The organism is Rahnella victoriana (genome assembly GCF_021276285.1).
GTDB lineage: Bacteria > Pseudomonadota > Gammaproteobacteria > Enterobacterales > Enterobacteriaceae > Rahnella > Rahnella victoriana.
The window spans coordinates 1325021-1382691 of sequence record NZ_CP089919.1; the positions used below are offsets into that span (position 1 = coordinate 1325021).

General features: G+C 52.5%; 44 protein-coding genes, 5 tRNA genes and 3 rRNA genes (1 of these 52 cut by a window edge). 11 read left to right on the forward strand and 41 right to left on the reverse strand.

Going from position 1 to position 57671, the window contains the following annotated elements:
• From rpoC to J9880_RS06205, 13 genes are all read right to left on the reverse strand, one after another.
• Window positions 1-3311: the 5' portion of a DNA-directed RNA polymerase subunit beta' gene (gene rpoC, locus J9880_RS06145; protein ID WP_095924286.1), read on the reverse strand. Its footprint begins 910 nt before the window's first position; only the first 3311 of its 4221 coding nucleotides appear in the window; the start codon lies at window positions 3309-3311; the stop codon falls past the left edge of the window.
• Window positions 3312-3402: 91 nt separating this feature from the next.
• Window positions 3403-7431 carry a DNA-directed RNA polymerase subunit beta gene (rpoB, locus tag J9880_RS06150; protein ID WP_095924285.1) on the reverse strand — a complete coding sequence of 1343 codons (4029 nt, stop codon included), beginning with the start codon at window positions 7429-7431 and terminating at the stop codon, window positions 3403-3405.
• A 332-nt stretch (window positions 7432-7763) separates the two neighbouring features.
• Window positions 7764-8129 carry a 50S ribosomal protein L7/L12 gene (gene rplL, locus J9880_RS06155; protein ID WP_013577410.1) on the reverse strand — a complete coding sequence of 122 codons (366 nt, stop codon included), beginning with the start codon at window positions 8127-8129 and terminating at the stop codon, window positions 7764-7766.
• Between the two features lie 66 nt (window positions 8130-8195).
• Complete coding sequence (gene rplJ, locus J9880_RS06160) at window positions 8196-8693, reverse strand: 50S ribosomal protein L10 (RefSeq protein ID WP_013577411.1); 498 nt, start codon at window positions 8691-8693, stop codon at window positions 8196-8198.
• A gap of 337 nt (window positions 8694-9030) precedes the next feature.
• Entirely contained in the window at window positions 9031-9735 is a 705-nt protein-coding gene (gene rplA, locus J9880_RS06165; protein ID WP_095924284.1) for a 50S ribosomal protein L1, read from the reverse strand.
• A 3-nt stretch (window positions 9736-9738) separates the two neighbouring features.
• Window positions 9739-10167: a 50S ribosomal protein L11 gene (gene rplK / locus J9880_RS06170; RefSeq protein ID WP_013577413.1), complete on the reverse strand. Its 429-nt coding sequence runs from the start codon at window positions 10165-10167 to the stop codon at window positions 9739-9741.
• A 179-nt stretch (window positions 10168-10346) separates the two neighbouring features.
• Window positions 10347-10892, reverse strand: a complete 546-nt coding sequence (gene nusG, locus J9880_RS06175) for a transcription termination/antitermination protein NusG (protein WP_009639145.1) — start codon at window positions 10890-10892, stop codon at window positions 10347-10349.
• Window positions 10893-11276 (reverse strand): preprotein translocase subunit SecE, encoded by a 384-nt coding sequence (gene secE, locus J9880_RS06180; protein ID WP_034794996.1) that lies wholly within the window; start codon window positions 11274-11276, stop codon window positions 10893-10895.
• Window positions 11277-11529: 253 nt separating this feature from the next.
• On the reverse strand, window positions 11530-12714 hold the full coding sequence (gene tuf / locus J9880_RS06185) for an elongation factor Tu (RefSeq protein WP_095924283.1): 1185 nt from the start codon (window positions 12712-12714) through the stop codon (window positions 11530-11532).
• A gap of 108 nt (window positions 12715-12822) precedes the next feature.
• Window positions 12823-12898 (reverse strand) — tRNA-Thr (locus J9880_RS06190).
• A 7-nt stretch (window positions 12899-12905) separates the two neighbouring features.
• Window positions 12906-12980: transfer RNA gene (locus J9880_RS06195), tRNA-Gly, on the reverse strand.
• Window positions 12981-13110: 130 nt separating this feature from the next.
• A tRNA-Tyr gene (locus J9880_RS06200) sits at window positions 13111-13195 on the reverse strand.
• Between the two features lie 19 nt (window positions 13196-13214).
• Window positions 13215-13290: transfer RNA gene (locus J9880_RS06205), tRNA-Thr, on the reverse strand.
• 385 nt (window positions 13291-13675) lie between these two features.
• Here J9880_RS06205 and J9880_RS06210 point away from each other — a divergent pair.
• Window positions 13676-14212 carry a GNAT family N-acetyltransferase gene (locus tag J9880_RS06210; RefSeq protein ID WP_119825256.1) on the forward strand — a complete coding sequence of 179 codons (537 nt, stop codon included), beginning with the start codon at window positions 13676-13678 and terminating at the stop codon, window positions 14210-14212.
• 217 nt (window positions 14213-14429) lie between these two features.
• Complete coding sequence (coaA, locus tag J9880_RS06215; protein ID WP_095924281.1) at window positions 14430-15380, forward strand: type I pantothenate kinase; 951 nt, start codon at window positions 14430-14432, stop codon at window positions 15378-15380.
• A 51-nt stretch (window positions 15381-15431) separates the two neighbouring features.
• Here coaA and birA read toward each other — a convergent pair whose 3' ends face one another.
• The 10 genes from birA to pepQ all read right to left on the reverse strand — a co-directional run bounded on the left by birA (window position 15432) and on the right by pepQ (window position 27187).
• Window positions 15432-16391, reverse strand: coding sequence for a bifunctional biotin--[acetyl-CoA-carboxylase] ligase/biotin operon repressor BirA (gene birA / locus J9880_RS06220; RefSeq protein WP_232770221.1), 960 nt, complete (start codon window positions 16389-16391; stop codon window positions 15432-15434).
• The gene (murB, locus tag J9880_RS06225; protein WP_095925256.1) at window positions 16388-17425 is read right to left on the reverse strand and encodes a UDP-N-acetylmuramate dehydrogenase; all 1038 of its coding nucleotides are present in this window, start codon (window positions 17423-17425) and stop codon (window positions 16388-16390) included. The genes birA and murB overlap by 4 nt, the downstream gene beginning before the upstream one ends.
• Before the next feature lie 186 nt (window positions 17426-17611).
• Window positions 17612-17727, reverse strand: a 5S ribosomal RNA gene (gene rrf, locus J9880_RS06230).
• Window positions 17728-17854: 127 nt separating this feature from the next.
• A 23S ribosomal RNA gene (locus tag J9880_RS06235) occupies window positions 17855-20759 on the reverse strand.
• A 241-nt stretch (window positions 20760-21000) separates the two neighbouring features.
• A tRNA-Glu gene (locus tag J9880_RS06240) sits at window positions 21001-21076 on the reverse strand.
• 143 nt (window positions 21077-21219) lie between these two features.
• Window positions 21220-22762: ribosomal RNA gene (locus tag J9880_RS06245) — 16S ribosomal RNA — on the reverse strand.
• Together the 16S, 23S and 5S rRNA genes with 1 tRNA gene alongside form the textbook arrangement of a ribosomal RNA operon.
• Window positions 22763-23194: 432 nt before the next feature.
• Window positions 23195-23734 carry a menaquinone-dependent protoporphyrinogen IX dehydrogenase gene (gene hemG, locus J9880_RS06250; RefSeq protein ID WP_119825654.1) on the reverse strand — a complete coding sequence of 180 codons (540 nt, stop codon included), beginning with the start codon at window positions 23732-23734 and terminating at the stop codon, window positions 23195-23197.
• Between the two features lie 21 nt (window positions 23735-23755).
• Window positions 23756-25207, reverse strand: a complete 1452-nt coding sequence (gene trkH, locus J9880_RS06255) for a Trk system potassium transporter TrkH (RefSeq protein ID WP_095924278.1) — start codon at window positions 25205-25207, stop codon at window positions 23756-23758.
• A 37-nt stretch (window positions 25208-25244) separates the two neighbouring features.
• The gene (locus J9880_RS06260; protein WP_232770222.1) at window positions 25245-25856 is read right to left on the reverse strand and encodes an IMPACT family protein; all 612 of its coding nucleotides are present in this window, start codon (window positions 25854-25856) and stop codon (window positions 25245-25247) included.
• Window positions 25856-27187, reverse strand: coding sequence for a Xaa-Pro dipeptidase (gene pepQ / locus J9880_RS06265; protein ID WP_095924276.1), 1332 nt, complete (start codon window positions 27185-27187; stop codon window positions 25856-25858). Before pepQ ends, J9880_RS06260 begins: the two co-directional genes overlap by 1 nt.
• Before the next feature lie 189 nt (window positions 27188-27376).
• Here pepQ and fadB point away from each other — a divergent pair, with 189 nt between their 5' ends.
• The gene (gene fadB, locus J9880_RS06270; protein WP_095924275.1) at window positions 27377-29569 is read left to right on the forward strand and encodes a fatty acid oxidation complex subunit alpha FadB; all 2193 of its coding nucleotides are present in this window, start codon (window positions 27377-27379) and stop codon (window positions 29567-29569) included.
• An 11-nt stretch (window positions 29570-29580) separates the two neighbouring features.
• Complete coding sequence (fadA, locus tag J9880_RS06275; RefSeq protein ID WP_232770223.1) at window positions 29581-30744, forward strand: acetyl-CoA C-acyltransferase FadA; 1164 nt, start codon at window positions 29581-29583, stop codon at window positions 30742-30744.
• Between the two features lie 116 nt (window positions 30745-30860).
• On the opposite strand, the gene fre is transcribed toward fadA, so the two are convergent.
• The 3 genes from fre to pepE all read right to left on the reverse strand — a co-directional run bounded on the left by fre (window position 30861) and on the right by pepE (window position 34006).
• Window positions 30861-31562: an NAD(P)H-flavin reductase gene (gene fre, locus J9880_RS06280; RefSeq protein WP_095924273.1), complete on the reverse strand. Its 702-nt coding sequence runs from the start codon at window positions 31560-31562 to the stop codon at window positions 30861-30863.
• Window positions 31563-31610: 48 nt separating this feature from the next.
• A complete protein-coding gene (ubiD, locus tag J9880_RS06285; RefSeq protein ID WP_095924272.1) occupies window positions 31611-33101 on the reverse strand; it encodes a 4-hydroxy-3-polyprenylbenzoate decarboxylase in 1491 nt (496 codons plus the stop codon).
• A 179-nt stretch (window positions 33102-33280) separates the two neighbouring features.
• On the reverse strand, window positions 33281-34006 hold the full coding sequence (gene pepE / locus J9880_RS06290; RefSeq protein ID WP_095924271.1) for a dipeptidase PepE: 726 nt from the start codon (window positions 34004-34006) through the stop codon (window positions 33281-33283).
• A 162-nt stretch (window positions 34007-34168) separates the two neighbouring features.
• On the opposite strand from pepE, the gene rfaH reads away from it, so the two are divergent.
• Window positions 34169-34657 (forward strand): transcription/translation regulatory transformer protein RfaH, encoded by a 489-nt coding sequence (gene rfaH, locus J9880_RS06295; protein WP_195818158.1) that lies wholly within the window; start codon window positions 34169-34171, stop codon window positions 34655-34657.
• A 61-nt stretch (window positions 34658-34718) separates the two neighbouring features.
• Here the strand turns inward: rfaH and tatD are convergent, their stop codons facing one another.
• The 11 genes from tatD to katE form a co-directional block, all read right to left on the reverse strand.
• A complete protein-coding gene (gene tatD / locus J9880_RS06300) occupies window positions 34719-35510 on the reverse strand; it encodes a 3'-5' ssDNA/RNA exonuclease TatD (RefSeq protein ID WP_232770224.1) in 792 nt (263 codons plus the stop codon).
• Window positions 35511-35569: 59 nt separating this feature from the next.
• Window positions 35570-36337: a Sec-independent protein translocase subunit TatC gene (tatC, locus tag J9880_RS06305; protein WP_013577431.1), complete on the reverse strand. Its 768-nt coding sequence runs from the start codon at window positions 36335-36337 to the stop codon at window positions 35570-35572.
• Between the two features lie 2 nt (window positions 36338-36339).
• On the reverse strand, window positions 36340-36999 hold the full coding sequence (gene tatB, locus J9880_RS06310) for a Sec-independent protein translocase protein TatB (protein WP_131694084.1): 660 nt from the start codon (window positions 36997-36999) through the stop codon (window positions 36340-36342).
• A 3-nt stretch (window positions 37000-37002) separates the two neighbouring features.
• On the reverse strand, window positions 37003-37269 hold the full coding sequence (gene tatA / locus J9880_RS06315) for a Sec-independent protein translocase subunit TatA (RefSeq protein WP_095925255.1): 267 nt from the start codon (window positions 37267-37269) through the stop codon (window positions 37003-37005).
• A gap of 71 nt (window positions 37270-37340) precedes the next feature.
• Window positions 37341-38972, reverse strand: a complete 1632-nt coding sequence (ubiB, locus tag J9880_RS06320; protein WP_095924267.1) for a ubiquinone biosynthesis regulatory protein kinase UbiB — start codon at window positions 38970-38972, stop codon at window positions 37341-37343.
• Window positions 38969-39577: a ubiquinone biosynthesis protein UbiJ gene (gene ubiJ, locus J9880_RS06325; RefSeq protein ID WP_131694093.1), complete on the reverse strand. Its 609-nt coding sequence runs from the start codon at window positions 39575-39577 to the stop codon at window positions 38969-38971. Before ubiJ ends, ubiB begins: the two co-directional genes overlap by 4 nt.
• Window positions 39578-39590: 13 nt before the next feature.
• Complete coding sequence (ubiE, locus tag J9880_RS06330) at window positions 39591-40346, reverse strand: bifunctional demethylmenaquinone methyltransferase/2-methoxy-6-polyprenyl-1,4-benzoquinol methylase UbiE (RefSeq protein WP_095924266.1); 756 nt, start codon at window positions 40344-40346, stop codon at window positions 39591-39593.
• A 143-nt stretch (window positions 40347-40489) separates the two neighbouring features.
• Window positions 40490-42031 carry a DNA recombination protein RmuC gene (rmuC, locus tag J9880_RS06335; RefSeq protein ID WP_095924265.1) on the reverse strand — a complete coding sequence of 514 codons (1542 nt, stop codon included), beginning with the start codon at window positions 42029-42031 and terminating at the stop codon, window positions 40490-40492.
• Between the two features lie 157 nt (window positions 42032-42188).
• Window positions 42189-42716: a DedA family protein gene (locus tag J9880_RS06340; protein ID WP_095925253.1), complete on the reverse strand. Its 528-nt coding sequence runs from the start codon at window positions 42714-42716 to the stop codon at window positions 42189-42191.
• A gap of 282 nt (window positions 42717-42998) precedes the next feature.
• A complete protein-coding gene (gene udp, locus J9880_RS06345) occupies window positions 42999-43760 on the reverse strand; it encodes a uridine phosphorylase (RefSeq protein WP_095924264.1) in 762 nt (253 codons plus the stop codon).
• 229 nt (window positions 43761-43989) lie between these two features.
• Window positions 43990-46272 carry a catalase HPII gene (gene katE / locus J9880_RS06350; RefSeq protein ID WP_408637220.1) on the reverse strand — a complete coding sequence of 761 codons (2283 nt, stop codon included), beginning with the start codon at window positions 46270-46272 and terminating at the stop codon, window positions 43990-43992.
• A gap of 173 nt (window positions 46273-46445) precedes the next feature.
• On the opposite strand from katE, the gene J9880_RS06355 reads away from it, so the two are divergent.
• Window positions 46446-47273, forward strand: a complete 828-nt coding sequence (locus J9880_RS06355) for a dienelactone hydrolase family protein (RefSeq protein WP_119825642.1) — start codon at window positions 46446-46448, stop codon at window positions 47271-47273.
• An 87-nt stretch (window positions 47274-47360) separates the two neighbouring features.
• Here J9880_RS06355 and fsa read toward each other — a convergent pair whose 3' ends face one another.
• Together fsa and ptsP are read right to left on the reverse strand one after the other, a co-directional pair.
• Window positions 47361-48023, reverse strand: coding sequence for a fructose-6-phosphate aldolase (gene fsa / locus J9880_RS06360; protein WP_095924262.1), 663 nt, complete (start codon window positions 48021-48023; stop codon window positions 47361-47363).
• Window positions 48024-48034: 11 nt separating this feature from the next.
• On the reverse strand, window positions 48035-50539 hold the full coding sequence (gene ptsP, locus J9880_RS06365; RefSeq protein ID WP_232770225.1) for a phosphoenolpyruvate--protein phosphotransferase: 2505 nt from the start codon (window positions 50537-50539) through the stop codon (window positions 48035-48037).
• A 350-nt stretch (window positions 50540-50889) separates the two neighbouring features.
• Between ptsP and J9880_RS06370 the strand changes: the two genes are divergently transcribed.
• From J9880_RS06370 to J9880_RS06390, 5 genes are read left to right on the forward strand one after another with little or no spacing between them, the layout of a single operon-like run.
• Entirely contained in the window at window positions 50890-51969 is a 1080-nt protein-coding gene (locus tag J9880_RS06370; RefSeq protein WP_095924260.1) for a PTS fructose transporter subunit EIIC, read from the forward strand.
• 30 nt (window positions 51970-51999) lie between these two features.
• Window positions 52000-52329: a PTS fructose-like transporter subunit IIB gene (locus J9880_RS06375; RefSeq protein ID WP_095924259.1), complete on the forward strand. Its 330-nt coding sequence runs from the start codon at window positions 52000-52002 to the stop codon at window positions 52327-52329.
• A 16-nt stretch (window positions 52330-52345) separates the two neighbouring features.
• Window positions 52346-54643: a formate C-acetyltransferase gene (locus tag J9880_RS06380; protein WP_195818162.1), complete on the forward strand. Its 2298-nt coding sequence runs from the start codon at window positions 52346-52348 to the stop codon at window positions 54641-54643.
• On the forward strand, window positions 54609-55496 hold the full coding sequence (locus J9880_RS06385; RefSeq protein ID WP_195818163.1) for a [formate-C-acetyltransferase]-activating enzyme: 888 nt from the start codon (window positions 54609-54611) through the stop codon (window positions 55494-55496). Before J9880_RS06380 ends, J9880_RS06385 begins: the two co-directional genes overlap by 35 nt.
• A gap of 23 nt (window positions 55497-55519) precedes the next feature.
• On the forward strand, window positions 55520-55864 hold the full coding sequence (locus J9880_RS06390; RefSeq protein WP_095924256.1) for a PTS fructose-like transporter subunit IIB: 345 nt from the start codon (window positions 55520-55522) through the stop codon (window positions 55862-55864).
• A gap of 3 nt (window positions 55865-55867) precedes the next feature.
• Here the strand turns inward: J9880_RS06390 and J9880_RS06395 are convergent, their stop codons facing one another.
• Complete coding sequence (locus J9880_RS06395; protein ID WP_131694079.1) at window positions 55868-56731, reverse strand: helix-turn-helix domain-containing protein; 864 nt, start codon at window positions 56729-56731, stop codon at window positions 55868-55870.
• A gap of 144 nt (window positions 56732-56875) precedes the next feature.
• Complete coding sequence (locus tag J9880_RS06400; protein ID WP_095924254.1) at window positions 56876-57640, reverse strand: SDR family NAD(P)-dependent oxidoreductase; 765 nt, start codon at window positions 57638-57640, stop codon at window positions 56876-56878.
• Between the last annotated feature and the right edge of the window lie 31 nt (window positions 57641-57671).

The following is a 57671-nucleotide window of genomic DNA, read 5'->3' on the forward strand; positions in this document are numbered from 1 at the left end:
TTACCTGGCAGGAAGTATTGAGCAGGCATATCAGTACCTGGGATCAATACGTCGTCGCCTTTAGCGTCAACGATTTTCAGTGCCGGACGCAGATCTTTACCGCTACCGGTACGCTCTGCAGAGTCCAGAACAACCAGAGAAGACAAACCGGTCAGGTCGTCGGTCTGGCGTGTGATGGTCTGAGTATCCACCATATCGGCAAAGCGAATGAAACCACTCACTTCACTGATAACTGGCATGGTGTGCGGATCCCAGTTAGCAACGGTTTCGCCGCCGTTAACAGATGCGCCATCACCTTTGCCCATCACGGAACCGTAAGGCACTTTATAGCTTTCTTTGGTACGACCGAATTCGTCGATCAATTTCAGCTCAGTGTTACGGGAAGTGATCACCAGTTTGCCGTTAGAGTTGCTAACGTGCTTGTGGTTGCTCAGTTTAATGGTACCAGTGTTCTTAACCTGGATGCTGGATTCCGCTGCCGCACGAGATGCCGCACCACCGATGTGGAACGTACGCATCGTCAGCTGGGTACCCGGCTCACCGATGGACTGTGCTGCAATAACACCGATCGCTTCACCTTTGTTGATGATGTGACCACGTGCCAGGTCGCGACCGTAGCAGTTTGCACACACACCAAAGTCGGTTTCGCAACTTACGACTGAACGTACTTTCACGCTGTCGACTGAGTTCTCTTCTAACAGATCACACGTCTTCTCGTGAAGCAGGGTGTTACGTGGAACCAGGATATCCGCCGTACCCGGCTTGAGGATATCTTCTGCAGTCACACGACCCAGTACACGCTCACGCAGTGGTTCTTTAACGTCGCCACCTTCGATGACCGGAGTCATCATGATGCCTTCGTGAGTCCCACAGTCGTCTTCGGTCACAACCAGATCCTGCGCGACGTCAACCAGACGACGGGTCAGATAACCGGAGTTAGCCGTTTTAAGTGCGGTATCCGCCAAACCTTTACGAGCACCGTGAGTAGAGATGAAGTACTGGAGTACGTTCAGACCTTCACGGAAGTTCGCGGTGATTGGCGTTTCAATGATGGAACCATCTGGTTTCGCCATCAGGCCACGCATACCGGCCAGCTGACGAATCTGTGCAGCAGAACCACGCGCACCGGAGTCGGCCATCATAAAGATACTGTTGAATGAAACCTGCTGTTCAACAACACCGTCACGGTTGACGACGTCTTCAACAGACAAGTTTTCCATCATTGCCTTAGCAACACGTTCGTTGGCCGCAGCCCAGATGTCGATCACTTTGTTATAGCGTTCGCCAGCAGTGACCAGACCAGACTGGAACTGTTCCTGGATTTCAGCAACTTCGGTTTCTGCTTCTTCGATGATCTCTGCTTTCTTCGCAGGGATTACCATGTCATCGATACCTACTGACGCGCCTGAACGGGCTGCGTAAGCAAAACCGGTGTACATGATCTGGTCAGCAAAAATAACGGTCGGCTTCAGGCCCAAAATGCGGTAACAGGTGTTCAGCATTTTGGAGATAGCTTTTTTGCCCAGAGGCTGGTTGACGATAGAGAACGGCAGACCTTTAGGTACGATCATCCAAAGGATGGCGCGACCAACAGTCGTGTCGATAATCGACGTCTTGTGCGTAACTTCGCCTTCGGTATTTTTGATCTCTTCTGTAATACGCACTTTGACACGCGCATGCAGAGAGGCCAAACCGGCGCGGTAAATACGCTCAGCTTCTTTAGGACCGGTCAGAACCATGCCTTCGCCTTTGGCGTTAACACAGTCACGGGTCATGTAGTACAGACCCAATACAACGTCCTGAGAAGGAACGATGATTGGCTCGCCGTTCGCAGGTGACAGGATGTTGTTGGTAGACATCATCAACGCACGCGCTTCCAGCTGGGCTTCCAGCGTCAACGGTACGTGAACAGCCATCTGGTCACCATCGAAGTCGGCGTTATATGCCGCACAAACCAGCGGGTGCAGCTGGATTGCTTTACCTTCGATCAGAACCGGTTCAAACGCCTGGATACCCAAACGGTGCAGGGTTGGTGCACGGTTCAGCAATACCGGGTGTTCGCGGATAACTTCGTCCAGGATGTCCCAAACGACAGCTTCTTCGCGCTCAACCATTTTCTTCGCGGCTTTGATGGTGGTGGCCAGGCCACGCAGTTCCAGCTTGCCGTAGATGAACGGTTTGAACAGTTCCAGTGCCATTTTCTTCGGCAGACCACACTGGTGCAGACGCAGGTATGGACCTACGGTGATAACGGAACGACCAGAGTAGTCGACACGTTTACCCAGCAAGTTCTGACGGAAACGACCCTGTTTACCTTTAATCATGTCTGCCAGAGATTTCAGCGGACGCTTGTTAGAGCCGGTGATAGCACGACCGCGACGGCCGTTATCCAGCAAAGCATCTACCGCTTCTTGCAGCATACGTTTTTCGTTACGTACGATGATGTCTGGCGCAGCCAGATCCAGCAGGCGTTTCAGACGGTTGTTACGGTTGATCACGCGACGATACAGATCGTTCAGATCCGACGTTGCGAAACGGCCGCCGTCCAACGGAACCAATGGACGCAAGTCTGGTGGCAGTACCGGCAGCACAGTCAGGATCATCCACTCTGGTTTGTTACCAGACTGAACGAACGCTTCCAGCAGCTTGATACGCTTGGTCAGCTTCTTACGTTTGGTTTCGGAGTTGGTTTCGTTCAACTCTTCACGCAGTTGCTCGCACTCTGCTTCCAGATCCATGTTTTTCAACAGGGCCTGAATAGCTTCCGCACCCATCTTCGCGTCGAACTCATCACCAAACTCTTCCAACGCATCCAGATACTGCTCTTCAGTCAGGATCTGGCGTTTTTCGAGGTTAGTCATGCCGCCTTCGATAACCACATAGGATTCGAAGTACAGAACACGTTCGATGTCACGCAGTGGCATATCCAGCAGCAAACCGATGCGCGATGGCAGCGATTTCAGGAACCAGATGTGTGCAGTCGGGGAAGCCAGTTCGATGTGGCCCATACGCTCACGGCGTACTTTAGTCTGGGTCACTTCAACGCCGCACTTCTCGCAGATCACGCCGCGATGTTTTAAACGCTTGTACTTACCGCACAGGCATTCGTAGTCTTTTACTGGTCCGAAAATACGGGCACAGAAAAGGCCGTCACGTTCTGGTTTGAACGTACGGTAGTTAATGGTTTCTGGCTTCTTAACTTCACCAAAAGACCAAGAACGGATCATGTCTGGCGATGCCAGAGCAATTTTGATCGCATCAAACTCTTCGGTCTTAGTTTGCGCTTTCAGAAACTTTAGTAAGTCTTTCACGGATTGGCTCCCGTCGGGTTAGACCTGTTAGGCACCTGGTCTGTATTGATTAACAGGCAGGTGCCCCTGTGATCAGTGCGAATTCGAGTACTTACTCGTCTTCCAGCTCGATGTTGATACCCAGAGAACGGATTTCTTTCAACAGTACGTTGAAGGACTCCGGCATGCCTGGTTCCATACGATGATCGCCATCTACGATGTTTTTATACATCTTAGTACGGCCGTTCACGTCATCGGACTTAACAGTCAGCATTTCCTGCAGGGTATACGCGGCACCGTATGCTTCCAGTGCCCACACTTCCATCTCACCGAAGCGCTGACCACCGAACTGAGCTTTACCACCCAGCGGCTGCTGAGTAACAAGGCTGTAAGAACCGGTAGAACGCGCGTGCATCTTATCGTCAACAAGGTGGTTCAGTTTCAGCATGTACATGTAGCCGACGGTAACCTGACGCTCGAATTGCTCGCCGGTACGGCCGTCAAACAGTGTGATCTGACCAGAGGTAGGGATTCCACCCATTTCAAGCAGTTGCTTGATCTCTGACTCTTTCGCACCGTCGAAGACTGGTGTTGCGATTGGCATACCTTTTTTCAGGTTCTCAGCCAGACGCAATACTTCGTCATCGGTGAAGGTGGTCAGATCAACTTTCTGACAAACGTCGTCGCCCAGATCATAGGCACGCTGGATGAACTCACGCAGCTTAGAAACTTCTTCCTGTTTCTTCAGCATGGCATTGATTTTTTCACCAATACCTTTCGCGGCCATACCCAGGTGGGTTTCCAAAATCTGACCAATGTTCATACGTGATGGAACGCCCAGCGGGTTCAGTACGATATCAACAGGTGTTCCGTTTTCATCGTAAGGCATATCTTCGATCGGGTTGATCTTGGAGATAACACCTTTGTTACCGTGGCGGCCTGCCATCTTGTCACCAGGCTGGATTTGACGTTTAACGGCCAAATACACTTTAACGATTTTCAGCACGCCTGGTGCCAGATCATCGCCCTGAGTGATTTTACGACGCTTAGCTTCGAGTTTTTTCTCAAACTCGGATTTCAGTTCGTCGTACTGTTCAGCAAGCTGTTCCAACTGATTCTGTTTGTCTTCGTCAGTCAGTGACAGTTCTAACCAACGATCGCGAGGCAATTTGCCCAGCTTGTCAGCTTCAACACCGCCAGCAACCAGCGCAGACTGGATACGTGCAAACAGACCGGCTTCCAGGATCTGCAGCTCTTCAGTCAGGTCTTTCTTAGCCTGCTTCAGCTGCATTTCTTCGATTTCCAACGCACGCTTGTCTTTTTCCACGCCATCGCGGGTGAAGACTTGCACGTCGATAACCGTACCGGAAACGCCGTTTGGTACACGCAGAGAAGAGTCTTTAACATCAGACGCTTTCTCACCGAAGATCGCACGCAGCAGTTTCTCTTCTGGCGTCAGCTGGGTTTCACCTTTAGGCGTTACCTTACCAACCAGAATGTCACCACCGGTCACTTCAGCACCGATATAAACGATACCGGATTCATCCAGTTTGGAGAGCGCAGCTTCACCCACGTTAGGGATGTCAGCGGTGATCTCTTCAGGCCCTAACTTGGTGTCACGGGACACACATGCCAGTTCCTGGATATGGATGGTGGTGAAGCGGTCTTCCTGCACAACACGTTCGGAGACCAAGATGGAGTCTTCGAAGTTGTAACCGTTCCAAGGCATGAACGCGACACGCATGTTCTGACCCAGAGCCAGTTCGCCCAGATCTGTTGACGGACCATCTGCCAGCACGTCGCCGCGCTCGATAGGTTCGCCCAGATTCACACACGGCATCTGGTTGATGCAGGTGTTCTGGTTAGAACGGGTGTATTTGGTCAGGTTATAAATGTCGATACCTGCTTCGCCCGGGTACATCTCTTCTTCGTTAACACGAATAACGATACGGGATGCATCCACGTACTGAACAATACCGCCACGTTTGGCTACGGCAGTAACACCGGAGTCAACCGCTACAGCACGTTCCATACCAGTACCAACCAGCGGCTTATCAGCGCGCAGAGTCGGAACTGCCTGACGTTGCATGTTCGCACCCATCAATGCACGGTTGGCGTCATCGTGTTCCAGGAATGGAATCAGTGAAGCACCAACGGATACAACTTGCTGGGTGGAAACGTCCATGTAGTCAACCTGATCGCGGCTAAACAGGCTTGATTCGCCTTTGCTACGACAAGTGACCAGGTCTTCAATGAAGCGCCCTTCTTCGTCCAGGTTGGAGTTCGCCTGAGCGATAACGAAGTTGCCTTCTTCAATGGCAGACAGATAGTTGATTTCATCAGTCACCAGACCATCACGTACGCGACGGTATGGGGTTTCCAGGAAACCGTACTCATTGGTCTGTGCATAGACAGACAAGGAGTTGATCAGACCGATGTTTGGACCTTCTGGCGTTTCGATTGGACATACGCGACCGTAGTGAGTCGGGTGTACGTCTCGAACTTCAAAGCCAGCACGTTCACGGGTCAAACCGCCCGGGCCCAATGCAGAGATACGACGTTTGTGCGTAATCTCAGACAACGGGTTGTTCTGGTCCATAAATTGTGACAGCTGGCTTGAACCGAAGAATTCTTTCACCGCAGCCGAAATCGGCTTAGCGTTGATCATATCCTGAGGCATCAATGTGTCGAGGTCGCCCAGAGAGAGACGCTCTTTAACCGCACGCTCAACACGAACCAGACCAACACGGAATTGGTTTTCAGCCATTTCGCCAACGGAACGAATACGACGGTTGCCCAAGTGGTCGATATCATCCACTTCGCCCTGGCCGTTACGAATGCCGATCAGCTTTTTCATCACCTGAATGATGTCGTCTTTGCTCAGGATACCTGAACCTTCGATTTCATCACGCAGCAGAGAACGGTTGAACTTCATACGACCTACAGCAGAGAGGTCGTAACGATCTTCAGAGAAGAACAGGTTCTCGAACAGGCTTTCAGCCGCTTCACGCGTTGGTGGCTCACCAGGACGCATCATTCGGTAGATCTCAACCAGTGCGCTCAGGCGATCGCTGGTTGGGTCGACGCGAATGGTCTCGGACATGTACGCGCCATGATCGAGGTCGTTGGTGAACAGCGTTTCAATGGTTTTGTGACCGGACTGGCTCAGTTTCGCCAGCAGATCCAGAGACAATTCCATGTTAGCCGGGACGATCAGCTCACCGGTATTGGTGTCGATGTAGTCTTTAGAGACCACTTTCCCTGCGATGTACTCAACAGGAACTTCGATGCGCTGAATCTCGTCTTTTTCAAGCTGACGAATATGACGGGCAGTGATGCGGCGGCCTTTTTCTACATAGACTTTGCCGTCAGCTTCAATATCAAAGGAAGCTGTTTCACCGCGCAGGCGCTCAGGTACCAGTTCCATCTGCAACTTGTTGTCGCGGATCTGGTAAGTCACCTTGTCAAAGAACAGGTCAAGGATCTGTTCAGTCGTGTAATTTAATGCACGCAGAATGATGGTCGCAGGCAATTTACGGCGACGGTCAATACGTACAAACAGGTTGTCTTTCGGGTCAAACTCGAAATCCAACCATGAACCGCGGTAAGGGATGATACGTGCGTTATAAAGCACTTTACCCGAGGAGTGGGTTTTACCCTTATCGCTGTCGAAGAATACGCCCGGACTACGGTGCAGCTGAGATACGATAACCCTCTCAGTACCGTTAATCACAAAGGTACCATTTTCGGTCATGAGCGGAATTTCGCCCATATAGACTTCTTGTTCCTTGATGTCTTTGACCGTACCTTCTGGTGCTTCGCGCTCGTAGATTACCAGACGCAGTTTCACGCGCAGTGGCGCGGAGAACGTCACACCACGGATCTGGCATTCTTTAACGTCGAATACAGGCTCACCAAGACGGTAGCTAACGTATTGCAGCTCAGAGTTACCGCTGTAGCTCTTGATAGGGAATACAGAACGGAATGCAGCTTCCAGACCGTACTGGCCTTCCGGATCTTGCTCGATAAACTTCTGGAACGAGTCAAGCTGGATAGAAAGGAGATATGGAATGTCCAGAACTTGTGGACGTTTACCAAAATCCTTACGAATGCGTTTTTTCTCGGTATAGGAGTAAACCATAGGGTTCCTCAGCTCGCTGATCAGTGACCCAATCTTGTCTGCCCTGAGAAGGACAGTTCATGCAACACCGTTTATGTCGACCGGAAAGCAGGAACGCTTTCCGCAATATCTGTTTTCTACCACTCTTAAATCATTTCGTTGTGCGTTATCTGTAGATGAGCTACAGCAAGGGGCAGCAATATATTAAGGCGTCTATAGAAAGAGATATTAGAGTAGTTCAGTGCTCAAACAGTGTGAAACACCACTGACACTCTATAGCGCAAAAAGGCTGGTGACTAAAAAGTCACCAGCCATCAGTCTGTTAGGACAGACTGCACTCCGGGAAGTTAAACTTACTTAACTTCAACAGAAGCACCAGCTTCTTCCAGAGATTTTTTCAGAGCTTCAGCGTCGTCTTTGCTGATGCCTTCTTTCAGAGCTGCTGGAGCAGACTCAACCAGGTCTTTAGCTTCTTTCAGACCCAGGCCAGTCGCGGTGCGAACAGCTTTGATAACTGCAACTTTGTTCGCGCCTACAGCGGCCAGAACAACGTCGAACTCAGTTTTTTCTTCAACAGCTTCAGCAGCAGCAGCAGGACCTGCAACAGCAGCAGCAGCAGAAACGCCGAATTTCTCTTCCATAGCGGAGATCAGTTCAACGATTTCCATTACAGACAGAGCTGCAACGCCTTCAATGATTTGTTCTTTAGTGATTGACATTTCAAGTGTTCCTAGAATTCAGAAATAGTGTATACGTAAGCAAATGAACGAGATAAAAAAGGCTGATTAAGCAGCTTCTTTCTGATCGCGTACAGCAGCCAGAGTGCGAACCAATTTGCCTGCAGAGGCTTCTTTCATGGTTGCCATCAGGCGTGCGATTGCTTCTTCGTAAGTAGGCAGAGTTGCCAAGCGGTCGATTTGAGCCGCAGAGATAAACTCACCTTCAAAGGCCGCAGCTTTAACCTCAAATTTTGCATTCGCTTTAGCGAAATCTTTGAACAGACGGGCAGCAGCGCCTGGGTGTTCAGTAGAGAATGCAATCAAGGTTGGACCGACAAACGTGTCTTTCAGGCACTCAAACTGAGTACCTTCTACGACGCGACGCATCAAGGTGTTACGAACAACACGCATGTAAACGCCAGCTTCACGACCTGCTTTACGCAGTTCAGTCATTTTATCTACAGTTACGCCACGGGAATCCGCAACAACCGCAGACAGCGCGCCTTTGGCTACTTCGATGACTTCAGCAACAATCGCTTGTTTGTCTTGAAGATTTAATGCCATTAGCTTTTTGCTCCTGGATTTAGCCGGGGAAAATCCCCGGAACTCACATCACTTGTTATCGAGTATCGATATCAAGCGTTCAAACACGGTGAGCAGAGAATCCAGCAAAGACAAATCTTAATTCTTTATAAAAAAGACAAAGAAATATTTTCTTCAGGCTCTGTCACCGTCTACGCAGGAAGGATTAAGTCCCTTTCAGGACACCTGCGGTCTTGGACGGAGGTCTGGATAGGCCAGACTCCAACCGAAAATTCTTGGTTTCGCATTAACGAAACAACGGGCCATAGATTCTAGACAAATCTATCGCCCGCGTAAAGCGATAAACGTCAGCAGTTAATTAGTTAACTGTTGCGCTCAGGCCGCTTTGATCAACAGAAAGACCTGCGCCCATGGTAGTGGACAGGCTTACTTTCTTGATGAAAACGCCTTTAGCCTGAGAAGGCTTCGCTTTTTTCAGAGCGACCAACAGAGCTTCCAGGTTTTCTTTCAGCTTGTCGGATTCGAAATCAACCTTACCGATAGTGGTATGGATGATGCCGTTTTTGTCGTTACGGTAACGAACCTGACCCGCTTTAGCGTTCTTAACTGCTTCAGCAACGTTAGGAGTTACAGTACCCACTTTCGGGTTAGGCATCAGACCACGTGGGCCCAGTACCTGACCTAATTGGCCAACAACGCGCATTGCATCAGGAGATGCAATAACAACGTCGAAGTTCATTTCGCCTTTCTTGATCATGTCAGCCAGATCTTCCATACCTACCAGCTCAGCGCCTGCAGCTTTAGCAGCTTCAGCGTTTGCACCTTGGGTGAAGACGGCAACGCGAACAGAACGACCGGTGCCGTGTGGCAGTACGGTTGCGCCGCGAACGTTTTGATCAGATTTACGAGCGTCGATGCCGAGGTTAACAGCAACGTCAACGCTTTCTACGAATTTAGCAGTGGCCAGCTCTTTGAGCAGAGCAACGGCTTCGGTGATGTCATACTGTTTAGTAGCATCAACTTTGTCACGGATCACGCGCATGCGCTTGGTCAGCTTAGCCATTTATTAATCCTCCACTACCAGGCCCATGGAACGAGCAGTACCTTCGATGGAGCGAGTCATCGCTTCAACGTCAGAACCAGTCATGTCCGCAGCTTTGGTTTCTGCGATTTCACGAACCTGAGCACTCGTTACTTTACCCACTTTGTCTTTGTTCGGCTTGCCGGAACCAGACTTGATACCAGCCGCTTTCTTCAGCAGTACTGCTGCAGGAGGGGTTTTGGTAACAAAGGTGAAAGAACGGTCAGAGTAAACAGTAATAACAACAGGAATCGGTAAGCCTTTTTCCATGCTATCAGTTTTAGCATTGAACGCTTTACAGAATTCCATGATGTTCACGCCTTGCTGACCCAGAGCTGGACCAACTGGCGGACTTGGGTTTGCCATACCAGCTGCAACTTGCAGCTTAACGTAGGCTTGTACTTTCTTGGCCATGGTAAATATCCTCGTTTGGGTAATATCGCCTGTTTGAAGAGGCTCCCCGTTATTTACAGAACTTTGTTCTTTATCTTTTTATGTGCAGAGACCACACATAAAAACAAAAGGCGCGAAATTATAGTTCAATTTCGCGCCCTGTACAACATCTGTTCTAATGAATATTGAGAACGCTGTTGTTAGCCTTTTTCTACCTGACCGAAGTCCAGTTCAACCGGTGTTGCACGGCCAAAGATGGATACAGACACTTTCAGGCGGCTTTTTTCGTAATCAACTTCTTCGACCACACCATTGAAGTCCGCAAACGGACCGTCGTTAACACGCACCAGTTCGCCTGGTTCAAACAGTGTTTTAGGACGTGGCTTATCACCCACTTGTTGCAGGCGATTCATGATCGCATCAACTTCTTTATCGCTGATTGGTGCAGGACGATCTGACGTTCCGCCAATGAAGCCCATGACACGAGGAACGCTGCGAACTAAGTGCCAGCTGGCGTCATTCATCACCATTTGTACCAGCACATAACCCGGGAAGAATTTACGTTCACTTTTACGGCGTTGGCCACCACGGATCTCAACCACTTCTTCGGTTGGAACCATGACTTCACCAAACAGTTCTTCCATGTCATGTAATTTGATGTGCTCACGCAGCGATTGCGCTACGCGGCCTTCAAAGCCGGAAAACGCCTGAACGACGTACCAACGTTTTTTAGGTGCTTCAGACATTTAGAACCTCAAGCCAGTAATGAAAGATACCAGGCGGACTAAAATACCATCCAGCCCCCACAGAATCAGAGACATAACGGCAGTCACCGCAGCAACGATCAGTGTGGTATGCAATGTTTCCTGGCGCGTTGGCCAAATGACTTTACGTACTTCAGTACGCGCTTCGCGAGCAAACGCGACTGTCGCTTTGCCTTTAGTGGTCAATAATGCCACCGCACCTGCAATTGCGATAATAACTACTACGGCTAACGCGCGTAACGGCAGGCTGTATGCACGGTAATAGTAGTTACCGACAATAGCTACAACCAACAAAACGGCAACAACCAGCCACTTTACCGCTTCCAGGCCGCGCCCGCTCCCTTGAGCCTCGGTATTCGCACTCATAAACCAACCCGTCACAATGATTCAGAACAAACAACTTTGCCTCGCATTGCGAGGCAAACCAAACCGATCGATGCTCTACTAGAGCGCAATTCGGTGTTTTACGCTATATCTCAGAGCCTATCTCACCAGTGATTATGACGTAAAAATCGCTGATGAGATAGGTTCTCGCGCCACAGCGTAGAAAAAAGGGCATCGAATGATGCCCTTTTAGGGTGTATTGCGTCAACGAATAGTGACAAAAAATTATCAGCGATTAAGCGATAACTTTAGCAACAACACCAGCACCTACAGTACGGCCGCCTTCACGGATTGCGAAACGCAGACCGTCATCCATCGCGATTGGGTGGATCAAGGTAACAACCATTTTGATGTTGTCACCTGGCATTACCATTTCAACGCCTTCTGGCAGTTCGATGGTACCGGTCACGTCAGTTGTACGGAAGTAGAACTGTGGACGGTAGCCTTTGAAGAATGGAGTATGACGACCACCTTCATCTTTGCTCAGAATGTACACTTCAGATTCGAACTGGGTGTGTGGTTTGATTGAGCCTGGTTTAGCCAGAACCTGACCACGTTCAATATCTTCACGTTTGATACCACGCAGCAGAACACCAACGTTCTCACCAGCACGGCCTTCGTCCAGCAATTTGCGGAACATTTCAACGCCAGTACAAGTTGATTTAGCAGTATCTTTGATACCAACGATTTCAACTTCTTCGCCAACTTTAACGATACCGCGCTCTACACGACCGGTAACAACTGTACCACGGCCGGAGATGGAGAATACGTCTTCGATTGGCAGCAGGAATGGCTTGTCAATTGCGCGCTCTGGTTCTGGGATGTAGCTGTCCAGGAAACCGGCCAGTTCGATGATTTTTGCTTCGTACTCTGCGTCGCCTTCCAGTGCTTTCAGCGCTGAACCACGAACAACTGGAGTGTCATCGCCTGGGAAGTCATAAGTAGACAGAAGTTCACGAACTTCCATTTCTACCAGTTCCAGCAGCTCTTCGTCATCAACCATGTCACATTTGTTCAGGAACACGATGATGTAAGGAACGCCAACCTGGCGACCCAGCAGGATGTGCTCACGAGTCTGTGGCATAGGGCCATCAGTTGCAGCAACAACCAGGATAGCGCCGTCCATCTGAGCAGCACCGGTGATCATGTTTTTCACGTAGTCGGCGTGCCCTGGGCAGTCAACGTGCGCGTAGTGACGGCTTGGGGTGTCATATTCAACGTGAGAAGTGTTGATGGTGATACCACGAGCTTTTTCTTCTGGTGCGTTATCGATCTGGTCGAATGCGCGTGCAGAACCGCCGTAGGTTTTAGCCAGAACGGTAGTGATTGCTGCAGTCAGGGTAGTTTTACCGTGGTCAACGTGGCCGATAGTACCAACGTTAACGTGCGGTTTTGTACGTTCAAACTTTTCTTTAGACATCGATTGTCCCTCTAAGACACGGTTAAATCGGTGGTATCACCACATCAACCAAGCATTTGCTTGACGAATTAGTTTACAGAAAGAAAATCAGGAGGGAGAATTTGGAAGTGGTGCTGATAGGCAGATTCGAACTGCCGACCTCACCCTTACCAAGGGTGCGCTCTACCAACTGAGCTATATCAGCACATACTTGGAGCGGGCAGTGGGAATCGAACCCACATCATCAGCTTGGAAGGCTGAGGTAATAGCCATTATACGATGCCCGCATCCTGGAACTCGGCTACCTGATTTTTCTGAAGAACTCGAAGACGGGGAAAAGGACGTGAGACGCTTAATTCCTCACCTTCACTTGAAGCGACTCTTTCACTTCAAGCTGCCTCATTGCTAAGGCTTGTATGGTGGTGGGGGAAGGATTCGAACCTTCGAAGTCGATGACGGCAGATTTACAGTCTGCTCCCTTTGGCCGCTCGGGAACCCCACCTAATTGTTAAGTACTTGAATGGTGCCGGCACCAAGAGTCGAACTCGGGACCTACTGATTACAAGTCAGTTGCTCTACCAACTGAGCTATGCCGGCATCAAGTGCTGCGCATTCTATGGAGAGTTTACGGCCTATGCAACAAAAAAATTGCATGTTTTGCGCTATCGCTCATGTTTTATTCAAAAAGTAAGCATTTTCCCTTTCTTTGGGGTTTAAAGGCTCAAATTCTATTCAAAATCCCTGTGTCTTCGTGCCTGGCAATGGGCAGGGTGCTCTCTTTCCTTTCTGCCATTCATTGAAACACATCATTCGCAGAGCGCAATCCTGAGATTTATGCACCGCAAATGGGCTCTTGCTTCATTAATGAACATCAAAAGACATTTCTTTCCAGGTTGCGCCTGATTTTCCGACCAAAAATTCTGGCGCAGATATTGCAACCCCTCTGGCGAACACCCTGGTTTATCAAATGAAGGAGTGCGCAATGAAAATTGTCATGCTCAATGCTGCAACGTTACCTGTCTACAGAGATGAACTGGCGCAGTTGCTGGTAGATGCCAACAGTCAAGGTGCCTGCGTTGGCTTTCCACATATCACCGGGCATAAAGAGGCCGAAGACGCTTTTCATGACCTGCGCCCTGCACTATCTCAAAATGAGCGATTACTGTGGATTGCCAGAGATGAGCAGGGTGTTATCGGCACAGTCCAGCTTGACTTAGCCCATTCGTCAGATCAGTCCCATCAGGCGGAGGTCGTCACTCTGCTGGTCAGTTCCCGCGCCAAGCGACGTGGTGTAGGCCGTTTGTTGATGCGTGAGCTGGAAAATACCGCCCAAGAGTTGCGTTGCTCTGTATTGTCCTCAGATATGCAGTCCGGCTCAGAGGCAGAAGCCTTCTACCGCGCTCAGGGATACCGATGCGCTGAGCTCAGGCAGGACGCTGTCCGCTACAGCAGAAAAAATGATGTGGTCTATTACAAACAACTTTCGCCTTTCCCACACGCATCCCTACCCCTCTTTTAGTCCTTAAACAGTGTGGTGAGCGTTCACCGCACTGTTACAGGCACCCTGCGTTTACATCATTTTCTTAAAAAATTTTTAACTCAATCAAAGAAATCGATAAGTTATAAGAAAAAGATCTCCCCCAAAAATTAAGGTGTCTATAATATGCTGCTGGTTTACTGTCTGGAGTTGGCGTGATCGCCTTTCCTGACCTGCGCTAACAGGCAGACTTTAACTTATGAAAAAAAGAGACCCATCTTTGGCAACTCCTTATCTGCAATTCGATCGTGCGCAGTGGGCAGCCTTACGTGATTCAGTACCGCTCACGCTCAAAGAAGCGGAAGTGGTGAACCTGAAAGGCATAAACGAGGATTTATCCCTCGAGGAAGTTGCGCAAATCTATCTGCCGCTTTCGCGCCTTCTCAATTTTTACATCAGTTCTAACTTGCGCCGACAAGCCGTGCTGGAACAGTTCCTCGGTACAGATGGACAAAAAATCCCTTACGTCATTGGAATTGCGGGAAGTGTGGCGGTGGGTAAAAGTACCACTGCCCGTGTCCTTCAGGCATTGTTAAGCCGTTGGCCAGAGCATCGTTCCGTAGAACTGATTACCACTGATGGTTTCCTTTATCCCAACAAGACGCTCCAGGAGCGCGGGATAATGAAGAAAAAAGGATTCCCGCAGTCTTACGATATGCATCAACTGGTGAATTTCGTATCAGAAGTTAAGTCCGGGGCGAAACATGTGACAGCCCCTGTCTACTCACATCTGATCTACGATGTGATCCCTGATGGCAATAAAGTCATTGAGCAACCCGATATTCTGATCCTGGAAGGGTTGAATGTCTTACAAAGTGGTATGGATTATCCCCATGACCCGCACCATGTATTTGTTTCTGACTTTGTCGATTTCTCTATATACGTTGATGCGCCCGAAGACTTGTTACAAGGCTGGTATATTAATCGGTTCCTTAAATTCAGACAGGGTGCATTTTCAGATCCGGATTCTTATTTCCACCATTATGCAAAATTGCCTGAAGAAGAAGCAGTGAACATTGCAACGCAATTGTGGAATGAGATTAATGGATTGAATTTGAAAGAAAATATATTGCCAACGCGTGAACGAGCCAGCTTAATTCTAACCAAAAGTGCTAACCATGCAGTTGAAAGCGTTCGGTTAAGAAAATAAATAACTCACCTTAATTGAATAAAGGAGAGCAAACGCTCTCCTTTATTTTAATCAGACGCCGCGCAGTGAAATCTCACCACCAATATAAGGTTTTTGCACGCCATCCTGTTCAAGCAGCAGTGCTCCCTGAGCATCAATACCTCGCTCGATACCATGAATTTCCTGATCACCGATGAGTAATTTAACCGGGCGGTCGAGGAAGTTATCTAATCCCCGCCAGCGGGTAATAAATGGCGCCAATCCTTCCTGCTCGAAATGTAATAATGCTGACCGTAGTTCTTTCAGTAAGGTTGCGGTGAGTTCATTACGATCAATATTAACCCCCGCCTCCTGCAGATTTATCCATCCCTGATTGATCGTGTCTGTCGCGGGTTCTCGCATCTTAAGGTTGATTCCCGCACCAATAACCAGCTGTGCCGCATCTCCGGTTTTGCCGGTTAATTCAACCAGTATCCCCGCCAGCTTGCGGTCATTAAGATAAAGATCATTAGGCCATTTTACGCGTACATCTTTCGCACCCAGTCGCTGCAGAACTTCTGCCATTACAATGCCGATAACCAGGCTCAGCCCCATTGCTGCGGCAGGTCCCTGTTCCAGCTTCCAGTACATAGAAAGATAAAGATTACTGCCAAAAGGTGAGAACCACTTGCGCCCGCGACGTCCCCGACCCGCCTGTTGGTATTCTGCTACGCACGCATCCCCAGAACTTAATTCGCCAATTCGGTCCATAAGATACTGGTTAGTAGAATCGATAACGGGCAAAACCCTGACCTGACCTGCCGGGAGCAGTGCAAGGATCTTCTCTTCGTTGAGCAACTGGATAGGATATGGCAGGCTGTAACCTTTACCCGGAACAGTAAAGATATCAACGCCCCAGTCACGTACCGTCTGGATATGTTTATTAATCGCAGCACGGCTCATGCCCATGGCTGTACCTAACTGTTCGCCGGAATGAAATTCACCATCAGCTAAAATAGAAATCAACTGCAGAGGAACGGTAATATCTTTCATGACAGTGCTCCCACAGCGTTTACTTCACCATTACCTGCGATAAAACGAACTTCAGGTTCAAGCCAGATACCAAATTTTTCAGCAACAGCATCACGCACATATTTTGCCAATGCGCGTACATCTGCACTGCTTGCGTGATCTTTGTTAATCAGTACCAAAGCCTGTTTATCGTGAACGGCAGCCCCACCAATGGCAAAGCCTTTCAGACCGGCCTGTTCAACCAACCAACCGGCTGCCAGCTTTATTTGCCCGTTAGCCTGCGGATAAGAAGGCATAGTGGGATATACGCTGCTGATTTTCTCCGCTACCGATGCATCCACGGCAGGGTTCTTGTAGAAACTTCCGGCATTACCGGTAACGGCAGGATCTGGCAATTTGTTTTGTCGCATCGCGCAAACGGAATCAAAGATTTCACGGGGAGTGACAGTCTCTGGATCTAAGCGGCTCAGATCTCCATATGTTAATTTTGGTTGCCAGTGTTTTTTTAGCTTCAGACCTACAGAGATAATGGCATATCCGTCTTTATAGGCATGTTTAAATATGCTCTCGCGATAACCAAACTGGCATTCTGCAGATGTTAAACGGGTCACTTTCCCTGCCTGAAGATCCAAAACATCAACGTATTCACAAACGCTTTGTAGCTCGATTCCGTATGCACCAATATTTTGAATCGGGGCAGAACCTACACATCCCGGAATTAAAGCAAGATTCTCGAGACCTGCAATATTATGATCTAAGGTGTAACACACCAGATGGTGCCAGTTTTCACCCGCCCCGACATGCAGCAACCACTCATCAGCATTTTCAGTCAGACTGATCCCCTTGATCCGATTCAGGACTACTGACCCTGCAAAATCCTCAAGGAAAAGAACATTACTTCCTTCACCTAAAAGCAAAAATGGCTGCTGTTTTTCCTGCGCTGATTTCCATGCGGCAATCAGTTGTTCAACGTTTTGAGCATGAATAATTTCAGCCGCATCAGCCGCCAGAGAAAATGTATTCAGGGATTGAAGAGAAGTACCGCCAGTCGACATAACAATATTACTCATGAGTGACTTATTTAGGCTTAGTTTAACCGATTCGATATCCGGTTACGTAGCGTTTTACAGGGTGGGCGAAATAGCTGATGTGAGAATGGGATGAATAATATACATGCTGCCTCAAATTCCCCATAGCCAAAAGCCCCACACTTTCGTGCGGGGCTTTTGGCTTTATTTGATGCCTGGCAGTTCCCTACTCTCGCATGGGGAGACCCCACACTACCATCGGCGCTACGGCGTTTCACTTCTGAGTTCGGCATGGGGTCAGGTGGGACCACCGCGCTACTGCCGCCAGGCAAATTCTGTTTCATTCATACCGCATCGTGTCATGAGTTCTCACCACACACCGCCATACGAACCAATCTCGGAACAATCAGCTGAAAATCTACTTCAAAGTCTCTGCTAAAACACCTTTGGTGTTGTAAGGTTAAGCCTCTCGGGTCATTAGTACTGGTTAGCTCAATGCATCGCTGCACTTACACACCCAGCCTATCAACGTCTTAGTCTTAAACGTCCCTTCAGGTGGCTTAAAGCCACAGGGAAGACTCATCTCGAGGCAAGTTTCGCGCTTAGATGCTTTCAGCGCTTATCTTTTCCGCATTTAGCTACCGGGCAATGCCATTGGCATGACAACCCGAACACCAGTGATGCGTCCACTCCGGTCCTCTCGTACTAGGAGCAGCCCCTCTCAATCTTCCAACGCCCACGGCAGATAGGGACCGAACTGTCTCACGACGTTCTAAACCCAGCTCGCGTACCACTTTAAATGGCGAACAGCCATACCCTTGGGACCTACTTCAGCCCCAGGATGTGATGAGCCGACATCGAGGTGCCAAACACCGCCGTCGATATGAACTCTTGGGCGGTATCAGCCTGTTATCCCCGGAGTACCTTTTATCCGTTGAGCGATGGCCCTTCCATTCAGAACCACCGGATCACTATGACCTACTTTCGTACCTGCTCGAGCCGTCACTCTCGCAGTCAAGCTAGCTTATGCCATTGCACTAACCTCACGATGTCCGACCGTGATTAGCTAACCTTCGTGCTCCTCCGTTACTCTTTAGGAGGAGACCGCCCCAGTCAAACTACCCACCAGACACTGTCCTCACCCCAGATTATGGGGCCGAGTTAGAACATCAAACATTAAAGGGTGGTATTTCAAGGTTGGCTCCACGCAGACTGGCGTCCACGCTTCAAAGCCTCCCACCTATCCTACACATCAAGGCTCAATGTTCAGTGTCAAGCTATAGTAAAGGTTCACGGGGTCTTTCCGTCTTGCCGCGGGTACACTGCATCTTCACAGCGAGTTCAATTTCACTGAGTCTCGGTGGAGACAGCCTGGCCATCATTACGCCATTCGTGCAGGTCGGAACTTACCCGACAAGGAATTTCGCTACCTTAGGACCGTTATAGTTACGGCCGCCGTTTACCGGGGCTTCGATCAAGAGCTTCTCCTTACGGATAACCCCATCAATTAACCTTCCGGCACCGGGCAGGCGTCACACCGTATACGTCCACTTTCGTGTTTGCACAGTGCTGTGTTTTTATTAAACAGTTGCAGCCAGCTGGTATCTTCGACTGGCTTCAGCTCCGGGAGCAAGTCCCTTCACCTACGCGCCAGCGTGCCTTCTCCCGAAGTTACGGCACCATTTTGCCTAGTTCCTTCACCCGAGTTCTCTCAAGCGCCTGAGTATTCTCTACCTGACCACCTGTGTCGGTTTGGGGTACGATTTCGTGTTACCTGGAGCTTAGAGGCTTTTCCTGGAAGCTTGGCATCAACTACTTCACCACCGTAGTGGCTCGTTATCACGCCTCAGGGTTAAAGTAATCCGGATTTACCAGGACTACACCCCTACACGCTTGAACCGGGACAACCGTCGCCCGGCTAGCCTAGCCTTCTCCGTCCCCCCTTCGCAGTAACACCAAGTGCTGGAATATTAACCAGCTTCCCATCGACTACGCTTTTCAGCCTCGCCTTAGGGGTCGACTCACCCTGCCCCGATTAACGTTGGACAGGAACCCTTGGTCTTCCGGCGTGCGGGTTTTTCACCCGCATTATCGTTACTTATGTCAGCATTCGCACTTCTGATACCTCCAGCAAACCTCACAGTTCACCTTCGACGGCTTACAGAACGCTCCCCTACCCAACAACGCATAAGCGTCGCTGCCGCAGCTTCGGTGCATGGTTTAGCCCCGTTACATCTTCCGCGCAGGCCGACTCGACCAGTGAGCTATTACGCTTTCTTTAAATGATGGCTGCTTCTAAGCCAACATCCTGGCTGTCTATGCCTTCCCACATCGTTTCCCACTTAACCATGACTTTGGGACCTTAGCTGGCGGTCTGGGTTGTTTCCCTCTTCACGACGGACGTTAGCACCCGCCGTGTGTCTCCCGTGATAACATTCTTCGGTATTCGTAGTTTGCATCGAGTTGGTAAGCCGGGATGGCCCCCTAGTCGAAACAGTGCTCTACCCCCGAAGATGAGTTCACGAGGCGCTACCTAAATAGCTTTCGGGGAGAACCAGCTATCTCCCGGTTTGATTGGCCTTTCACCCCCAGCCACAAGTCATCCGCTAATTTTTCAACATTAGTCGGTTCGGTCCTCCAGTTAGTGTTACCCAACCTTCAACCTGCCCATGGCTAGATCACCGGGTTTCGGGTCTATACCTTGCAACTTGACGCCCAGTTAAGACTCGGTTTCCCTACGGCTCCCCTATACGGTTAACCTTGCTACAAAATATAAGTCGCTGACCCATTATACAAAAGGTACGCAGTCACCCAACAAAGTAGGCTCCCACTGCTTGTACGTACACGGTTTCAGGTTCTATTTCACTCCCCTCGCCGGGGTTCTTTTCGCCTTTCCCTCACGGTACTGGTTCACTATCGGTCAGTCAGGAGTATTTAGCCTTGGAGGATGGTCCCCCCATATTCAGACAGGATGTCACGTGTCCCGCCCTACTCATCGAACTCACAACGTATGCATTTTTGTGTACGGGACTATCACCCTATACTGTGCGACTTTCCAGACGCTTCCACTAACACATACCCTGATTCAGGTTCTGGGCTCTTCCCCGTTCGCTCGCCGCTACTGGGGGAATCTCGGTTGATTTCTTTCCTCGGGTACTTAGATGTTTCAGTTCCCCCGGTTCGCCTCATTACACTATGTATTCATGTAATGATAATGTGTCGAAACACACTGGGTTTCCCCATTCGGGTATCGTCGGGTATAACGGTTCATATCACCTTACCGACGCTTTTCGCAGATTAGCACGCCCTTCATCGCCTCTGACTGCCTAGGCATCCACCGTGTACGCTTAGTCGCTTAACCTCACAACCCGAAGGTGTCTTAAAGACAACATCGCGCTGCGATTATTTGAGAGACTCTGTTACAGACTAATCCATCACTCAGTACTTCTACGGAGAGTGATGTTCAGCTGTAAACTTTCAATTTTCAGCTTGTTCCAGATTGTTAAAGAGCAATATCTTAAACACGACTCATTAAAGTCATCTTTAAGTTATTTTCTGTTCATAAAAGAACAGTTGATAATGTCTTTCACACATTATCGGAATGGCGTCCCCAAGGGGATTCGAACCCCTGTTACAGCCGTGAAAGGGCAGTGTCCTAGGCCTCTAGACGATGGGGACACGAAAATTCCGTACCAGACCACATACATGGTTTGGCACTTTTCGTATCAGCGTAAGGTTGCCCTCACTGCATCAACAGGTGCTCTTGCTCATTAATTTCATCAGACAATCTGTGTGGACACTGCACAATGCGTATCTTTAGGTAAGGAGGTGATCCAACCGCAGGTTCCCCTACGGTTACCTTGTTACGACTTCACCCCAGTCATGAATCACAAAGTGGTAAGCGCCCTCCCGAAGGTTAAGCTACCTACTTCTTTTGCAACCCACTCCCATGGTGTGACGGGCGGTGTGTACAAGGCCCGGGAACGTATTCACCGTAGCATTCTGATCTACGATTACTAGCGATTCCGACTTCATGGAGTCGAGTTGCAGACTCCAATCCGGACTACGACATACTTTATGAGGTCCGCTTGCTCTCGCGAGTTTGCTTCTCTTTGTATATGCCATTGTAGCACGTGTGTAGCCCTACTCGTAAGGGCCATGATGACTTGACGTCATCCCCACCTTCCTCCGGTTTATCACCGGCAGTCTCCTTTGAGTTCCCGACATTACTCGCTGGCAACAAAGGATAAGGGTTGCGCTCGTTGCGGGACTTAACCCAACATTTCACAACACGAGCTGACGACAGCCATGCAGCACCTGTCTCAGAGTTCCCGAAGGCACTAAGCTATCTCTAGCGAATTCTCTGGATGTCAAGAGTAGGTAAGGTTCTTCGCGTTGCATCGAATTAAACCACATGCTCCACCGCTTGTGCGGGCCCCCGTCAATTCATTTGAGTTTTAACCTTGCGGCCGTACTCCCCAGGCGGTCGACTTAACGCGTTAGCTCCGGAAGCCACGCCTCAAGGGCACAACCTCCAAGTCGACATCGTTTACAGCGTGGACTACCAGGGTATCTAATCCTGTTTGCTCCCCACGCTTTCGCACCTGAGCGTCAGTCTTTGTCCAGGGGGCCGCCTTCGCCACCGGTATTCCTCCAGATCTCTACGCATTTCACCGCTACACCTGGAATTCTACCCCCCTCTACAAGACTCTAGCTTGCCAGTTTCAAATGCAGTTCCCAAGTTAAGCTCGGGGATTTCACATCTGACTTAACAAACCGCCTGCGTGCGCTTTACGCCCAGTAATTCCGATTAACGCTTGCACCCTCCGTATTACCGCGGCTGCTGGCACGGAGTTAGCCGGTGCTTCTTCTGCGAGTAACGTCAATGTTCAGTGCTATTAACACTGAACCCTTCCTCCTCGCTGAAAGTGCTTTACAACCCTAAGGCCTTCTTCACACACGCGGCATGGCTGCATCAGGCTTGCGCCCATTGTGCAATATTCCCCACTGCTGCCTCCCGTAGGAGTCTGGACCGTGTCTCAGTTCCAGTGTGGCTGGTCATCCTCTCAGACCAGCTAGGGATCGTCGCCTAGGTGAGCCATTACCTCACCTACTAGCTAATCCCATCTGGGCACATCCGATGGCGTGAGGCCCGAAGGTCCCCCACTTTGCTCTTGCGAGGTCATGCGGTATTAGCTACCGTTTCCAGTAGTTATCCCCCTCCATCAGGCAGTTTCCCAGACATTACTCACCCGTCCGCCGCTCGCCGGCAAAGTAGCAAGCTACTTCCCGCTGCCGCTCGACTTGCATGTGTTAGGCCTGCCGCCAGCGTTCAATCTGAGCCATGATCAAACTCTTCAATTAAAAGTTCGATTTGCTTCAACAAGTGAAGCGATGCTCAGAGATTACTTCGTAATAATTCAACTAAATGAATTACTGCTTGGTCACTCTAAGACTTGATATTTTTTGCCACCGAAGTGGCTGATATCGTCTTGTGAGTGCCCACACAGATTGTCTGATAAATTGTTAAAGAGCGTACGTTGCGAGACTTAACTCAGCAACGTGGGAGGCAGATAATACTCTTTCTCCCTGAAGAGTCAACCATTTTCTTTTACAAGATGCGGTGTTTTCACCGGGTTGATTCTTCCTGACTGGGCGACTTGGTTCTCGTTAGAGGAGTCGTTGTTCCCGGTCAGTGGAGGCGCATTATAGGGAGTTCTCAGAAGGCCGCAACCCCTAATTTCAAAAAACTTTCTGAATGCTTTCTTTTTGGTCTAAACGACTATTTAGCCCGCATTAGTGCGATTTTTTATACGATATTTGCCCAAAATCTTCAGCGAATTTAGCCACCTGCTGCCAGTCGGTATATTCGACTTCTTTACGGGTATCCGTTTCACCGCCGGTCATACGCATAATAAGTTGGATCATCACCTTGTCGAACCAGCGATAGCGCGGATAACGTAATGCGCCGGCGAAGACACCACACATTGCCGGCTCCCACGGTGACGCCAGCAGGAACTTACGCACATAGGCATTCGTCTGCGGCGTACGTTTCTCGGGTTTACGCGCAGTGAGGTTAACGCCGAAAAATGCCGAAGGCATGTGGTTAAGGATACCGGCATGCTTTTTAACGAATTTATCCAGCACCGGATTAAAATGACCGTAACGTATAGAGGCACCGATCATGACCTGGTCATAGCTTTTCAGATCGACGCGCTCTGCATGAGCCAGATCGACCACATCGCAGCTGCACTTCTCTTTCAGCTCATTCGCTATATAAGAAGCGATAGCATGCGTTTGTCCGTCACGACTTGAATAGAGTATCAACGCTTTCATACTGGTTTCCCTTTCCTAAACTCATTCCCGCCAGAACGTCGGCGTGAACAGCACTAATAATGTGAAGACTTCCAGACGACCAAATAACATGGTGACGATCAGGATCCATTTCGCCACCGAATTCATCGAAGCAAAGTTATCCGCCACGACCCCCAGGCCCGGCCCGAGGTTATTGAGTGTCGCGGTCACGGCGGCAAAAGCGGAGAAGTTATCCACGCCGGTCGCCACAATCGCCAGCATACTGACAATAAACACCAGCGCGTAAGCGGAGAAGAAACCCCACACCGCTTCAATAATACGTTCCGGCAATGCGCGGTTACCCAATTTAATGGTGTAAACCGCATTCGGGTGAACCAGCCTTTTCAGCTCGCGTGAGCCCTGTAAGTAAAGCAACAGGATGCGGATCACTTTCAGGCCGCCACCGGTAGAACCGGCACAACCCCCGATAAAGGCAGAACATAATAGAAGAAGAGGCAGGAACAGCGGCCATTTGGAAATACTGTCCGTGGTATATCCCGCCGTGGTAGCCATGGAAACCACCTGGAAGAATGCCTGATTCAGCGTTTCCAGCCCTGAGCCGTAGGTATTGTGGATCCAGAGAATCACCGTACAGATGATCACCAGCGTGAACTGCACGCCGATAAACATACGGAATTCCGGGTCACGCCAGTACACCTTGAGATTTCGCCCGCTCAGCACCGCAAAGTGCAGACCATAGTTACAACCGGAGATCAGCAGGAAAACCGCCACAATGGTATTGATGGTTCCGCTGTGGAAATACCCGATGCTGGCGTCGTGCGTCGAGAAGCCGCCGATGGCGATAGTTGAGAAACTGTGGCTAATCGCATCAAAGACCGGCATGCCTGCGCCCCATAAGGACAGCGCACAGGCAATGGTCAGCAGCACATAAATAAGCCACAGCGTTTTGGCGGTTTCAGCGATTCGCGGGCGCATCTTGTTATCTTTCAGCGGCCCCGGCATTTCGGCACGATACAACTGCATCCCACCGACACCGAGTATGGGCAGAATCGCCACCGCGAGCACAATGATCCCCATCCCGCCGAACCACTGCAGCATCTGCCGGTAGAACAGGATGGCTTTCGGTAACGAATCCAGCCCGACCAGCGTAGTGGCGCCCGTGGTCGTCAGACCGGAGAAGGATTCAAAGAAAGCATCGGTAAGGGAAAGATTTGGCCGCTCGGAAAAAAGAAAAGGCAGTGCCCCGACGCTGCCCAGCACCGTCCAGAACAGCACCACGATCAGGAAACCTTCCCGTGGCTTAAGCTCACTTTTTTGCTTCCGGTTTGGCAGCCAGAGCAGCAGGCCGATCACCAGCGCCACGAAGAAGGTCTGACTGAACGCACGCCCCGCACCATCGCGGTAAATTAAAGCGACCAGGCCGGGAATAATCATCGTTCCCGAGAAAAGGATGACGAGCACCCCCACAATGCGTGTTATGGCACGAAAATGCATGCTGGTGCGTTCCTCAGCGAATTAACCATAGAAAAATTTAAGAAACCGGACGCAGAATGAGCGTGCCACGGCTGATATCGAATAAGTGACTGACCGTTGCCGGCGCATCCGCCGCAGGCAACGCCAGAACGAGATCCACCGCAGCGCCAAACTCACTGCGTAAAATATGTCCGCCCACCTGCGAAAGCAGCGTTTCCACCAGCTGTAACTGGCTGTAATCACACTGCACCGCGAACTCGGCCAGCGGCACCTTTTGCTGCACGACAAGTTGTTTTAATGCCTGCTGAACACCGCCACCGTAGGCTTTCACCAACCCGCCGGTGCCCAACATAACGCCGCCGTAATAACGCACCACGACGGCTGTGATCTCTCCCACCCCGCTTCCCATCAGCTGACTTAAGATGGGTTTACCGGCTGTGCCCGCCGGTTCGCCATCATCAGAAAAGCCCAGTTGCTGAGAATCATCCGGCGCGCCAGCCACAAACGCCCAGCAGTGATGTCGCGCTGCAGGGTGCTGATGTCTGACATCCTGAATAAAGGCTTTTGCCGCCTCAATCCCTTCCGTTCTCGCCAGCAAGGTGATGAAGCGGCTTTTCTTTATCTCTTCACTGAAACTGACTGGCTCAGCGGGGACGGAGTAAGGCTGCATCAGGCCAGCTTCAGGTCACGTGTCATATTTTCGATACGGTTATCGTGGATGACAATATTGTCTTCGATACGGATACCGCCAAATGGCTTCATCGCATCGATACGATCCCAGGCAAAGTGCTTGCTGAACTGCCCTTCGCGCCACGGTAACAGCAACGAATCGATGAAATACAGCCCCGGCTCGATGGTCAGCACCATCCCCGGCTCCAGCATGCGGGTACAACGCAGATAAGGATATTGCGAAGGCGCGGCCAGATGTGTCCCCGTATCGTCTTGCATAAACCCGGCGACATCGTGAACCTGTAACCCCAGCGGATGCCCCAGACCATGTGGCAGGAAAGGCCCGGTCAGGTTCTGTTCCACCATGGCGTCTTCACTGATATCCACCACCAGCTTGTGCGCTTTCAACAATTTGGCGATGCGATGATGCATCTGAACATGATAGTCGGTATAGCGCACACCGGCTTTAATCGTATCGATCAACGCCAGTTCTTCGGTATTGAGATCTTTCACCAGCGCGGCAAAATCACTGTCAGGTTTGGCGGCATAGGTACGCGTCAGATCGGCGGCATAACCGTTGTATTCCGCACCGGCATCCAGCAGGAAACTGCGCATTTCGGCAGGCGGCTGATTATCGAGCGTGGTGTAGTGCAAAATGGACGCGTGTTCATTGAGCGCGACGATGTTGCTGTAAGGCACATCGGTATCACGGTGTCCGGTGGCGGTGAGATACGCCAGATTAATGTCGAACTCGCTCATGCCGGACAGGAAGGCTTCTTTCGCCGCGCGATGTCCGCTGACGGCCACTTTCTGCGCTTCACGCATACAGGCCAGTTCATAATCTGTTTTGTAGGCACGATGATAATGCAGGAAATCCAGCACGGCTTTCGGGTTCACGTTCCCGGCAGGGATACCCATGCTGATCGCGCGATCCTGACTGTAACCAATATATCCCACACGTTTGAGATCAACCGGCAACTGGCCTTTGATGTCATCGGCATTGGCCAGCGGCGTCAGGGAAATTTCTTTGGTCCAGAAGGACTCCGGCAGCGGCTCGTGGCTGTGCCAGTAATCCACCGGAGAATAGAACCACAGCTTCGGCGCATTCACGCCATCCACCCACAGCCAGCAGTTTGGCACCTGCGTGACCGGCACCCAGGCCTTGAACTGCGGGTTTACTTTGAAAGGATAACTGTGGTCATCAAGGAAGGTCGTCAGCAATTCACCGGAGTGAATCAGTAACGCATCAAGCTGAGAACGTTGCAGAATTTCACGGGCACGCGTCTGCAGCGTGGCGATATGTTCTTTATAAAGCGTAGTAAGCGATTCCATCCAACTGTCCTTTTTTCACCTGAAAGACGATGCAGCATCTTACCACAGCCTTACCGCGACCATAGTCCCCGAAGGTTTGTGATCTTGCCTGCAAATAAAACACATCTCATTTGCAAATTATTAACATAAAAACCACACTCCAAAGCATCTGGTCATACCAGATCATCCCCGATGATTCAGGAGAGACACATGCTCTACCAAGGCGAAACATTACACCTGCACTGGCTCGACGGCGGTATCGCGGAGCTGGTGTTTGATGCTCCAGGCTCGGTCAACAAACTCGACACCCAAACGGTCGCCAGCCTGGGCGAAGCGATTGCCGTACTTGAAAAGCAGTCTGAGCTGAAAGGCTTGCTGCTGAGTTCGGCCAAGCCGGCGTTCATCGTTGGCGCGGATATCACTGAATTCCTTTCTTTATTCAACGCACCCGCAGAAAAATTGCATGAGTGGCTGGACTTCGCCAACAGCATTTTTAACCGTCTGGAAGACCTGCCGGTGCCGACACTGTCTGCCATCAGCGGTTATGCGCTGGGCGGCGGTTGTGAATGTGTGCTGGCGACCGATTTTCGCATCAGCACCGCCGATGCCCGCATTGGCTTGCCGGAAACCAGCTTAGGCATTATGCCGGGCTTCGGCGGCTCGGTACGCCTGCCGCGTCTGATCGGCACCGACAGTGCGCTGGAAATTATCGCCGCCGGTAAAAATATCAGCGGGAAAGAGGCCCTGAAAATCGGGCTGGTGGATGCCGTTGTAGATGCCGACAAACTGCGCGATGCCGGTATTACCATGCTGAAAAACGCCGTCGACGGAAAACTGGACTGGCATAACCGCCGTGATCCGAAACGTCTGCCGCTGAAACTCAGCCAGATTGAAGCGGCGATGAGCTTCAGCGTTGCCAAAAGCATGGTCATGCAAAATGCCGGTAAACATTATCCGGCGCCAATGACTGCCGTGAAAACCATTGAAGCGGCGGCGCGTCTTGGCCGTGATGAAGCCCTGCAACTGGAAACCGCCAGTTTTGTGCCTCTCGCGCAATCCAAAGAAGCCCGCGCGCTGGTCAGCATTTTCCTCAACGATCAGTTTGTGAAAGGCAAAGCCAAAAAACTGGCTCACGGCAGTGATAAACCGACACAGGCTGCGGTACTGGGCGCAGGGATTATGGGCGGCGGGATCGCCTATCAGTCGGCGCTGAAAGGCGTGCCGGTGGTGATGAAAGACATCAACGACCAGTCGCTGACGCTCGGCATGAACGAAGCGGCCAAATTACTGAACAAACAACTCGAACGCGGCAAACTCGACGGCATGAAGATGGCTAAAGTGCTGTCCACCATTCATCCGACGCTGGATTACAGCGGCATTGAACGCGCCAGCGTAGTCGTTGAAGCCGTGGTAGAGAATCCAAAAGTCAAAGCTGCCGTTCTGGCGGAAGCGGAATCGCTGCTCGATGCCGATACCGTGCTGGCGTCGAATACCTCGACCATTCCCATCGATCAGCTGGCCTCCTCGCTGAAGCGTCCGGAAAACTTCTGCGGCATGCACTTCTTCAACCCGGTTCACCGGATGCCGCTGGTGGAGATCGTCCGTGGCGAAAAAACTTCAGACAAAACGATTTCACGCATCGTCTCCTACGCGCTGACCATGGGGAAAACGCCGGTCGTCGTCAATGACTGCCCGGGCTTCTTCGTTAACCGCGTGCTGTTCCCGTATTTCTCCGGTTTCAGCCTGTTACTGCGTGACGGTGCCGATTTCCGCCAGATAGACAAAGTGATGGAAAAACAGTTCGGCTGGCCGATGGGCCCGGCGTATCTGCTGGATGTGGTCGGTATCGACACCGCGCACCACGCACAAGCGGTGATGGCCGCCGGTTTCCCTGACCGTATGGCGCGGGATTACCGTGATGCCGTCGATGTGCTGTTTGATAACCGTCGTTTCGGCCAGAAGAATCAGCTCGGTTTTTACCGCTACAGTGAAGACAGCAAAGGCAAGCCGCGTAAGGACGTCGATGAACAGGCGATCAGCCTGCTGGCCGACAACCTGAAACCGGCACACGCGGATTTCTCACCGCAGGACATCATCGCCCGCATGATGATCCCGATGATTAACGAAGTGGTGCGCTGTTTTGAGGAAGGCATTATTGCCAGCCCGGCGGAAGCCGACATGGCGCTGGTGTACGGCATCGGTTTCCCTCCGTTCCACGGCGGTCCGTTCCGTTATCTCGATACCCTCGGCACCGCCGAATATCTGAAAATGACCGAACAGTACGCCCATCTGGGGCCGATGTATCAGGCACCGGCCGGGTTACGCGCCAAAGCGCAAACCAATGAAAGTTATTATCCGGTTGCGGCTCCGCTGGAAAACTTCAGCACCGGTAATCAGGCATAAGGACCGAAATCATGGAAAACGTAGTCATTGTTGACGCAGTCCGCACGCCAATGGGCCGTTCGAAAGGCGGTGCATTCCGCCACGTCAGGGCTGAAGATCTCTCCGCACATCTGATGCGCGCTGTGCTGGCCCGCAATCCGGCACTGAACGCCAAAGAGATTGATGATATTTACTGGGGCTGTGTGCAGCAGACGCTGGAACAAGGCTTCAACATAGCCCGCAACGCCGCATTGCTGGCGGAAATCCCGCACAGTGTCCCGGCGACCACCGTTAACCGCCTGTGTGGTTCTTCCATGCAGGCACTGCACGACGCAGCGCGCGCCATTATGGTCGGCGATGCGCAGGTCAGCCTGATCGGCGGCGTGGAACATATGGGCCATGTGCCGATGAATCACGGCGTCGATTTTCATCCCGGCCTGAGCAAAACTGTCGCGAAAGCGGCGGGGATGATGGGACTGACCGCTGAAATGCTGGCGAAAATGCACCAGATCAGCCGTGAAATGCAGGATGAATTCGCCGCACGTTCACACCAGCGTGCCCATGCGGCCACCATCGCGGGGCATTTCGCCAATGAAATCGTGGCAACCGAAGGCCATAACGCCGACGGCGTGCTGACCCGTTATGATTTCGACGAAGTGATCCGCCCGGAAACTACAGTCGCCACGCTGGCGGCCTTGCGTCCGGCCTTCGATCCGGTGAACGGCACGGTCACGGCGGGGACGTCCTCGGCGCTGTCCGACGGCGCATCGGCGATGTTGCTGATGAGCGAATCCCGCGCGGCGTCGTTAGGTCTGAAAGCCCGCGCCCGCATCCGTGCGATGGCGGTGGTCGGCTGCGACCCGTCGATCATGGGTTACGGCCCGGTTCCTGCAACGCGTCTGGCACTGAAACGCGCCGGACTGAGCGTGCAGGACATCGGCCTGTTCGAACTGAACGAAGCCTTTGCCGCACAGGCGTTGCCTTGTGTGAAAAACCTGGGGCTGCTGGAAAGCATGGAAGATCGCGTCAACCTGAACGGCGGCGCTATCGCGCTCGGTCACCCGCTCGGCTGTTCCGGTTCGCGCATTTCCACCACCTTGCTGAACCTGATGGAACGCCGCGATGTCCAGTTTGGCGTTGCGACCATGTGTATCGGTTTAGGTCAGGGCATCGCGACCGTTTTCGAACGCGTCTGACCCTCCCTTTCTGCAAAAACAAAAAAGCGGGCATTCAGCCCGCTTTGATCAATCTGTCTTACCCGTTTTAGTTGCCGTTTTCCCGCCTGTCAGGGGCGGGCTTTTTCGTTGTTCAATCAGATGAACGAGAAGGCATCACCAAACAAACGATCTTCCAGCGCACCGCGTTCCGCGACAAAACGTTCACGGGCGATTTTAGCCATCTCAAAACGACCGGCGATATAAATATCGTGTTCAGCCAGTGAGGAGAAATCCTGTAAAACCGCGCTCAGCACGGTGCCGCTCCTGCCCTGCCAGCCGTCTTCCGGCTGTTCAACCACCGGGATCACTTTCAGGTTCGGGTGATTGATGCTTATCGCTTCCAGCTCAGACAGATCATACAAATGCTTCAGCTCACGGCCGCCCCAGTAAATGGAGATGTCGCGGTGAGGTTGCTGTTCGAGTGCGGTAATCAGAATGGAACGTACGTAAGAGAACCCGGTTCCCCCCGCAATCAGCACCAGCGGACGTTCGCCGTCTTCCCGCAGCCAGGCATCGCCGTGCGGAATATCCACGGTGATGGCCTGTTCTTTCAGGATGCGATCCATTACCGCCATCGCGTACAGATTCAGTTCAGACGCGCCAATGTGCAGCTCAATCACATTATGTTGAGCAGGCGTGGAGGCCAGTGAGAACGGACGCTTGTCGCGCTCATCCATCACTACCATCAGATACTGACCCGCGCGGAACGAGAAAGGCGCTTCCGGAACCAGCCGGACCCGATACACCGTATCGGTTATCGCCTCAACCGAGGTCACTTTACAGCTCAATGTTGTCATGCGTTCCCTCTGTGGGTCGTCAAATCAAAGCGTAGGACAAAGGTTCGATTATTTTTTCACATCGTCTTTATCATTAAGAATAGCGAGTTCATCCCAAATAGCGTCGATACGCGCGGTGACTTCCGGATCTTTCACAATCGGACGCCCCCATTCACGCTGCGTTTCACCCGGCCATTTGTTGGTCGCATCCATCCCCATTTTTGAGCCGAGGCCCGATACCGGGGAGGCGAAATCGAGATAATCAATCGGCGTATTTTCTACCAGAACCGTATCCCGCGCGGGATCCATCCGGGTAGTAATCGCCCAAATCACGTCGTTCCAGTCGCGGGCATTCACGTCGTCGTCGCACACAATCACAAACTTGGTGTACATGAACTGACGCAGGAATGACCAGACGCCCATCATCACGCGCTTCGCGTGACCGGCATACTGCTTCTTCATGGTAACGACAGCCAGACGGTAGGAGCAACCCTCCGGCGGCAGATAGAAATCAACAATTTCCGGAAACTGCTTTTTCAGAATCGGCACAAACACTTCATTCAGCGCCACCCCCAGTACCGCAGGTTCATCCGGCGGACGTCCGGTGTAGGTGGAATGATAGATAGCGTCTTTCCGCTGCGTCATGTGTGTAATGGTGAACACCGGGAAACTGTCCACTTCATTATAGTAGCCGGTATGGTCGCCATAAGGGCCTTCCGGCGCCATTTCGCCCGGTTCGATATACCCTTCCAGCACAATTTCGGCGCTGGCAGGCACTTCCAGATCGTTTGAAATACACTTCACCACTTCCGTTTTATTGCCGCGCAACAATCCGGCGAAAGCATATTCAGAAAGCGTATCAGGCACCGGCGTCACTGCACCCAAAATGGTGGCCGGATCGGCGCCCAGAGCCACGGAAACCGGAAAACGTTGCCCCGGATTCTGCTGGCACCACTCCTGGAAATCCAGCGCGCCGCCGCGATGGGACAACCAGCGCATGATGACTTTATTTTTGCCCAGCACCTGCTGGCGATAAATGCCCAGATTCTGACGCGGCTTGTTCGGGCCACGGGTGACGGTCAGCCCCCAGGTGATCAGCGGCGCGGCATCTTCCGGCCAGCACTGCATCACCGGAATTTTAGTGATATCGACCGCATCACCTTCCCAGATCTGCTGCTGACAAGGCGCGGAGTGCAGCACCTTGGTCGGCATATTCAGCACCTGTTTAAACTTCGGCGCTTTGTCGTATAAATCGCGAAAACCGCGCGGCGGCTCAGGCTCTTTCAGAAACGCCAGCAATTCACCGACTTCACGCAACGCACTGACGTCCTCTTTTCCCATGCCCATCGCCACACGCTGAGGTGTGCCGAACAGATTGCACAGAACCGGCATGTCGTAGCCTTTTGGATTTTCGAACAAAAGCGCCGGGCCGCCTGCACGCAGGGTACGATCGGCAATTTCGGTCATTTCCAGATAAGGATCGACTTCCTGGCTAATGCGTTTCAGTTGGCCTCTCTGTTCGAGTAACGAGAGGAAGTCACGTAAATCACGGTATTTCATGCTGATTCTGAGTCGCCGGGTTGAAGGAGGGCATTATAGAGCCTCTCCGGGGTTGTTGCTGCCTTTTTGTTATCAGCAGGTTTGTTATTAGTAAACAATCTCTCATAACGAAAAAGCAGTATAACCGTCAGCCCCGGTATTTCTGGACTGACGGTGCGGAAGTGATATTGAGCCACTCATCACAGGCAGTTAAAAGGCACCAGAGACTGAATCGCCTGAGTATCCTGATATTCCTGTGTTTCCTGTCCGTGACGGAAAACTTTAAAGCCCTGATCTTTAGCACTGAAGTAACTCAGATCATTGCCGGACACCTGCAACAAGCTGCCTTCACGCAGGGCAATCACCGATTCGGACGGATTGACCGCACAGAATTCCGCAATACGCTCGTCACGGGTTTCTCCCATATGACCGCTTAAATGCGCGTCAATGTAGTGCGGATTGATTTGCACCGGGAACAGCCCGATCGACGGCAGAACCACTGAGTTGCGAACCGGCATATCATTAGTGGTGCGGATACTTGGCGTTGCCACGTTACAGCCCGCGCTCCAGCCAATATACGGCACATTACGCTCACGCACGGCGCGCTGGATGGGCACGATCAGGCTGTTTTCATGCAGCATCTGATTGAGCATCCAGGTATTACCACCACTGATCAGAATACATTGCGCGCTGGCAATGGCGTCTGCCGGGTTTTCTGCGTGATGAATGCTGCTGACGTCAATGCCCAGCACATCTGAAAGCTCTTTCGCACGGGCATCATAATCACTGCGGATCAGGGCGTAAGGGATCAGAACCGCAGAGGTGATCTTGCGTGCCTGCAACAGGGTCTGGATACGGGCTTTCGCGTAGCCCAGTAATTCTGATTCACCTGAGAGCTTACCGTTACTCAGTAAGAACAACTCCATGAGACTTCTCCTGATAAAATAAGACTAATAGAGGGGATAAGAACGCGCTTTTCTCCGATAATAAAAGATAACGGGCCGACAGTCTGCACAGACTTGCACTGTCTGTATCTCATGAGCGGCTTTTGGTATGCTGCCCCGCTCGACGCTTTTATGTGGGAAACTATGGAATCCTGGTATTTACTCTATTGCAAACGTGGTCAGCTTCTTCGCGCAAAGGAACATCTTGAGCGCCAGCACGTTAACTGTCTGACGCCGATGATCACATTGGAGAAGTTAGTGCGCGGACGCCGTACAGCCGTCAGCGAGCCATTGTTCCCGAATTACATGTTCATCGAGTTTGACCCCGAGCGGATCCACACCACGACGATCAACGCGACGCGTGGCGTCAGCCACTTCATCCGCTTTGGCGCGAAACTGGCGACGGTACAGCCGGACGTGATTAAACAACTGATGGAACCGCCATCGGTCGAAGTACGTGATCCTGAGACGCCGTATGAAGGCGATGCTGTGGTGATCACTGACGGGATATTTGCCGGTATCGAAGCGATTTATACCGAACCGGACGGCGAGGCTCGGTCGCTGCTGATGCTGAACCTCATCAATCAGCCGGTTCGCCAGAGCATCGAAAATACGCACTTTCAGAAACTCTGACCGGCCTTTCCGGTCAGTGAAAAAGACAAAGGCACCTTCAGCGGTGCCTTTTTTACGGGTTTCAGTTGCGGACGGGCAACGCAAAAAGTCTGCGCGCATTGTCATCCGTGGTATCCGCCAGCCACTGTGGATCCTCACCCCGCCACAGCGCCACCTGCTTCACGATGTGCGGCAGGAAAGCCGGTTCATTGCGGCGGTTTTTCGGTTTATTTTCCATATCACGTGGCAGTAAATACGGGGCATCGGTTTCCAGCATCAGCCTGTCCGCCGGGATCAGCGGCAACATTTCACGCAGTTCCAGTCCGCGACGCTCGTCGCACACCCAGCCGGTAATACCGATCGACAACCCGAGCGACAGGTAGAGATCCAGCTCCTGTCGGGTACCGGTGAAACAGTGCACCACGCCGCCCGGTAAATCAGACAGCCAGGGTTTCAGCAAGGCCGCGAAACGCTCACCGGCATCGCGACAGTGCAGAAATACCGGCAACTGCAATGCTTTCGCCAATGCAAGCTGCGCCGTGAAAGCGGCTTCCTGAAGATCTGCCGGAGAAAAGTTACGATTGAAATCCAGCCCGCACTCACCGATGGCGACCACATGGGGCATTCCGGCCAGCTGCCGGATACTCTCTTCCACCTGCGCATTCCAGTCGCTCGCCTGATGCGGATGCACACCCGCCGTAGACCAGCAAAAATCAGGATGTTCAGACGCCATTTTCTGCGCATCCACACTTTCCTGCGCTGACGTACCGGTGATCAACATCCCGCTCAGACCGGCAGCTCTGGCTCTTTCCACCACTTGCGGACGGTCTTTATCAAACTGACTGCTGGTGAGATTAATACCAATTTCAAACATGGGAAGTCCTGAAACAGAAACCGCCCAAACAAGGGCGGTTTTTAAAAACGAAAGATTTTTTACGCAGGCTGATCCGGATCGGTCTCGTTATCGACATCCGACCGGCGGCGACCTCCGACATAGAAACGGGCAAAGAACACGCCGATTTCAAACAAGAGATACATCGGAATGGCCAGCAACGTCTGCGAGAAAACATCCGGCGGCGTTAACAACATCCCGACCACAAAAGCCCCGACCAGTACATAAGGACGTTTCTTTTTCAGGTCTTCGGGCGTTGTCACCCCACTCCAGCACAGCAACACAATGGCGATAGGCACTTCGAAAGACACACCAAATGCCATAAACAGCGCCATCACGAAATCGAGATAGTTGTTAATGTCCGTGGCGATCTGTACGCCAGCCGGTGCCGTTTTCGCAAAGAAAGCAAACGCCAGCGGGAACACCACGAAGTAAGCAAACGCCACACCGAGATAGAACAACGCCGAGCTTGAGAACAGCAGCGGCATCATCAGACGGCGTTCATGCTTGTACAGCGCCGGTGCCACAAATGCCCAGACCTGATACAAAATGAAGGGCGCAGACACAAACACCGACACAATCATGGTCAGCTTAATAGGCGTAAAGAACGGCGACGCGACGTCAGTCGCAATCATGCTCGCGCCCAGCGGCATTTGCTTAATCAGCGGTGAAGCCACCAGCTGGTAGATATCATTCGCAAAATAAACCAGCGCTAAAAACACCACAATGATGCAAATAATGGCATTCAGCAGACGCTTACGCAGCTCAATCAAATGGCTGATAAGAGGTTGAGTATCTTCAACGGCCATGTTTAGCGCTCACCTGTCGTTTGAGTTGATGAAGCCGGTTTAACCGGTACTGCGGGTTCAGCAACAGGTGCTTCAACAGCTGCGGTTTTCACCGCCGGTGTAACCTCAACAGCAGCATCAGCAGCATCAGCAGCGGATTCGGACGTTTTTTCCAGCGTCACGGCCGCAGCATGTGCCGTTTTATTCGATGCCAGCGCGGCATCCACCGCACTTTGCGGCGCCGTTGCCGGTGCAGAAACCACGTTATCCGCCTTGGCCGGCGACACTCCCGCATCGTGATGCGCTTCCGCCTCATCCAGAACCGGATTGTGAATGGTATTACCTTCCGCTTTGGCTTCTTCCACCGCTTTCTCAGCAGGATTCAATCCTGAATTGATCGACTGTTTCATGGATTCTGCCGCTTCCTTCAACTCGTCCATAGACGCTTTGATTTCTGGCGTAAGGTTCTTCAGACCGGATTCTTCCGCTTTCTTCAGGCTATCCTGCAGTTCCTGAAGTTTAAGTTCCTGCGACAATTCGCTCTGAACCGACGCGGCCATGGCACGAAGCGTACGGATCCAGCCTGCTACTGTTCTGACTGCTACAGGTAAACGCTCCGGCCCGAGGACAACCAGGCCAATCACCAATACCAGCAGCAGTTCACTAAATCCAATATCGAACACGGCTTATACCTGCTCTTTGTTTTGGCTCTTGGTGTCTTCTGCTTTCGCTTCTGGCTTGCTCTCAACAGACTTCGCTACAAAATCAGCATCGGTTGGAGAAATGTCAGCGTCTTTGTTTTTAGGCTGGCTGTCGTCGTCACTCATGGCCTTTTTGAAACCTTTGATGGACGCACCCAGATCAGAACCCAGACCACGCAGTTTCTTCGTACCGAACAGCAGCACCACAAGAACAACGAGAATCAGGATTTTTGTAATACTAATACCACCCATTATTTTCACCTCAATAGGAAGGAACGACATTCATTGCCGTTCGCAAACGGCATTCAATATACAGCAAATGTTTAGCTGGCGCGTTTCCAGCCAATTAACCAGGAAACGACACCTGCGGCCATCAGGCACGCCGGATACACTTCGACGCCGCCTAACAGTAAGAGAGTTCCGCTCAACAGGAGCGTCGCACCAATACCCAGAAGATAACGGGACTGCCCCTGACGGGATCCCTGGTTATGGATCTGGGAGGAAAGCTTCTCAATGTTGTATTGCATCAGCTTATGCTGATGCAGGCTTTGATAAACCAGATCGGGCAATTCAGGCATTTTCTCAAGCCAGAACGGCGCACGTTCTTTCAGCGCACGGATCATCGCCGGTAAACCGACCTGATCGCGAACCCAGCTTTCGAGGAAAGGTTTCGCCGTCGTCCACAAATCCAGTTGAGGATAAAGCTGACGTCCCAGGCCTTCAACATACAACAGTGTTTTTTGCAGCAACACCAGCTGAGGCTGGACTTCCATATTAAAACGGCGAGCCGTATTAAACAGGTTTAACAAAACGTTACCGAAGGAAATTTCCGCCAGCGGCTTCTCAAAAATCGGCTCACACACCGTACGGATCGCAAATTCGAACTCTTCAACGTTGGTATCGCGAGGAACCCAACCGGAATCAACATGCAGTTCAGCCACTTTGCGGTAATCGCGATTAAAGAATGCGATGAAATTCTCCGCCAGATAGCGCTTGTCTTCCTTATTGAGCGAACCCACTATGCCGCAATCGATCCCAATGTAGCAAGGGTCTTCAGGCGTTTCGTAGCTCACGAAAATGTTGCCCGGATGCATATCTGCATGGAAGAAACTGTCGCGGAAAACCTGAGTGAAGAAAACCTGCACCCCGCGTTCCGCCAGCAATTTCATATTGGTGCCCTGTTTTTTCAGCGCCTCAATATCAGAAACCGGGATGCCGTAAATGCGTTCCATCACCATCAGACGCTCACTGCAGTAGTCCGGATACACTTCCGGCACATACAGCATCGGGCTGCCTTCAAAGTTACGGCGAAGCTGAATTGCATTGGCGGCTTCGCGCAGCAGATTCAGCTCATCCAGCAGCGTTTTCTCGTATTCACGCACCACTTCACGCGGACGTAAACGGCGACCATCCGGCAACAGGATCGGTAACCAGCCCGCCAGCCGCGACATCAGGCGAATATCCGCCACGATGGTCGGTAAAATATCCGGGCGGATCACTTTCAGCACCACCGGTTTACCGTTCTCTTTCAGGATTGCCGTGTGAACCTGAGCAATCGACGCAGAAGCCAGCGGCGTCTGATCGAATTCATCAAACCAGTTTTCCAGCGGGCCGCCGAGCGCGGAGTCAATTTGCTGACGGGCTTTCGCGCCATCAAATGGCGGAACATGGTCCTGAAGCAGAGCAAGCTGATCGGCAATTTGCGGAGGGAAGAGATCACGTCGTGTGGACATCATCTGACCGAACTTGATCCAGACAGGCCCAAGCTCTTCCAGCGCCATACGCATGCGCTCACCCAGCGGCTTTTCTTTATGACGATTAGGTAACCAGAAAAAAAGATAACGACCAATGCGCAGCGGCAGCGTTAAGCGGATTTTAGGGATCAGTTCGTCAAGGCCGTAGATCAGAAACATGCGGATAATCAGGTATAAACGTCGCATTTCCCTAGGCGTCACGGGTTGTCCTCCAGTTTTTCGATACGTTTATCCAGCGCATCCAGCTCCCGCACAAGGGCAGAAACCTCATCGCTAAACCAGACAACTTCCAGCGGACCGGGTGCCATTTTCCACTCTTCGGTCAGTGTTTGCGCCACATAGCTCTGCTGATGCTTCAGCCCTTTTTGCAGAAAGCGGAAACCGCCCTGCACGGCCTGACTCAACCCCTGAGCCGCGATATCACCGATATAAGGCGCGAGGAATTCTGCTGGCTCAAACTCTGCCATCTCCAGCAATGACGTAAACTGCTGAACAACGGAGATATCGCCGTCAACCACCAGCTCGCCACTGCGCATCAGTGGCGACAATTGCTGACGATCACGCAATTTATACAGCACGGAAAGCGTGGAAGTGACGGTGCAGTCAGTTGCCCCGTCCCATTGCCCGAGCACATCAATTTTCTGCTCACTGAACACAAAGGTCAGCGGGGCACTCAGTTCCTGCAATTCGACACGCAAAACTTTACCGGCCAGACGTGTCCGTGCCGCCTTCATGCTGCGATCTCTGAAAAGCAGATAATTAAGCGGCGTCTCGATTGCAGCAGTCAGTAACGGCGTTAACAACATCGGCATACTCATATCAGAATTTGAAACCCCGATGCAAAGCCACAATGCCGCCGGTCAGATTGTGATACGTCACATTTTCAAAACCCGCATCCGCCATCATGCCTTTCAGCGTTTCCTGATCCGGATGCATACGGATTGATTCGGCCAGATAACGGTAACTTTCTGCGTCCTGCGCAACCAGTTCACCAATACGCGGCAGAATGTGGAAGGAATAGGTGTCGTAGGCTTTGCTCAGCGGTTTCAGAACAGGTTTGGAGAATTCCAGTACCAGCAGACGGCCGCCTGGCTTGAGCACACGGAACATCGAACGCAGCGCCTTCTCTTTTTCAGTCACGTTACGCAGACCGAAAGAAATGGTGATGCAGTCAAAATAGTTATCAGGGAAAGGCAGGGCTTCGGCGTTTGCCTGAACGTAGCTGACATTACCCACGATGCCGAGATTACGCAGCTTCTCGCGGCCCATCTTCAGCATGGAATCGTTGATATCCGCCAGAACGACTTCGCCTTTCTCACCCACCAGACGGGAGAATTTTGCGGTCAGATCGCCTGTACCACCGGCCAGATCGAGCACACGTTGTCCCTGACGGACGCCGCTGCAATCAATCGTGAAGCGTTTCCAGATGCGATGAATACCGAAAGACATCAGGTCATTCATCAAATCGTATTTTGCGGCCACGGAATGGAAGACTTCTGCCACCATTTCCTGTTTTTCATCTTTGGCTACTGTACGAAAACCAAAATGGGTGGTTTCCGGCGTCTGCTTTTCCATTTTATATGCCTGCTTTTTCAGTCGAACTCTTGGGGAGAAGTGTATCAGAACCCGCTCGAAAGCCCCATCACCGATGGTGATTCAACATATTGCGAAGATTCATATGTTGAATCACAAATACAGTGCGGGTCTTCCCCGACCAGCTATGCCTGGCCAGCAGAATTAAACTCACCCGGGTTCAGCGTCTGTTCTTCTTCCGCATCAGAGGTATCGGGCAGAGATGCGGTGTCTTCAGGTTCGTTTTCCGCTTTCGCAATCTCAGCCAGTGACGGGCTGATCGGTCGTTTAACTTCAACACCCAGTGCGCGGAAACTTTCCACCTGCCCGATAAGATTACCACGGCCTTGCGAGAGTTTATTCATCGCGGATCGATAACTTCCCTGCGCTTTGTCGAGACTTTGCCCCATCGACTCCATGTCATCGACAAACAACCGCAGTTTGTCATACAAACGGGCAGCGCGATCGGCAATACGTTTGGCATTCTGGCTCTGATGTTCGTAGCGCCACAGGTTGCTGATAGTGCGTAACGCCACCAGTAAGGTCGTCGGGCTGACCAGCATAATATTGTGGCGGAGTGCTTCGCTGATCAATTCGGGCTCCCGGTCGATTGCCAGCAGAAAAGCAGGCTCAACAGGGATAAACATCAGCACATAATCGAGGCTGCGCAGGCCGGGAAGTTGCTGATAGTCTTTACGCCCCAGCAGACGGATATGACCGCGCACCGACGCAATGTGTTCATTGAGCGCCGCTTCGCGCTCGCTGTCGTCTTCACTGTTGAAATAGCGTTCGTAGGCGACCAGCGTCATTTTGGCGTCGATCACCACGTCTTTATTCTGCGGTAATCTCACCACCACATCGGGTTGCATCCGGCTGTTGCTGTCTACCTGCACGCTGACCTGCGTCTGATATTCATACCCTTCCCGCAAACCGGACGCTTCCAGGACGCGGCTGAGCACCACCTCGCCCCAGTTACCCTGCGTTTTATTGTCGCCTTTCAGGGCCTTGGTCAGGTTGACGGCTTCACGCGCCATCTCCACATTCAGCTGTTGCAGATTACGGATTTCGTGCGCCAGCGTATGCCGCTCACGGGCCTCCTGTCCGAAGCTGTCCTGCACCTGACGGCGGAACCCGTCGAGTTGCTCGCGCAGCGGTAGCAGTAATTTATCGAGGCTTTGTTTGTTCTGTTCGTCGGCACGGCGGCCATTTTGCTCGAAAATCCGGTTAGCCAGATTTTCAAACTGGCTGCTCAGGCGCTGTTCGCTGTTGATCAGCAAACGTTGTTTATCTTCAGCGGCCATGCGGGTTTCATCCAGACGGGTGGAAACCTCACGTAATTCTGCTTCCTGCGCGCTGTTGATTTCCCGCTGCGCACGGAGTTCCTGATTCAGTTGCTCACACTCGTTTTGCCAGTGCGCCAGCAGCTGTAATTTTTCCTGACTGGCGGCCTGCAGGCTGTGCAACTTTCTGAGCTCCAGCTCTGCCTCGCGCATTTGCTGCTGAGCCAGTTGCCGCTCATTTTTATGCGTGTCATTTTCCGCTTTGGCTTGTTCCAGCGATTGCTCCAGCAAACGATGCTGCGTTTCATACTCCGTCTGCTGTTGCTGTAGTCGCAAACTTGCGATCAGCCAGCCCACCAGTAAGCCCGTTAACCCCGCCCCCAGGGCTGTCAGAATGCTGATATCCACGCGATTTCCCTCTTAAAGTCTCTTGCGGCCAAGGTAATGTCATGCTGTATGGATGTCCAGTCTATTTTCTGTTGCATTGAGCCTTTGCGAGACGTCTTCCAAAAGGGAATTTCTTTGCCGTTACCCTCTTGCCGCGGTCAGCCACAGGGAGCAGGATTCAAAACCAGCGGCTCAGCCACTGAATGCCGAAAGCACCGGGTGCCAGAATGCCAAACGCCCAGATCAGCGCAGAGGTGACATTGGCAATCTGGAAATATTTCTGTGGCATACCACAGATACCGGCCACCAGCGGCACAACGGCGCGCAGCGGACCGAAGAAACGGCCGATAAACGCTCCCGGCATGCCCCATTTTTCAAAGAATGCATGTCCGCGAACCAACATCTGCGGATGGCGGGAGAAAGGCCAGAAGTGACCCACGCGATCCTGATAATGTGCGCCCACCCAGTAGGAAAGCCAGTCACCGAAGAAAGCCCCCGCAGCGGCGGCGGCACAGACGGGCCAGAAAGGAATGCCGGTTTCGCCAATCAGCGCACCCAGCCCTAATAAGATAAACGTCGCAGGAAGCAGCAGGGAAAGAAATGCCAGAGACTCACCAAAAGCCAGAAAGAAAACGATGGGTGCAGCCCACACCTGATGCGCACGGATAAAGGTCGTGGTGTACTCAAGAAGGTCATGAACAGTCAAAAATACAGTTCCTTTTGTCAGGGATACGAAGCCGGAATGCATCAATTATTCCAGATGTATTACTAACATGACCTTAACAGATCTGCTTAACAGGACAAAAAAATGGGCCGCCAGCGGCAGCCCATCACTATGATGTAGTTTCTTTATAATCCGATCCTTTCCCTAAATCATTCGAGTTGCAGGAAGACGGCAACCGAACGAATCCCGATGAGCTGACATTAGTCAGTGATTCGGGTTCGCGAGCGCAGCCAACGCACCTGCGGCTCGAAGGATGACGGGAAATCAGATAAGTCGGCGAGCCGCTTCTACAACAATCTTCACCGCATGGCTTTCGGTCTTCTTCATGGTTTCCGCATTAGGGATTTCCTGCTGCGTACGGTTCACGATGACACCGGCCACCATCCCGGCGCGCAGGCCCTGGCTTGCACACATGGTCAGCAGGGTTGCAGATTCCATTTCGTAGTTCATGACGCCCATTTCCTGCCACTCTTTCATCGATTCTTTGAAGCGACGGACAACGCGGCCGGAGAAGGTGTCATAACGTTCCTGACCCGGATAGAAGGTGTCAGAAGAGGCGGTAACGCCAATATGAGTGGCGGCGCCCACGGCTTCAGCCGCAGCAACCAGCGCGGTGGTACAGGCAAAATCGGCCACGGCCGGGAATTCCATCGGCGCAAAGTGCAGGCTCGCGCCATCAAGGCGAACGGCAGCAGTTGTCACCAGAACGTCGCCCACATTGATGTGTGGCTGGATCGCCCCTGTGGTACCGACACGCAGGAAGGTACGAATCCCCAGCTGAGCCAGTTCTTCCACCGCGATAGAGGTTGAAGGGCCACCAATACCGGTTGAGCAAACAATCACAGATTTGCCATCAAGCTCAGCACGCCATGAGGTAAATTCGCGGTGGGAAGCCAGACGAACCGGATTTTCCATCAGTTTGGCAATTTTTTCCACGCGCTCAGGATCGCCGGGCACAATCGCCAGCGTCGCGCCGTTTAAATCTTTTTTGGCCAGGCCAAGGTGGAAAACTTCAGGCTGAGACATAACAAACTCCTCTGTGTGTAAGGTCATTTATTGGCAGGAGGAACACCCGGCAACTGTACTGAACATTGTGACGTTATTTCGTGACGACCATCACTATGATGTAACAACAAGAATTGCGCATACATTTAATTTGTGACAAGCATCACAAATTAACAGGCGATTGCGGAAAGAATAAACAGGCAACCTCCTTTGCGAAGGTTGCCTGTTTTTCAGTTAACGCGGAACACAATCAGGCAGGGACGGCTTCTGCCGCCGCGCTGCGCGACCAGATCCGGTGTTTATGCATGTCTTCAAGGAAGGTTTTCAGCAATGCGCCTTCGGCTTTTTCGCCTTCGACAACGCCTTCTTCCGGCACATCATCCGTCAGCCCAAGAAGTGATTTGAAGCGGCGGGCATCACCACTTAACCCGATGACTTTCAGGTGCTTATAGGCCTCAAGCAGATAATGCCGCGCATCGCCGTTCATCAGTAACGCATCGATATGCCCGTGCGGAACAATGACGGCATCGACGGAAATGGAAGGCGCACCGGCAAAGGTGGCATCAACCGGCAAGGATGATCCGTCATCGGCCGTCACATTCCCCATATGACTGCCAAGCAGTTTCGGATGCACACCGGCAGCCTGAAGCGCCTGCAAGATTTCCAGAACATCTGCTGCATTCACGCCTTCACCCAGCAATATCGCCACCTGACGCCCTTTGATCGTGCCTTTACCGCTGGCATACAGGCTCAGCGACGGATCGTTTTTCAGGCCATTCACGGGCTTCGGTGGTTTGATTTTCAGGGTATCGGCCGACAACGTAATACCCAGATTTTTCGCCACTTTCTGCGCCAGTTCCTGATCAACATGCGCCAGCAGATCCACAACCCGCTCGCGGATATAAGGTCGCACGACTTTTGACAGTTCAAAGGAGAAGGCGCCGACAATATGATCCTGCTCCGTCGTGGTCTGACTCAGCCAGAACAGACGCGGGTGGGCGTAATACTCGGCAAAAGACGGGCTGCGCTGGCGGATTTTTTCTGCATCCACCCGTTCCGGATAGCTTTCAAAGCCGCCGCCGGACGCTGCGGGAGGCGTTTCCCTCGGCCAGTTATTGTTGATGGAGTTCGGCTCATAGTTCGCCGGATTAGTATCCACATCCTGCCGGTGCATGCCGTCACGCTGGAAGTTGTGGTAAGGGCAGGTCGGACGGTTAATCGGGATTTCATGGAAATTCGGCCCGCCCAGACGGCTGATTTGCGTATCCGTGTAAGAGAACAGACGCCCCTGTAACAGCGGATCATTGGTGAAATCAATGCCGGGCACGATATGCCCCGGATGGAATGCGGCCTGCTCAGTTTCGGCAAAGAAATTATCGGGATTACGGTTAAGCACCATTTTGCCAATCAACTCCACCGGCACCAGTTTTTCCGGGATCAGCTTGGTCGGGTCGAGCAGGTCGAAATCAAATTTGAACTCGTCTTCTTCGGGGATCAGCTGAATCCCCAGTTCGTATTCCGGGTAATCCCCCGCTTCGATGGCTTCCCACAAATCACGGCGGTGGAAATCGGCATCCTTCCCGGCCAGTTTCTGTGCCTCATCCCATAACAGCGAGGCTTTTCCGGCCACCGGTTTCCAGTGGAAGCGGACAAACGTGGCTTTTCCTTCAGCATTCACGAAGCGGAACGTATGGATACCAAACCCTTCCATTGTGCGGTAACTGCGCGGAATGCCGCGGTCAGACATCGCCCAGAAAATGTTATGCAAGGTTTCCGGTTGCAGGGAAACGTAATCCCATAAGGAATCATGCGCACTCGCGCCCTGCGGAATTTCGTTGTGCGGCTCGGGTTTGACCGCATGCACAAAGTCCGGGAATTTATGCGCATCCTGAATAAAGAACACCGGCGTATTGTTGCCCACCAGATCATAAATCCCTTCATCCGTGTAAAATTTGGTCGCCCAGCCGCGGATATCACGGACGGTATCTGCCGAACCACGGGAGCCTTGTACGGTAGAAAAGCGCACAAAGACCGGCGTTTTCTTTTCGGGATCGGAAAGGAAACTGGCTTTCGTCACGTCTTTCATATTGCGGTATGGCTGGAAGTAGCCATGTGCCGCTGCGCCGCGCGCATGAACGATACGCTCAGGAATGCGTTCGTGGTCAAAGTGGGTAATTTTCTCGCGCAGAATGAAATCTTCGAGCAGTGTCGGGCCACGGCTTCCGGCTTTCAGCGAATTTTGATCATCAGAAATTTTGGTACCCTGATTGGTGGTCAGCGGCTGTTTTTCACCGTTTTTACGATGACGTTCCAGAGCATCAAGTTTGGCATTGGTATTTTTCGGACTTTTGGCACTGCCGGAAGCCGTGGGCTCTTTTCCCGGCGGCGTCGGCTGAGGCGAAGGCTGATAAGCGCGATCATCGGGCGCCAGATCGCCAAGCCCTGGTTGTGAAGACTCAATGCCCGTGGCGGGGGCGCGGCTTACCGGTTTTGGCTCACTTTTCTTGTTCACTTTTGATGGCGATTTTGACATTGGACATAACTCCTCAGACAAAGGTTTGGGTGTTCTTTCACTCTTCCATGACAGTTTTCCTGATTAACGTTTAACTATAGAACATCTCTTGTGCCTTGCTGTTCATGCTTTCCGGCTATAGTTTTAATCCATAGCAACAAATTTTCGTATGGACACTTGCCTGGAGACCCCCGATGAAAAAAGAAGAATTGCTTACCCTGAAACAGGCTCCAACCAGCTTTGCCCCTGCCGTCACTCCCGTCGCCAGCACCACGATCCACACGGATACCAACGGGTTGCACGCAGGCCAGACCACCATTCCCTCACAGGGCGAAGATATGCCCGCTTATCTCGCCCGTCCGGAACAGTTCACCGGTAAATTGCCGATCATTCTGGTAGTGCAGGAGATTTTTGGCGTACACGAACATATTCAGGACATTTGCCGTCGTCTGGCAAAACAGGGCTATATGGCCATCGCACCCGAGCTTTATTTCCGTCAGGGCGACCCGCGTGATTACACCGAAATCAGCGAACTGTTTGCCCAACTGGTCAGCAAGGTGCCGGATCAGCAGGTACTTTCCGATCTCGACCATACCGCGCATTGGGCCTCCCAGCACGGCGGGGATATTTCCAAATTAGGCATCACCGGTTTCTGCTGGGGCGGGCGAATTACCTGGCTTTATGCGGCGCATAATCCGCAGCTGAAAGCGGGCGTGGCGTGGTACGGCAAACTGGTCGGCGACAAAACGCTGACCAGCCCGTCGAATCCGGTTGACCGCGCGGCGGCGCTGGATGCCCCGGTGTTGGGTTTGTATGGTGCGGAGGACTCCAGCATTCCGCCGGATACCATTGAAACGATGCGGCAGGCCATCCGGGCCGCCAATGCCACGGCAGAAATCGTGGTCTATCCCGAAGCGGGCCACGCCTTTAATGCTGATTACCGCGCAAGCTATCATGCCGAAGCGGCCACCGATGGCTGGCAACGGATGCTGGCATTCTTTGCTCAGTACGGTGTGAAATAAAAAGTACGCAGTGAAATCATTTAAAGCGTGAAAAACGACAAAGCCCGACAGGTTTTCCTGCCGGGCTTTTTATCGCAATGACATCCGTTACAACGACAGCTGCCCGAAAGCCCCCTGCCAGTCCTGTTCAAATTTATCGACAGCCGCCTGCACGGCGGGCGCGCTGATAAATTGCTCCGCCACATCCACCGGAAGAGTCACGGACTGACACCCCGCCAGCAGACAAGCCAGCACCTGACGCGGCGTTTTAAAGCTGGCCGCCAGCACTTTGGCATGCGGCGCATGAAGCGTCAGTAATTGCTGAAGCTCCGTCACCATTGCAATGCCGTCACCGCCCTGGGCATCCACCCGGTTGACATAAGGCGCAACATATTCAGCCCCCGCCAGCGCCGACAGCAATCCCTGCCCCGCGCCATACACTGCCGTGCCCAGCGTCGGGATTTTGCGGGTACGCAGAATCTTAATCGCCGCCAGCCCCGCTGGCGTCACCGGCACTTTCACCACCAGCCCCGGCACGCGGGAATGCAGCAATTCGGCTTCTTCCACGATCTGCTCCGTCTGGTTGGCCAGCACCTGAGCAAATAGTTTGCCTTCACCGCCCAGCGCATCACGCAGGGCTGGCAACACTTCCCACAATGAGGTGCCCGCTTTGGCAACAATGCTCGGGTTGGTGGTCACGCCCTGCAACGGCAAAATACGTGATAAATGTTTCACTGCGCTGATATCCGCAGTATCCAGATAAAGTTCCATACCCTCTCCTGTCAGAGTTCCAGTTCTTGTTTCAGCAGCGTTTCTATTTGTGCTGCGGTGGTCGAATGCATCAGTGCATCGCGGAAACTGTCATGCATGATCCGCCGCGCCAGCTTTGAGAAAATCCGCATATGCTGGTCGCCCGCGGCGTGTTTATTCAGGGTCAGCATGATGACAAATTGCGCCTCTTCATCGCCCCATTGCACCGGTTGCGGTAATTTCGCCACGCTGATGGTCGATTGCTCAATGTGTTCCGATTTGGTGTGCGGAATGGCAAAACCAAATCCCAGCCCGGTGGAAAATACCGCTTCACGCGCCCAGACATCGGCGGCGAGCTTGCGCGGATAGCGGCATCGCCCGGCCAGCATCAGGTTATCAACCATGCCTTTAATCACTTCTTCCTTGCTGCGCCAGTCGGCATTCAGCGCCACGCATTCGGCGGTGATCAGCGGCGCGTCGTTAACGGTCATCCGGAACTGCGCCAGCAGGTGTTCCACTTCCAGCGAGGTACGGCATTGCATCGCGCGGTTGAGCAGCAGACGGCACTCGCGGCTGTCGAGCTTTGCCAGACGCGCCTTGGTGACCGGCACGGACGGCGCACTCATGCTGATTTCATCCAGCCCCAGCCCGACCAGCAGCGGTAACACCGAGCCTTTCGCCCCCAGCTCGCCACATAAGCCAATCCATTTCCCGTGACGATGCACTTCACGCACGACGTGATCCAGCCCGCGCAGAAATGCCGGATTCAGGCTGTTGTAATGGCGGGTCACTTTGGCGTTATCCCGGTCAACCGCCAGCAGATACTGCGTCAGGTCATTACTGCCGATGCTAAAGAAATCAATCTCTTCGCAGCACTGATCAATGATGAACATCACCGACGGCACTTCCAGCATGATCCCCAGCTGAATTTTTTCATCAAACGGGATCTGCTCACCGCGCAGCGACTGTTTGGCTTCCGCCAGCTGATCTTTCACCCATAAAATCTCTTCCATGGAGGAGATCATCGGGATCATGATTTTCAGCGGTCCGTGTGCCGACGCACGCAGAATTGAACGCAACTGGGTGCGGAATAACGGCAGGAATTCCTGATAGATACGCACGGCGCGATAGCCGAGGAACGGGTTATTTTCGGCAGGGATATTCAGATAATGAACCGGTTTATCGCCGCCGATATCCATGGTGCGGATAATAATGGTTTTACCCCTGGCGGCTTCCGTTGCCTGACAGTAAATGTTGTACAGTTCATCTTCGGAAGGCGCACTGACGCGATCCATATAAAGCATTTCAGTACGGAACAGCCCGACGGCTTCCGCGCCGTTGGCAAAGGCCGCGCTGGCCTCCACCGAATGCGCGATATTGGCCGCCACTTCCAGCCGCACGCCATCGGCGGTGTAGCCGGGTTTCTCAAGGTATTCGCTCTGCTGCTCACGCAAAGCCTGATGTACCGCCTGTTCCTGACGGTAATAACGGCGCACCGGTTCACTGAGCGCGCAGGCAATCAGCCCCAGATCGCCGTCGATCTGCACTTCCTGCTGCAAATACGGCTGCAATGGCCGGGGATCGACCCCCACCAGCGCGGGAATATTAAACGATCGGGCGAGGATCACCGTATGCGAGGTACTCCCCCCGCTGCCGAGCAACAACCCTTTCAGGTGTTTTTTATCCAGTTCGAGAAACTGGCTCGGCGTCAGTTCATCGGCCAGACAAATGCTGGCTTCGCTCAGTGCCTGCTGCGAAGGGAAGCGCGCTTCGCCATAGATATGCTGCAACAGCTGGAAGCTGACATCACGAATATCCAGTTCACGTTCACGCAAGTAGGCACTGGAGGATTGTGCGAGTTGCGCACTGAAATACGCGGCGGTCTCCACAATGCTTTGCGCACAGCTTTGGCCTTGCGCCACGCGGTTCAGCAGAGCCTCACGCAGGCTGTTATCACGCAGCAGGGAACGGTGCGCTTCCAGCACGGCGGTGATCGTGCCGCTGCCCGCCATCAGTTGTAAATCAAGGGATTTTTCCAGCGCGTCCAGCCCGCCGGCCAGCAAACCCTGCTCTTTATCGTTGCCCTGAGATTCAGGCAAACCGGTGAGTGCGGCGAGATCCACACTGGACAGGCTGACCAGTTTCCCCACGGCACAGCCTTCGCTGACGGAGCGGGCACGGAAAAGGAGAGGAGAAAGATGCGCCAGAGATTCAGGAAGCGGCTCAAGTCCGGCGGTTTCATCCAGTTCAGGCAGGGCTTCATCGCAATGAGGAAGCTGATGTTCAATAAAATGCGCCAGTGCCGCATGTGCGGCCTCTTCATCATGTCCTTCAATCGTCACATGACATTCATCGTCCAGCAGAATATCGGCACCAATCAGCGACAGCACACTTTTGCCATCGGCAATGCGGTCTGACCGCGCATTGTGCCACTGAAAGGTTGACCCGAAGCCGTTACACAACGTCTCGATATGACTGGCCGGTCGGGCATGAACCCCATTAACCAGCATGCAGGTGAAGCTCAACTTCTTGGTCATTTCTGAATCCTCATCCCAAATTCCGGTGTAATGCACCGGCTACTTGCAGAATAAGAGTCAGACGGATCCGCTGGCTACCAGACAAAAATGACAAACACTGGATAAATGTAATGTCTGTTGTTTTTTGCGAGCCAGCTCACACGCCACCAGGGGGCAGAAACCTCGCACTGTTTCAGGTTATTTGAACCTGCTCGCATTTTTGTTCGGACATTACAAAAGTCCAGTAAAACACAATTTTGTCCACTATTAGCGTCCCCGGCAGCAGCCTATTGTTGAGGTCGATAGCCTTTCTGTATCCGGGGCTTTTTCGAAAGATATTCCGTTCTTTTCGCCCGACACCGGAGCTCATCATGAAAGACCTGCTCAATATTCTAAAAAATACCCGCCAGCATCTGATGACCGGCGTGTCCCATATGATCCCTTTCGTGGTCGCGGGCGGCATTCTGCTGGCGGTGTCCGTGATGCTGTATGGCAAAGGTGCCGTGCCGGATGCCGCCACCGATCCGAACCTGAAAAAGCTGTTTGATATCGGCGTCGCCGGTTTAACCCTGATGGTGCCTTTTCTGGCGGCGTACATCGGTTATTCCATCTCTGACCGGTCCGCGCTGGCGCCTTCGGCGATCGGTGCCTGGGTCGGCGCTTCCTTTGGCGCAGGCTTCTTCGGCGCCATCATCGCCGGTCTGCTGGGTGGGATTATCGTGTTCTACCTTAAAAAGATCCGCGTGCCGAAGATCCTGCGTTCTGTGATGCCGATCTTCGTGATCCCGATCATCGGCACCCTGCTGACGGCGGGGATCATGATGTGGGGGCTGGGTGAACCTGTCGGGTTGCTGACGGCTTCCCTGACTCACTGGCTGCAAGGCATGCAACAAGGCAGCATCATTGTGCTCGCCATTATCATGGGGCTGATGCTGGCGTTCGACATGGGCGGACCGGTCAATAAAGTCGCCTACGCCTTCATGCTGATCTGCGTGGCGCAGGGCGTGTATACGGTGGTCGCGATTGCTGCGGTGGCGATTGCCACCCCGCCGCTCGGGCTGGGTTTCGCGACGCTGATTGGCCGCAAATATTATTCCACTGAAGAGCGTGAAGCGGGCAAAGCCGCGATGTTAATGGGCTGCGTCGGCGTCACCGAAGGGGCCATTCCTTTCGCTGCCGCCGACCCGCTGCGGGTCATTCCTTCCATCATGATGGGTTCTGCCTGTGCAGCGGTCACCGCCGCGCTGGTGGGGGCGCAATGCTACGCCGGTTGGGGCGGTCTGATTGTGCTGCCGGTTGTGCAGGGAAAACTGGGGTATATCGGCGCGCTGCTGGTTGGCATGGTCGTCACCGCTCTGTGCGTCAACACACTGAAATATCTGGCCGCGAAAAAGCAGTCGGCGAAAACACGTCAGGAATCTGACCTTGATCTGGACTTCGAAATTAACTGATTTCTCTGCCAAAAATAGAAGGAAAACATCATGACTCACATTATTGCTGTGACTGCCTGCCCGTCCGGTGTTGCCCACACGTATATGGCCGCTGAAGCCATTGAACGCGCCGCAAAAGCCAAAGGCTGGGAATGCAAAGTGGAAACGCAGGGTTCTATCGGTCTGGAAAACGAACTGACGCCGGAAGATGTGGCGGCCGCAGATATCGTGATCCTGACCAAAGATATCGGCATCAAACAGGAAGAACGCTTTAAAGGCAAAGTGACGGTGCGCGTCGCCATCAGCGATGCCGTAAAACGTGCGGATGCCATCATGGAAAAAATTGAGGCACACCTCGCCAAAGCCGCTGTCACGGATTGATCACAAGGAGAACAAGATGACTTCCCGTACCGAACGTCTGAAAGCCGCACTTTTCGCCAGCCCGCGTGAAATCTCGCTGGAACGTGCCCTGCTGTATACCGAAAGCCACCGCCACACCGAAGGCGAACCTACGCTTTTACGGCGCGCGAAAGCCACGGCCTACATTCTGGATAACGTGGAAATTGCCCTGCGGGATGATGAACTGATTGCCGGTAACCGCACGGTCAAACCGCGTGCGGGAATAGTCTCTCCTGAAATGGATCCCTACTGGCTGCTGAAAGAACTGGATGGGTTTGCCACCCGTCCGCAGGATCGCTTCTCGATTTCGGCGCAGGATAAACAGATTTACCGCCAGCAACTTTTCCCTTACTGGGAATCGCGTTCGATGAAGGATTTCATCAACAGCCAGATGCCGGAAGAGGTGAAAACCGCCACCCAAACGCAGATATTCAGCATCAACCAGACTGACAAAGGTCAGGGGCATATCATTATTGATTATCCACGGCTGCTGAATACCGGTCTGGATAATCTGGTGGCGGAGCTTGTGCAACACGTTGAACAGGCACCGGACAATGCGTTTTATCGGTCAGCCCTGATTTTGCTGCAGGCGGCGCAGCGGCATATTTTACGCTACGCCACGCTGGCAGAATCGCTGGCGGAAACTTGTCAGGACAACACCAGAAAACAGGAACTGGCGCGTATTGCCGGGGTTTCACGCCAGATTTCCGCTCACAAACCGCAGGATTTCTATCAGGCCTGTCAGCTGTTCTGGTACATGAACATCATTTTGCAATACGAATCCAACGCCAGTTCTTTGTCGCTCGGCCGTTTCGATCAGTACATGCTGCCCTTCTATCAGCATTCCCTTTCACATGGCGAATCACCGGCATTCCTGAAAGAGTTACTGGAAAGCCTGTGGGTGAAATGCAACGACATCGTGCTACTGCGCTCGACCGCCAGCGCGCGTTATTTCGCCGGATTCCCGACCGGCTACACCATTTTACTCGGTGGCCTGACTGATACCGGCCGCAGCGCCGTCAATGTGCTGTCATTTTTATGTCTGGACGCTTATCAGAATATTTGCCTGCCACAGCCCAATCTGGGCGTGCGGGTCAATGAACTGATCGACCGTCCGTTCCTGCTGAAAACCGCCGAAACCATCCGGCTCGGCACCGGCATTCCGCAGATATTTAATGATGAAGTGGTGGTTCCTGCGTTTCTCAATCGCGGCGTGCGTCTTGAGGATGCGCGGGATTATGCCGTGGTCGGTTGCGTCGAGCTGTCGATCCCCGGAAAAACCTACGGGCTGCACGATATTGCCATGTTTAACCTGCTGAAAGTCATGGAACTGACGCTGCATGAAAACGAAGGCCACGCGGCGATCACCTATCCGGAACTGGTGGAACATATCCGCCAGAAAATCAGCCATTACGTCAGGCTGATGGCGCAGGGCAGCAATATCTGCGATATCGGCCACCGCGACTGGGCACCGGTTCCGCTGCTGTCTTCTTTCATCGACGGCTGCCTGGACAGCGGGCGCGACATCACCGCAGGCGGCGCGCGTTACAACTTTTCCGGCGTGCAGGGGATTGGCATCGCCAACCTCAGTGATTCCCTGCATGCGCTGAAAGGTATGGTGTTTGATCAGCAACGCCTGACCTTTGATGAGCTGCTGGCTTCACTGAAAGAAAATTTCGCCAGCGAGGAAGGTCGCGCCATCCGCGCCCGTCTGATTAACCGCTTTGAAAAATACGGCAATGACATTGATGAGGTTGATCTGATCAGTGCCGATTTGCTGCGGTTTTATTGCAAGGAAGTCGAGCAGTACCGCAACCCGCGCGGTGGTCAGTTCACACCGGGGTCTTATACGGTTTCCGCACACGTGCCGCTGGGTGCGGTGGTCGGCGCAACGCCGGACGGTCGTTATGCCGGTGAGCAACTGGCGGACGGCGGCCTTTCGCCGATGCTGGGACAGGATCATCAGGGGCCGACAGCGGTGCTTAAATCCGTCAGCAAACTCGACAATATGCTGCTCTCCAACGGCACGCTGCTGAATGTAAAATTCACACCCTCCACGCTCGAAGGCCAGCAGGGGCTGAATAAACTGGCCGATTTTCTCGGCGCGTTCACCCGCCTGAAGTTGCAACATGTGCAGTTCAATGTGGTGAATGCCGAACAGCTTCGCGAAGCGCAAAAACGACCGCAGGATTTCGCGGGGCTGGTCGTCAGGGTGGCAGGATACAGCGCGTTCTTTGTGGAGCTGTCAAAGGAGATTCAGGATGACATCATTGGCCGCACCGCGCATCAGCTCTGAGTTGCGCATTCCGGTAATCAATGCGCCGGAAAGACAGGGACGTATTTTCAATATCCAGCGTTTTTCCCTCAACGATGGTCAGGGTATCCGTACCCTGGTGTTCTTCAAAGGCTGCCCGCACCGCTGTCCGTGGTGCGCCAACCCTGAATCCATGTCGCCACGCATTCAGATCATCAAACGTCAGGCAAAATGTCTGAACTGCCGCACCTGTCTGCAGGATCCCAGCGAATGCCCGAGTGGTGCGATGGAATACGTCGGCGAAGACATCCCGCTGTCCGCTTTAATGACGCGACTGCTGAAAGATGACGTGTTTTTCCGCTCATCGGGCGGCGGAGTGACGCTTTCCGGCGGCGAAGTGCTGATGCAACACGCGTTTGCCGGTGAGTTGCTGAAAGCGTTGCAGAATTTAGGGATTCATACAGCAATCGAAACGGCGGGCGATGCACTGGAGGATCATCTGCTGTCGCTCACCGATCACTGCGATCAGGTGCTGTATGACTTCAAAATCATGGATCCCGCTCAGGCGAGATCCGTGCTCAATATGAACCAGCCAAGGGTGCTGGAAAACTTCACGGCACTGGCTCAACGCGGCGTTAAACTGCTGCCCCGCTTACCGCTGATCCCCGGTTTCACCCTGACGCTGGAAAATATGCGACACATTCTCGATTTCCTTAAGCCCTTCAACTTACATGAAATCCATCTGCTACCCTTCCATAAATACGGTGAAGCGAAATACCCGTTACTGGATAAAACGTATTCAATGCACAAAATCCCTGTGCCGGATGCCGCAACTATTGCACCGTTTCAGGCGATGGCCGAAAAATACGGCTATAAGGTGACACTCGGTGGATAAATTTTTTAATCAGGGGAAATGATATGTCGCTCAAACTGGTTGCCGTGACTGCCTGTATCAGCGGTGTGGCGCATACGTATATGGCGGCAGAAAAGCTGGAAAAACTGTGCCAGCACGAAAAATGGCAGGTGAAAGTCGAAACGCAGGGTGCGCTGGGCGTGGAAAATGCGCTGTCGGAAAGTGATATTGCTCAGGCGGATCTTGTTCTGCTGATCACCGAAATCCAGCTGGAGAACAGCGGGCGGTTTACGCATAGCCGCTGTGTTCAAACCGGCATTCAGCCGTTTTTGCGCACTCCGGAAAAAGTGATGGCGGCCGTTAGAAAAATCGCCACCTCGCCGCAGGGCACAAAAATCGTGTTGTCTTAACGGCTACGGCTCAATATTTTCAAGCTGACTGCGGTACTGCCGACGGTACTCCGAAGGAGAACGCTCGGTACTTTTCCTGAACTGGCGGCAAAAATAGTTGCTGTCGACAAATCCGCAGGCATGCGCCACTTCCCTGACCTTCATGTCATAGCCTTTCAGCAAATTCTTCGCCTGCTCAAGTCGCACATAATTCAGGTATTCGTTCAGCCCGATACCGCCGCTTTTCTGGAACAAATGCGACAGATAATTCGGTGAAATATAGAAGGCTTGAGCAACAGAATCCCGGGTCAGCGGCTCGCGATAATGTTCCTCAATATGCTGGCGGATAGCCTCAAACAGCGCCTGACTGCGTGACGCGGTTTGTACGGAAGAACTGAACAAATCCAGCGCGTGGCTGAGTAAGCCTTTCACCAGAAACTGCGCCGTCGCCTGATCGCTGTGGTGCCAGGCCAGTTCATTTAGCGCCTGCAACATAAACGCGCCGACCCGGGGGCCGCGTCTGGCGACATTGCCTTTTTCGCTGGCGGTGAACTGCGCACCATCCCAGTTAAGCAGGCTGAAACCCAGCTGTTGCTTGCCAAATAACAGGCTCAGCGTCCGCACCGGTTTTTCCCACTGCGGACTGTTCCAGCCTTTCGCGGGAACGAACAACACATCGCCCGCCCGCAGCCGGGTGGGCTGATTATTCCCCTGCTCATCTTCCCAGTTCATCCGCTGCTCACCGTCGAGGATCAGTTCCAGTCGCGGGAAATCCACCTGATAAGCCAGTTCCGGCACAGGATGCTGAGCACCGGCAAAATACACCTGTCGGATACCGGCCGGATGTTCAAGTACCGGAGACAAAAGGGGAAAAAGAGAAGCAGTCATCGTCGCGCCACCTGTCAGCAGAATATTTCTATGATAACCAACCTGCGCCGGAGACTGAAAAGGAAGTCGCAAATTTGCGGGAGGGAATGGGAAATCCGGCGCGCCGGAGAAGTGACGCGCCGGTAAACACCCCGTTTCAGGGGATTACGCCTGCGGAGGCTGGCCGTTAGAGGCAGAAAGACCGCCATCCACCGGCAGGTTTACCCCGGTGACAAAACGGGCGTCATGACTGGCGAGAAAGGCAATCACATCGGCAATTTCTTCCGGCTCTGCGCCACGCCCCAGCGGGATACGTTCGGCAAATTTTGCCAGCAGCGGCTTATTGTCTTTAATGTCTGCCGCCATATCGGTGAACGTCAGCGACGGACACACCGCGTTAACGCGCACGCCGTCCTTGCCGTGATCCATGGCGATGGCGCGGGTAAAGTTGGTCACGCCGCCTTTGGCCGCATTGTAAAAACTCATGCCCCAGTCGCCGCCCATGCCGGACACCGAGGAGATATTGACGATATTGCCTTTGCTTTTAATCAGCGCGGGCATGAAAAAGCGCGTGCAGTAGAAAACACCGCTGAGATCGATACCCATGATTTTCTGCCAGTCATCGAGGCTGGCCTCTGTCACTTTGCCCTGCACCACGACGCCAGCGCCGTTCACCAGCACATCAACGCGGCCGAATTTATCCTCAATCACTTCTGCCATACGCTCCACATCTTGCGGGTTCGAAACATCCGCCAGATGAATGTAATACTGCGTACTGCTTAAGGTTTTGGCGACTTTCTCCAGTTTTTCTTTTGTCCGGCCGACCAGCACCACAATGGCTCCTTCCGACGAAAAACGCCGTGCCGAGGCAGCGCCCATGCCCGAACCTGCACCGGTCACGACCACCACTTTATCTTTAAATCGGTTCATATTTTCTCTCCCTGTCTGATGAGGCTTAGAT

What these genes read in the sequence shown, in the direction of transcription:
- rpoB (WP_095924285.1), bottom strand. Translation starts at nt 7,431, where the DNA reads ATGGTTTACTCCTATACCGAGAAAAAACGCATTCGTAAGGATTTTGGT.
- rplL (WP_013577410.1), bottom strand. Translation starts at nt 8,129, where the DNA reads ATGTCAATCACTAAAGAACAAATCATTGAAGGCGTTGCAGCTCTGTCT.
- rplJ (WP_013577411.1), bottom strand. Translation starts at nt 8,693, where the DNA reads ATGGCATTAAATCTTCAAGACAAACAAGCGATTGTTGCTGAAGTCATC.
- rplA (WP_095924284.1), bottom strand. Translation starts at nt 9,735, where the DNA reads ATGGCTAAGCTGACCAAGCGCATGCGCGTGATCCGTGACAAAGTTGAT.
- rplK (WP_013577413.1), bottom strand. Translation starts at nt 10,167, where the DNA reads ATGGCCAAGAAAGTACAAGCCTACGTTAAGCTGCAAGTTGCAGCTGGT.
- nusG (WP_009639145.1), bottom strand. Translation starts at nt 10,892, where the DNA reads ATGTCTGAAGCACCTAAAAAACGTTGGTACGTCGTTCAGGCGTTTTCC.
- secE (WP_034794996.1), bottom strand. Translation starts at nt 11,276, where the DNA reads ATGAGTGCGAATACCGAGGCTCAAGGGAGCGGGCGCGGCCTGGAAGCG.
- tuf (WP_095924283.1), bottom strand. Translation starts at nt 12,714, where the DNA reads ATGTCTAAAGAAAAGTTTGAACGTACAAAACCGCACGTTAACGTTGGT.
- J9880_RS06210 (WP_119825256.1), top strand. Translation starts at nt 13,676, where the DNA reads ATGAAAATTGTCATGCTCAATGCTGCAACGTTACCTGTCTACAGAGAT.
- coaA (WP_095924281.1), top strand. Translation starts at nt 14,430, where the DNA reads ATGAAAAAAAGAGACCCATCTTTGGCAACTCCTTATCTGCAATTCGAT.
- birA (WP_232770221.1), bottom strand. Translation starts at nt 16,391, where the DNA reads ATGAAAGATATTACCGTTCCTCTGCAGTTGATTTCTATTTTAGCTGAT.
- murB (WP_095925256.1), bottom strand. Translation starts at nt 17,425, where the DNA reads ATGTCGACTGGCGGTACTTCTCTTCAATCCCTGAATACATTTTCTCTG.
- hemG (WP_119825654.1), bottom strand. Translation starts at nt 23,734, where the DNA reads ATGAAAGCGTTGATACTCTATTCAAGTCGTGACGGACAAACGCATGCT.
- trkH (WP_095924278.1), bottom strand. Translation starts at nt 25,207, where the DNA reads ATGCATTTTCGTGCCATAACACGCATTGTGGGGGTGCTCGTCATCCTT.
- J9880_RS06260 (WP_232770222.1), bottom strand. Translation starts at nt 25,856, where the DNA reads ATGCAGCCTTACTCCGTCCCCGCTGAGCCAGTCAGTTTCAGTGAAGAG.
- pepQ (WP_095924276.1), bottom strand. Translation starts at nt 27,187, where the DNA reads ATGGAATCGCTTACTACGCTTTATAAAGAACATATCGCCACGCTGCAG.
- fadB (WP_095924275.1), top strand. Translation starts at nt 27,377, where the DNA reads ATGCTCTACCAAGGCGAAACATTACACCTGCACTGGCTCGACGGCGGT.
- fadA (WP_232770223.1), top strand. Translation starts at nt 29,581, where the DNA reads ATGGAAAACGTAGTCATTGTTGACGCAGTCCGCACGCCAATGGGCCGT.
- fre (WP_095924273.1), bottom strand. Translation starts at nt 31,562, where the DNA reads ATGACAACATTGAGCTGTAAAGTGACCTCGGTTGAGGCGATAACCGAT.
- ubiD (WP_095924272.1), bottom strand. Translation starts at nt 33,101, where the DNA reads ATGAAATACCGTGATTTACGTGACTTCCTCTCGTTACTCGAACAGAGA.
- pepE (WP_095924271.1), bottom strand. Translation starts at nt 34,006, where the DNA reads ATGGAGTTGTTCTTACTGAGTAACGGTAAGCTCTCAGGTGAATCAGAA.
- rfaH (WP_195818158.1), top strand. Translation starts at nt 34,169, where the DNA reads ATGGAATCCTGGTATTTACTCTATTGCAAACGTGGTCAGCTTCTTCGC.
- tatD (WP_232770224.1), bottom strand. Translation starts at nt 35,510, where the DNA reads ATGTTTGAAATTGGTATTAATCTCACCAGCAGTCAGTTTGATAAAGAC.
- tatC (WP_013577431.1), bottom strand. Translation starts at nt 36,337, where the DNA reads ATGGCCGTTGAAGATACTCAACCTCTTATCAGCCATTTGATTGAGCTG.
- tatA (WP_095925255.1), bottom strand. Translation starts at nt 37,269, where the DNA reads ATGGGTGGTATTAGTATTACAAAAATCCTGATTCTCGTTGTTCTTGTG.
- ubiJ (WP_131694093.1), bottom strand. Translation starts at nt 39,577, where the DNA reads ATGTTGTTAACGCCGTTACTGACTGCTGCAATCGAGACGCCGCTTAAT.
- ubiE (WP_095924266.1), bottom strand. Translation starts at nt 40,346, where the DNA reads ATGGAAAAGCAGACGCCGGAAACCACCCATTTTGGTTTTCGTACAGTA.
- udp (WP_095924264.1), bottom strand. Translation starts at nt 43,760, where the DNA reads ATGTCTCAGCCTGAAGTTTTCCACCTTGGCCTGGCCAAAAAAGATTTA.
- katE (WP_408637220.1), bottom strand. Translation starts at nt 46,272, where the DNA reads ATGTCAAAATCGCCATCAAAAGTGAACAAGAAAAGTGAGCCAAAACCG.
- J9880_RS06355 (WP_119825642.1), top strand. Translation starts at nt 46,446, where the DNA reads ATGAAAAAAGAAGAATTGCTTACCCTGAAACAGGCTCCAACCAGCTTT.
- fsa (WP_095924262.1), bottom strand. Translation starts at nt 48,023, where the DNA reads ATGGAACTTTATCTGGATACTGCGGATATCAGCGCAGTGAAACATTTA.
- ptsP (WP_232770225.1), bottom strand. Translation starts at nt 50,539, where the DNA reads ATGACCAAGAAGTTGAGCTTCACCTGCATGCTGGTTAATGGGGTTCAT.
- J9880_RS06370 (WP_095924260.1), top strand. Translation starts at nt 50,890, where the DNA reads ATGAAAGACCTGCTCAATATTCTAAAAAATACCCGCCAGCATCTGATG.
- J9880_RS06375 (WP_095924259.1), top strand. Translation starts at nt 52,000, where the DNA reads ATGACTCACATTATTGCTGTGACTGCCTGCCCGTCCGGTGTTGCCCAC.
- J9880_RS06380 (WP_195818162.1), top strand. Translation starts at nt 52,346, where the DNA reads ATGACTTCCCGTACCGAACGTCTGAAAGCCGCACTTTTCGCCAGCCCG.
- J9880_RS06385 (WP_195818163.1), top strand. Translation starts at nt 54,609, where the DNA reads ATGACATCATTGGCCGCACCGCGCATCAGCTCTGAGTTGCGCATTCCG.
- J9880_RS06390 (WP_095924256.1), top strand. Translation starts at nt 55,520, where the DNA reads ATGTCGCTCAAACTGGTTGCCGTGACTGCCTGTATCAGCGGTGTGGCG.
- J9880_RS06395 (WP_131694079.1), bottom strand. Translation starts at nt 56,731, where the DNA reads ATGACTGCTTCTCTTTTTCCCCTTTTGTCTCCGGTACTTGAACATCCG.
- J9880_RS06400 (WP_095924254.1), bottom strand. Translation starts at nt 57,640, where the DNA reads ATGAACCGATTTAAAGATAAAGTGGTGGTCGTGACCGGTGCAGGTTCG.